The sequence below is a fragment of the Curtobacterium sp. MCBA15_005 genome (assembly GCF_001864855.1).
GTDB classification, from domain to species: domain Bacteria; phylum Actinomycetota; class Actinomycetes; order Actinomycetales; family Microbacteriaceae; genus Curtobacterium; species Curtobacterium flaccumfaciens.
On sequence record NZ_MJGL01000078.1, the window covers coordinates 55103 to 112773 of the forward strand.

The following is a 57671-nucleotide window of genomic DNA, read 5'->3' on the forward strand; positions in this document are numbered from 1 at the left end:
CGAGGTAGTTCACCCAGCCGCGGTGCCCGTCGAAGCCGGCCATGCCCGCAGCGACCACGCCGGCTTCGGCGGTGTCGGTGTCGGTGTCGGTGTCGTCACCGTCGGTGGCGTCCGGCTCGGCGACCAGGAAGAGCTCGGGCTGAACGGTCAGCTTGCGCGCGATGTCACGTCGGGGGTCGTTCCAGGGTCGGACGAGCCCGCAGGATTCCCACAGGGCGACGACCGCGTCGGTGTCCTCGGTGCGGAAGGGGCGGATCCGGTACTCCATGCCCCCACGTTAACGGGGGTGGGGAGAACGTCGTCACCGGCCTGTCGTCGTGATCTGATAGACCTGTCCGACCACCCAGCCGATCAGGAGCCCCGTGACCGCACACGACACCATCCCGTCGCGCCGCAGCGCACGGGACGACGAAGCCGGCTCGCGGTCCCGGCGTTCCCCGCGCAGACGCCAGACGGTCGGCGGCGCGATCGTCTCCCTCATCGCCGAGTTGCTCATCATCGCGGGCGCCGGCACCGGCCTGTACGTGGTGTGGACGGCGTGGTGGACCGACGTGGTCGCCGTGAACGAGCAGACGAAGCTCGTGCAGGGCCTCGACCAGGTCGAGACCCCGAAGGTCGAGGGCACCGAGCACCGCGGCACCGCACCCGTCCTGGACGAACCGCCGGCGCTGTCGGACGTGTTCGGGACGATGCAGATCCCCCGGTTCGGCAACGACTACAACCGGCCGATCGGCGAGGGCACGGATCGTGAGAAGGTCCTCAACACCATCGGGCTCGGGCACTACCAGGGCACCGCGATGCCCGGCGCCCCCGGCAACTTCGCCGTCGCCGGACACCGGGTCACCTACGGCAAGCCCCTCAACCAGATCGCGGAACTGCAGAAGGGCGACTCGGTCGTGGTCCGGGTCACCGACGCGAAGACGAAGTTCGACGTCTGGTACGTCTACAAGGTCACCGACAGCCAGATCGTCACGCCCGACAAGATCGAGACGATCGCGCCGGTGCCGAACAAGCCCGGCGTCGAACCGATCGCCCAGGACCGCTGGCTCACGCTGACCGCCTGCCACCCGATGTGGTCGGCGGCGGAGCGGTACGTGACGCACGCGAAGCTCGACTACTGGATGCCCGCGTCCGAGGGCACCCCGAAGGAACTCTCGGAGACCGCCAAGTGATCTTCCCCCTGGTCTGGCGGCTGCTGCCCGGCCCCACTGTCCTGAAGGTGCTCGAGCTGCTGGTCCTGCTCGCAGCGATCGTGTTCGTGCTGTTCCAGTGGGTGTTCCCGTGGATCGCGGCGGATATCCTGCCGCCGCCGGACGGCACGGTGGGGGCCACGCCCACCCCGTAGCGGCTGGTCTGGTCAGGTCAGGTCAGACCGTGGTCGTCACCCGCGACCCGCCGGTCGGGGTGCGGCGCACGGCAATCCGCTCCGGGATCCGCTGCTTGAGTTCCTCGACGTGGCTGACGATCCCGACCTGTCGCCCACCCACGGTCAGTCGGGACAGCTGTCCGATGACGTCGTCGAGGGTCTCGGGGTCGAGCGTGCCGAACCCCTCGTCGACGAAGAGCGTGCCGAGCGAGACCCCGCCGGCCTCGGCCTGCACGACGTCGGCCAGCCCGAGCGCCAGGCACAGTGACACGGTGAACGTCTCGCCGCCCGACAGGCTGCGGGGGTCACGGACGGTGTCGGTCGTGTGGTCGTGCACGGCGAGGGCGAGCCCCGTCCGTCGTGACCGTGACCCGGACTCCCGTTCGTCGGAGGTCTCGAGGGTGAAGCGTCCGGCGAGCATGCCGCGCAACCGGTCGTTCGCCGCCGCCACGACGTCCTCGAAGCGCCGCATGAGCACGTAGGTGCCGAGCGTGATGCCGGTCGGGTTGACCGATGCCACGCCGTTCGCGACGTCGGCGAGGCGGACGACGGCGCGGCTGCGGGCCGAGGTCTCCTGTCGCGCACGCACGGTGCGGTGGACCTCGGTCGCACACTGCTCGACGGCCTCGGCGCGGTGCGCTGCGGTCACCGCGAGCCGGGTGGCCTCGTCGAGCTCGGCCGTCGCGCGGACCCGTTCGGCCTGCACCGCCGGCACGTCGAGCTGCTCAGGATCGTCGTCGGCGGCCTGCACCACTTCGGGGTCGTCGAGCCCTGCCCGCACGACGGCGCGTTCGGACTCGGCTGCGCTGATGCTGCTGCGGAAGCGCGCGACGGTGTCGGGATCGAGCAGGCCGGCTCGTGCGGCAGCGACGTCGAGGAAGGACTGCTCGTCGAGGATCCGGGCGACCTCGGCGCCGCGCTCGTCGCGGGCGCGGGCCGCGGTGGCCGCGCGCTCGTCGGCCTCGGCGACGGCGCGGAGCACCGTCAGCCGCCCGTCGAGCTCGTCGACCACGGCGTGGAGCGACGCAGGCGAGCGGTCGTCGTCGCTGTCGAACAGTGCTGCGAGCCGGTCGATCGCCTCGTGCACCGATCGCAGGTCGGCCTCGAGCCGCTCGGCATCGGAGGCCGCGGTCGACGCGAGCACCGTGCGCCGGGCGTCGAGGTCGTTCCGCTCACGCTCGAGCGCCCGGGTCGCGGTGTCGTGCGCCGTCCGCTCGCGCTCGTGCTCCAGCACCAGCGCCGCAGCCTCGTGCGCCGCTCGGACCCGCTCGTCGGCGGCCACCGCCATGGCGTCGAGGGCGACGGTGTCGACCGTGCCGACGACGGCGGTCAGCCGGAGGTGCTCCGCACGGTCGACGGCCAGGTCGGCTGCCGCGTCGGCGAGCTGCTGGTCGGCCAGACGCGTGGCGTCGCCTGCGGACTCCACCGCCTGGATCGTCGGGTGGTCGTCCTGCGGCGCGGCCACCGACGGGTGCGCCGTCGATCCGCAGACCGGGCAGGGGTCGCCGGGGGTCAGCGCGGCACCGAGCTCCCCGGCGAGCCCGGCGATCCGGCGCTCGCGCAGGGAGCGTTCGGCGTCGAGCGCCTCGGTGGCCCGACGGCGGGCATCGACCACGACGCGTTCGGCATCGGCGACGCGCCGCTCGGCTCGGTCGCGCGCGGCCAGGTCGGCACGGAGCGACTGCACCCGGGCGACCTCGTGCGCGGCGGCGTCGGCGTCGGCAGCGGTCGTCGAGGCGGTCCGGGCGGCCTCGACGATCCGTGCTCGTTCCGACGGCCGGGATTCGAGCGCGGTGTCGAGCGCGGCGAGGTCGTCGGTGAGCCGCGATGCGGTCGCGGTGGCCTCGGCGATCGCGGTGCGCCTGGCGTCCGCTTCGGCCTCGACCGCGACGAGGTGCCGGACGTCGGACAGGGCGTCGGTCAGTGTGTCGCGCCGCCGGGCGATCTGCTGTGCGTCGACGGCTCGGAGCGCGTGCTGGTCGCGCAACCGGGCTGCTGCCGCGGCGGTGTCGTCGGCCCGCACGGTCGCGGCGTCGAGGCCGTCGGCCACCGCGGCGACCCGGGCGGCACGCTCGGCCGTCGCGACCGCGGTTCGCGCCTGCTCGATCACCGGGGCGTCGTCGTCGAGGAGCGCCCGCCGCCGCAGCAGCGCCGCTCGTCGCTCGAGGGCGGCCGCACGGGCCGTGACCGATCGTTCGTGGTCGGTCGCCGCCGTCGCAGCGGCAGCCGCAGCCGTTCGGGCTGCCTCGGCGGCGTCGGCCGTGGCGCGGAGGGACGCCACCGTACCGGGGACGACGGACTCGTCGGCCTCGGCGAGGTCGGCCGCCTGCGCGAACCGGGCCAGGGCGTCGCGGACGCGGCCGTCGGCGCCCTCTACCTCGGCCTGCACGGCTCGGCGGCGAGCGGCGAGCTCGTCGGCGGTGCGGTCGTAGACCTGGGTGCCGAACAGCGACTGCAGGAGCTTCCGGCGGTCTTCACCCGGGGAGCGGAGGAACCGTGCGAACTCGCCCTGGGGCAGCACCACGGTCTGCAGGAACTGCGCGCGGTCGAGCCCGACGATCCGGGCGATCTCGACCCCGACCTCGGGGATGCGGGACGACAGGGGTTCGCCGGCGACGTCGGTGGGCGCGGCGAGTCGGAACAGCTGCACGGACGCCTGCTGCTTCACCGTGCCGGTCCCCCGCTGCTTCGGGCGGTCGTACTGCGGGGTGCGCCGGACCCGGAACACGCCTGCACCGGTCTCGAACACGAGCTCGACGAACGGTTCGACCGCGGGGTCGGCGTGCTGGCTGTGCAGCCGGTCGGAGCTGGCTTCGGAACCGGCGAGTCCGCCGTACAGGGCGAACACGACGGCGTCGATGATCGTCGACTTGCCGGAACCGGTCGGCCCCTCGAGCAGGAAGACCCCGGACGCGGCCAGCGCCGCGAAGTCGATCGTCACGAGGTCGGGGTACGGCCCGATGGCGCGCAGTTCGAGTCGGTGCAGGTACATCAGCGGTCCCCCTCACGCTGCAGGGCGAGCACCGCGGCCTCGTACGCCTCGGTCAGCACCGCGCGTTCGTCGTCGTCGGGCAGCCCGCCGGTGGCGAAGGCCACGAAGTCGCCGGCGACCTCGACCGGGTCGGACGTCGCGGTGACGGCCCGCGCGGCGGTGGCGGCCGGCCGGTCCGCCGGTTCGTGCGTGATCGCCAGGGCGTGCGGGAAGTGGTCCTTCACGCGGGCGTACATGCGTTCCGGGTGCACGGTGTCGGTCACCGCGACGCGGACCCAGGCGTCGGCATCGGCCCGGAACTCCCCGGACTCGATGGCGTCGATGCTGCCCCGGACGTCGACGAGCCGCCGTGGCACCGGGGTCGGCACGAGCTCGACGGTGACGGCACCCGCCGCGTCGAGGTCGGCGATGGTCACGGACTTCCGCTGGTGCCGCTCGCCGAACGAGAACGCCAGCGGCGACCCGGCGTACCGGATCCGGTCGTCGTCGCCGACGCGCTGCGGGCCGTGCAGGTGCCCGAGGGCGACGTAGTCGAACCCGTCGAACACCGACTCGGCGACGCGGTCGACCCCGCCGACGCGGATGTCCTGCTCGCTGTCGCTCGGGTCGGCGCCCCCGACGAAGGCGTGCGCGACGACGACGCTCCGGGTGTCGGCCCGCGTCTCGAGGTCGGCGCGGATCCGTTCGGTGGCGGCGTGCACGACGGCGTGGTGCGAGCGGGCGAGGGGCTCGTCGGGGACCGCCGCCAGGGCGTACCGCGTGAGGTCGGGGTGCAGGTACGGGATGCCGTACACGGCCACCGGGCCGTCGTCGTCGGTCACGAGCACCGGATCGGCCACGTGTGCGGGCTCGGCGAGGATGCGCACGCGCTGCCCCATCACGCCGGCCCCGAAGCCGAGCCGCGCGGCCGAGTCGTGGTTGCCCGGCGTGAGGACCACCGTCGTGGTCTCGGCGAGGCGTTCCAGCACGCGGGAGAGCATGCGGACGGCGTCCACCGGCGGGATCGCGCGGTCGTAGACGTCGCCGGCGATGACGACGAGGTCGACCGCGCGCTCGCGGGCGAGGTCGACGAGCCAGTCGGTGAACGCGGCCTGGTGCTCGAGCAGGTCGGCACCCAGCAGTGTGCGGCCGAGGTGCCAGTCGCCGGTGTGCAGGATGCGCATGCGGCCACGGTAACGCCGGCCGGGGACATCCACAGGGCACCTCGCGGTGCCCTGTGGAGGACTCAGGCGGTCGCGCAGCTCGCGGACGCCAGGCCCAGCACCGAGACGACCCGGACCCTGACCGTCGGTGTGCTCGTCGCGGTCCAGTTGTTGCCGAGGTTCGTGCGGAGGTGCAGCGTGTACGTGGTGCCGAGGTTCAGGAGCCCGGCGCCGGAGTAGGGCATCGAACGGGCACCGGCGGTGGTCGCGCTGGCCACCTGCGTCGTCCCGTTCATCAGGTCGAACGACACCGGCACGGTCGCGCCGTTGTCGTAGGTCCAGGCGATCGTCACCGTGTTCGACCCCGCCGGGGCGCAGGTCAGGGTGGGGACACCGGTCGCCGTGCCCGCCGTGAAGGTCGCGGTCGGTGCGACGGTGGTCTGTGACCACGGGGCCGCGTCCGCCGCTCCGGGCAGCAGGACGCCGGCGGCCGCAGCGAGCACGAGCACCGCGGCGCCCCCGCCGATGCGGCGCAGCCGCCGCACGCGACGTGCTCGTCGACGCAGCGCGCGACGGGTGAGGACGCTGGACGCAGCGGTCGGGAGGCTCGTGGCGGCGCCGTCCCGCGCCTCCAGGCCGTCGTCGATACCGTCTGCCGGACCGGCGGCATCGTCCGGACCGGCGGCGTCGTCCGGACCGGCCGCGTCGTCCGGACCACCGGCCGCGCCGTCGGTGTCGTCGTCGGACTCGACGAGTCGCCGGAGCGACCCGTCGATCGTGCAGAGCGCGAGCACCGCGGTCAGGCCGAGCGCGAGCATCGCGACCAGGCCCCACTCCCCCGCGCTGATCCACCGGATCGGTGTCCCGATGAACGGGATGCGCAGGAAGGCGACCCCGTGCACGGCGGAGCGCTCGATCGGCGTGGAGTCCTGCTGGGGGTTCGCGTCGCCCTTCGTGACCATCGTGCCGCGGGGGCCGTCCTCGACGTAGCGGTGCATGCGCAGGTGGTCCGGCTGGTCCGGGTCGTCGGCGAGCAGGACCTTGCCCGTCGCGATCTCGCCCGAACCGACCGGACGCGAGACGACCACGTCACCTGGGACGATCCGCGGCTCCATCGAGCCCGTCATCACGGTGGTCGGCTGCCAGCCGATGAGCGCCGGCGCGGCCGCCCAGAGCGCGAGCCCGAGCAGCGTCGCGACGACGCCCCGGGCGAGGGTGGCGACGACGACGCGCCCCCAGTCGACGGCGTCACGGACCGCTGCGTGCGGTGCGGGACCACCGTGCACTGCGATGCTGCTCATGACTGCCTTCGACCGGGGGCGCGTTTCGGGGAGGGAACGGACGGGGCTGGTTCGGCCCCGGTCCCGGCTCAGCTGTTCTGGGCCTCCCAGGTGAAGCCGAGGGCTGCGGTGCCGCCCTGCACGGTGTTCGGGGCGGTGCTCGAGACCGTGTAGCTGACGCGGTAGACGCGCGTCTCGGACGCGGTGCCGGTCGGGGCCCAGGTGCCGACGCCGGTCGCGTAGTTGGTCGAGGCGGCGCCGAAGCCCGCGACGGTGCCGCTGTAGAGCGAGCCGCCGGTGGCGGCCGGGGTGAAGCCGGAGCAGGAGCCGAAGCCGCCGCCGGTGCCCTGCTCGATGGTCAGGTTGACGTTCGCGGCCAGGTCCTTCGTGGTCGAGACGTTCGTGCCGTAGAGCTTGACGGCCGAGGGCAGCGAACCGGTCGAGGTCACCGCGATGCAGTTCGCACCGGCCGAGCCGGGCTTCAGGTTGTTCGCCGTGAACAGCGCGGTGTTGTTGTCGTCGTCGGACAGGGCGACACTGCCGGCCGTCCAGTTGTTCGTCGGGTTGACGGTGGTCGAGGAGAACGCCGCGTACGAGGCCGTCGAGACGACGACCCCCGAGGCGACGAGGGCGGCGGGGATGGCGATCCAGGCGGCGAGGCGGGCAGCACGAGGCGTGACACGAGACATGGTTGGACTCCGTGAGGAAGAGATCTGATCGGTGGTTCGGACGGGCCCGCGGTGGTTGGTCGCGCTACGTGCCGAGGTGGTACGACGATCAAGCTACTTGGCGTTCGAGTAGCTCACAAGACCTGAGATGTCCCCACTGATGGGGGTATCTTGACGAGTGAGTTACTTGTTGACTGAAGTTCCCACCCTGTACCCGAGAAGAGCTCCCATGACGGACACCGACCCGGTCGTCCTCCCCCCGCACGCACCCGCCGTCCCCGCGGCGCGCGTCGCCCCCACCACGCCGCCGGCACCGATGTCGCCCGACGTCACGGCGGTGGACCCCGTCACCGCCGACACGGACCCCGACGCCGACCTGCCGCGACTGCTCACCGCCTTCCGGGTGCTCCAGATGCAGCACGCACGGGTCCTGCACCACGAGAGCACGATCCGCGGGCTGAACGCCACGGACACCCGCTTCGTGTTCTTCCTCAGCGCCGCCGGCGGCCACGGCGTGACCCCGAAGCAGGCCGGCGAGTACCTCGAGCTCACCACCGGGGCAATGACGTCGCTGATCGACCGACTCGAGAAGCACGGACACCTGGAACGTCGCCCGAACCCGGAGGACCGCCGGAGCGTGCTCCTGCACCTCACGCCGTCGGGCACGGCGGTCGCCCGCGAGGTCGGCGCCGTCTACTCCGACGCGTTCCGGCAGGTCGTCGCACCGTCCGACCGCGCCGTGGTCGCGGCCGCGTTCGAGGGGCTCGGTGCCGCCCTGGAGCGCCACCACCGCAGCGCCGCCGTGTGACAGCGGGTGTCACGGCCCGCGCGTAGCGTGAGCGCCATGACCCCCTCTGAACTCCTCACCGAAGCGTTCTCCCGCGTCCCCGAGACGGTCGAGCGGGCCGTCGACGGGCTCTCCGAAGACCAGCTCGCGGCACGGCCGGCCGCCGGGGCGAACACCCTCGCGTGGCTCGCGTGGCACATCGCCCGCGGCCAGGACGTGCAGATCGCCGAGCTCGCCGGCTCCGAGCAGGTCTGGACGGCGGACGGCTGGTACGACCGGTTCGGGCTGCCGTTCCCGGCCGAGGCGCTCGGCTACGGCATGTCCCGCGACGACGTCGGTCGGGTGCGGGCCTCCGCCGAGTTGCTCACCGGGTACCTGCGCGCCGTGCACGAGCGCACGGTCTCGTACCTCGGCACGCTCGGCCCGGACGACCTCGACCCCGTCGTCGACGACGCGTGGGACCCGCCCGTGACGGCCGGAGCGCGACTCGTGAGCATCCTGGACGACTGCACGCAGCACGCCGGGCAGGCCGGCTTCGTGCGCGGGCTGCTGTTCTTCAACCGCTGAGCGCGCGCGGGCGGGCGGCCGCGCCGACGTTTCGTGAGCAGGAATGGTCGGGTCCGACGTCGCGACCCGACCATTGGTGCTCACCGTGTGACGGACGGGAGGCCCGGTACCAGCTGGTACCGGGCCTCCCGTCCGTCAGAAGGTGGGTCAGACCCCGGTGGCGCGGATCAGTGACGCCCCGCGGACAGCGCGTCGGCCAGGTGCGGGAGCTCGGTGCGGAACGACCACTGCACGGTGTTCCAGTCGTGTCCGCTCCCCGGGGCGAACGCGACGCTGGTGTCCGCGCCCGCTGCCCGAGCAGCGTCGGCGAGGACGCGAGCGTTGCGGCTGAACGCCCCGTCTGCCGACCCCGCGGTGAACCAGAACGCGTGCCCGTGCAGGTCGTCCGCCCGCATCTGCGCGATCGGACCGGCGGCCTTCCACGCGGTGACCGATCCGCCGAAGGCCCGGTCCGCGCTGTGCTGCGGGTTCTGGTCGATGGGCTGCAGCTCGCTGGACACCGCGAGCACGGCCCCGAACCGGTCGGGGTGCGCGGTGGCGAACTGCATCGCGCACGTCGCCCCCTGCGAGAAGCCGGTGAGACCCCACGCACGGCGGTCCGGGGTCACCGGGAGGTGCGCCGTCAGCCAGCGCGGCACGTCCTCGGTGACGTACGTCGCTGCGTTGCCGAGGTCCGAGTCAACGCACATCGTGTTCAGGCCGGGCGCGGAGAGCTGGTCGACGGAGACGACGATCGGCGCTCGGCCGTGGTGGGCTGCGGCGTAGCCGTCGAGTGCGCTGCCCATCCTGCCGGCGGTGAACAGGTCGCTCGGAGCCCCCGGTTGGCCGGAGAAGGCGAGGACGACGGGCAGCGGCGCCGGATCCCTGACCAGGGCAGCGGGCGGCAGGTAGACGACGGCGGGCCGTGCGGGGAACCCCGATCGCTCCCCGGGGATCTCGACGGTGCGGACCTCGCCGGTCGTGGGCATGGTGGCGACGGGGGCTGCGGCGAGGTCGAGCTCCGGGAACGGGTCCGTCTGCACAACGGTGCCGAGCGTCGGGTACATCGCGAACTCGACGTTCACCCCGAGGGCGGACGCGAGCAGCGCGGTCGGCACGAGCAGCCCGGCGAGGACGCGGCGCCAGCGACGGCCCTGCACGAGTCCGACGACCGCCAGGGCCAGTGCAGCTGCGGCAACGACGAACCACATCCGGGTGACGGGGCTCAGCGCGACGCCGAACAGGTTCATCAGATCGCTGAGGACCCAGCACACGAGGAGCACCACCGCGGCGGCGACCACCGCGACGGCAGCGCGGACCCCGGCCCGTCGCCACGCGACGCGCGAACGCAGCGCCCCGAGCGCCGGCAGCAGGACGGCGAGACCGAGCACGGCGAACGCCACGTCCAGCGGGACGAGCTTGGACGGCGCCTGCAGCTGGGTGGCGAGCAGCCACTCGGTCGGACTCACTGCTCGGACACCACCCGCGTCGGAGCGGGCTCGCGCACGACCGAGCGGTGTGCCTGCCGCAGTGCCCAGAGGTGCTTCGGACGGAGGCCCGGTACGTACGCGCCGGCCAGGGCACGTGCGACCCGCGGCACGTGCAACGGCGTGGGGACCACGATCCAGAGCGCCTCGTGTCGGGCGCCGAACTTCTCCTTGAAGCGCTGGAGCGACCGGAACCCGTACACCGGCTCGAGGAGTCGGGCGACGAGGACCGATCCGAAGGACACGAGTGACGGTGCGCCGTCGTGTGCGGCGAGCGGCGTGCCGGAGAGGCTGATCATCTGCAGGCCTGCGTCGCGTGCCCGGATCGCGGTCCGGGCGATGAGGAACTCCATGACGCCCGGCATGCCGTCGTCGCCGCGGCGCATGACGTCGAGCGTGTAGCCGGCCAGCACGCCGTGCTCGTACACGGGCAGCCAACTCGTGACCGCGGTCACCTGCCCGTCGGCCGTCACCGCCAGCATGAGTCGGACGTCGGGGTCGTCGAGCTCGTGGAAGCCGCCCAGGGTGAACCCCATCTCCGGCAGTCTCCGGTCGCTCGCCCACCGCGTGCAGATCGCCTCGACCTCGGCACGGTGTTCGTCAGCCAGGGCGTCGAAGGTCGTCCACTCGTCGCGGACCCCCTCACGGTCCGCCCGGTTCGAGGCCGTCCGGAGGTCCTGCCGCTTCTTGCCGCGCAGGTCGAAGGTGGCGACGTCCAGCACCGACTCGACTCCCACGGGCAGCGCGGTCCACCCGTCGGCGGCGAGGATCTGCCGCACCGGGTCGTGCACGCTCGTGAACGCGGGCACCCAGCCGTTGCGGTCGCAGAAGGCCGTGAACGCGGACACGACCTCGGCGCGGTCCGCAGCGCTGCACGCCGGGTCCGACACGGTGAGTGCCACGTCCCCGCGGACCCGGTACGCCACGGCCCCACGTCCGTCCGGGTCCGTCCAGGTGGCGTTGCCGCGCCAGGTGCCCATGTGGCCGAGGGTTCCGGCATCGCCGTCGCGGAGCATCTCGACCAGGGCACCGCGGCCGTCGGTGGCGGCACGGAACCGCGAGCGGACGAGGCGTCCGCGGAGCGCCAGGACCGCCAGCAGCACCATCGCCGGCACGAGCCACGCGCCGAGCAGTGTGACCTGCCACTCGATCGCGTCCAGCCCGAGACCGCGCCACTGCACGGCGTCGTCGGTCATCGGTTCGATGAGGAACACATCGGCGAGGACGGCGGTCAGCGTCACGAGCACGCCGACGGCGAGCACGATGCCCGTCCGCCGGCCACGCTGCACGAGCCAGGCGGACACCAGCAGGAGGAGCCCGACGATGACGACCGCACGGTCGCTCATGGCGTCGGCGAACACCGAGAGCACGCCGTCCGGGTCCGGCACGACAGGGGTCACCAAGGTGCCCGCGCCGAGCGCGATGAGCGTCGCGACGACGCAGGTGCGTGCGCTGACGGTGTCACGCGCGGTCGGCGCGTCGGGACCGGAGGCCCGGCGCACCACGAACGAACCGGCTGCGGTGCCGAGCAGCGTCGCCAGGGCACGGGCGAGGTCCGATCCGTGGCCGGCGAAGAGCACGAGCGTGAGGACGACGGTCCAGAGCGCGGCTCGCGTACGCCACCGGTGCTGCGCGGGCATCGCTGCCGAAGCGGCACCGAGCAAGGCGGCGGCGACGATCGACGGGGCGAAGAGCGGCTGGCCGACCGCGAGTTCGGCGTGTGCCTCGCCGAGCGCTGACCCGATGCTGACGGTGAGCAGGGCTCCGAGGACGCCGAGCGCCGGGGCCACCACGCCGATGACCACCGTGCGGACGGAACCGAGGGACCGTTCGGCGAGCACCGTCGTCACGATCACGAGGACCATGGCGAGGCACGCGACGGGCGGGTGGTGCGGGAAGTCGGGCTCGGCGTGAGCGATCCGCGCGGTCACGAGGAGCGCGGTCGTCGCTGCGGCCACGGAGACGGAGACGGGGAACCGGCGGAGTCGTCCGACGAGCGCTGCGGGTGTCACGTGATCATTGCAGCGGTCCTGCTCGCCCGTGTCATCAGCCGGGGGCATGAGCACGGCGGCTCTGGGTCCTCCGAGAGGATGACCCGGGCGCAAGCTGAGGTCGCGGCCGGGCCGCGGACCGGACCCGTGCGGCCTTCGGTCGCACCGTGTGACGGACGGGAGGCCCGGTACCAGCTGGTACCGGGCCTCCCGTCCGTCGTGTGCTCGCGACTAGCGCGCGGCGAGCTCCGACACGATGCCGTCACCGGGTGCGGCCTGCACCAGGTCCGCCTCGATCTCGGCGCGCTCGAGGATGCCCTCGATCTTGCGGATGCGGCCACGCGGGACGATGGTCACGACCGTGCCCTCCTTGCCGGCACGACCCGTGCGGCCGGAGCGGTGCATGTACGCCTTGTAGTCGTCCGGGGCGTCGGCCTGCACGACGAGCGAGACGTCGTCGACGTGGATGCCGCGGGCGGCGACGTCGGTGGCGACGAGCACGTTGACGCGGCCGCTCGTGAGCAGCTGCAGGTTGCGCGTGCGACGCGACTGGTTCAGGTCACCGTGGAGCGAGGTCGCGCGGATGCCGGCGTCCTCGAACTGGTCGGCCAGACGCTCGGCGTAGGCGCGGGTCCGGGCGAAGACGATGGTCTTGCCGTCGCCAGCGACCAGCTCCTCGAGGAGACGGTCCTTCTCGCGCTGCTCGACCACGAGGACACGGTGGTCGATGGTCGAGGACGCCTGGTCCTCACCCGCGACCTCGTGCACGCTCGGCTCGTGCAGGAACTGCTCGACGAGCGCCGCGACCTGGGTGTCGAGCGTCGCGCTGAACAGCAGCTTCTGCGCGCGGTTGCCCTGCGGGGTGACCTCGGCCGTGGCGGAGAGGATCTCCTGCACCGGCTCGAGGAACCCGAGGTCGCACATGTGGTCGGCCTCGTCGAGCACGGAGATGATGACCTCGCTGAGGTCGAGCTTCCCCTTGTTCATGAGGTCCTGCACACGACCGGGGGTGCCGACGATGATGTCGACGCCGCGCTCGAGCGCGCCCTCCTGACGGCCGTAGGGCACGCCGCCGTAGATCTGCGTCGTGAACAGGCCGACCGAACGGGCGATGGGCTGCACCGTGCGGTCGATCTGCAGGGCGAGCTCACGGGTCGGCGCGAGGATGAGCGCACGCGGGGCGCGGCCCATCTTGCGCTTGGTGCCGCCGCCGTGCTCCATGAGCTTCTCGACCAGCGGCGCACCGAAGGCGATGGTCTTGCCGGAGCCGGTGCGGCCACGACCGAGGACGTCCTTGCCGGCGAGCACGTCGGGGATCGTCGCCGCCTGGATCGGGAACGGGCTCGAGGCGCCGAGCTCCTGCAGGGCGCGGGAGATGTTGCCGCCGATGCCCAGGTCACCGAAGGTCACGCCCTCGACGTCGGCCGCGATGGTGGCCTCGGCCTGGAGCTTCTCGAGCTTGACGTCGTCGGCCGGCACGAACTTGCCGCGCTCGGGCTCGTCGAACGAGCGGCGCGGGGCACGGTCGGTGCGGTCGTCGCGGTCGAACTTGCGCGGGGCGCGGTCGTCACGGTCGAACTTGCGCGGGGCGCGGTCATCGCGATCGAACGAGCGACGCGGGCGGTCGTCGTTGTCACGACGGGGCGCACGGTCGTCGCGGTCGAACGAACGACGCGGGCGGTCGTCGCGGTCGAAACGACGGGGACGGTCGTCGTTGTCACGACGGGGCGCACGGTCGTCGCGGTTGAAGCTGCGCGGAGCGCGGTCGTCGCGGTCGAACCGACGGGGCGCACGGTCGTCACGGTCGAACGAACGACGCGGACGGTCATCGTTGTCACGACGCGGGGCACGGTCATCGCGGTTGAAGCTGCGCGGGGCGCGGTCATCGCGGTCGAAACGACGCGGACGGTCGTCGTTGTCGCGACGGGGCGCGCGGTCGTCACGGTTGAACGAACGCGGAGCGCGGTCATCGCGGTCGAACGAACGACGCGGACGGTCGTCGTTGTCACGACGCGGTGCACGGTCGTCACGATCGAAGCGACGCGGGGCACTGGGCCCCTGCGAGCCGGTTCCGGCGCGACGCGGAGCCTGCGGAGCGTCGGGACGGCCGTGCGAGTAGGGAGCGTCGCGGTTGTAGCCACGCCCGCCACGGTCGTCGCGGTCGGGGCGCCGCTGGCCGCCACTGTCACGCGGCTCCCAGTTCGGACGGGCCGGACGCTCGCCCTGCGACGCGCGGCCGCGACGCTCCTCGGCGTCCCAGCGCTGCTTCTGGCGCGGCTGCGAGGAGTCGGCGGCGCGGAACCCGCGGTGCTTGCTGCTGCGGGCGGCGGGGGTGCCGTTCGGGTGGCGGACGCGGTCGGAGGCGCGGTTGTCCGCGCCGCCCTTGTTGTACGGGGCCATGGCTGCTTTCTCGGGTGCGCAACGTACCGCAGCGCCCGACAGCGACATCGGCGGGGGCTGCTTGCGGAGAGGGGGTTCATCCCGTCGCGAGTCGACGTGATTCCAGCCCTCGAGCAACACACACCCAGCAGAATTTCCGTGATCACAATGTCACGACGTCGAAGGCCGACCGAGCGAGTCTACGCGAGCCGGTGCCTTGACGCCAGCCCCGCGCGGTCCGGCGGCGGCGTGCCGGACGCGGGACGGGCCTCCAGGCCGGGGTCGTGCGCTCAGGACTCCGCGAGCCGACGACGCTGCTCGGCGACGTCGAAGTCCGCCTTCGGCCACGACAGGTGCATGTCCTCCAGCGCCCGGAGCAGGAGCTGCTGCACGGCGAGGCGGGCGTACCACTTGCGGTTCGCGGGCACGACGTACCAGGGAGCCTGCGGGGTCGACGTGCGGTCGAGGGCGATCTGGTACGCCTGCTGGTAGCGGTCCCAGAGCAGGCGGTCGTCGATGTCGCCAGGGTTGAACTTCCAGTGCTTGTCGGGGCGGTCGAGCCGGTCGCCGAGGCGCTCGCGCTGTTCGTCCTTCGAGATGTGCAGCATGACCTTGACGATGGTCGTGCCGGCGGCGGCGAGGCCGTCCTCGAAGGCGGTGATCGCGCCGTACCGACGTTCGATCTCGTCCGGCGCGGCGAGCCCACGGACCCGCTGGGCGAGCACGTCCTCGTAGTGCGAGCGGTCGAACACGCCGAGCTGCCCGGCTGCGGGCAGCTGCTGCTCGATGCGCCAGAGGAAGTCGTGCTCGCGCTCCTCGGCCGTCGGGGCCTTGAAGCCGGCGTAGTGCACGCCGTTCGGGTCGACCGCACCGACGACGTGCGAGACGATGCCGCCCTTGCCCGCGGTGTCCATCGCCTGCAGCACGAGCAGCACCCGCCGCTCGTCGCCGGCGGTCGACGCCGCGTACAGGCGCTCCTGCAGGGCGGCGAGACGGGAGGCGCCGGCGGCGAGGGCTTCGAGGCCGTCGATCTTGCGGCCGGGGAAGCCCGGGGTGCCGTCCGGGTCCACCTGGTCGAGGCGGAACCCGGGTTCGACGCGGAGCAGTGGTTCGGGATCGGCGTTCCAGGCCTTGCGATTGCTCACGGGTCCTCCTGCGGTGCTCCGGTCGGCGGCTGCCGTGCTCATCCTCGCACTGCCGTCCTCCGCTCGGGTGACGTGGGCGGCTGCCGGTGCGGCTAGCGTGGACGTGATGAAGTCCGGCCGCCGCTCAGTGCTCGCGCTCGTCGCCGCGGTCGTGGCGCTCGGCGCGATGGCGTCCTGCAGCACGGACCCGGTCGGCGACGAGAACGCGACGGTGACCGCGGACAGCATCATCTACCCGCTGTCGCTGCGGTACCACGGCATCGACGTGGTGGCCGACGTGCCCTACGGCACCGATCCGTTGCAGCGCCTCGACGTGTGCCTGCCGGCCGACAGCGACCCCGCGACGACGGCGACCCCCACCGCGACGCCGTCCGCCTCGGCCACCGCCGACCCCGATGCCCGAGCGGTCGGGGCCGCCACCGGACGCCCGGCGGTCCTGATGATCCACGGCGGCAGCTGGTCGCACGGCGACAAGGCGACCGCCGCCTACCGGTCCGTGTGCAAGTACCTGGCGTCCGAGGGGTTCGTGACGTTCAACGTCGACTACCGGCTGGCGCCGACCGACCCGTTCCCGGCCGGGCTCGATGACGTCCGCCGTGCGCTCGACTACGTGTTCCGTCCGGCGACGCTCGAGACCTACGACGTCGACTCCCAGCGCGTGGGCGTGTTCGGCGGCAGCGCCGGCGGCAACCTCGCCGCGATGCTCGCCGTCACCGACCACGACTCCGCCGCGTACGCCGACGGCGACCGGATCCGTGCCGTGGTCGACCTGAGCGGGCCGACGAACCTGACCACCCGGTCCACCGAGCCCGACGGGGTGTCGGCGGCCTTCCAGCGCAAGCAGCTGCTCTACCTGGGGTGCCGGTCGTACGCCAGGTGCCCGGCGGCCACCAGGGCGTCGCCGGAGTTCCACGTCACCTCGGACACCGCGCCGTTCTTCATCGGGCACTCCACCGACGAGTTCATCCCGATGTGGGAGTCGCAGGAGTTCGCCGCGACACTCCGGTCCCACGACGTCCCGGTGACGTTCGTGGCGGTCGAGGGCACGGCGCACTCGATCGCCCAGCTCGACGAGGCGATGAGCCGCCGCGTGGTCACGTTCCTGCGGACGCAGCTGGGCTGACCGCGCCGGCTGACCGCCTGATCGCGCATGGCGTCCGACCGGCCGACCGCGCAGGGGGTCCGACCGCGTGCCCCGGGTGGGTGCCACCCGGAGTCGGGACTGCCGCTGCCGCGCCCCCGGCCGCAGACTTCTGGGGTGACCGACACCTCGACCCGCCCTGCCCGCGCCGCTGCGACCCGCTGGGACCGCCCGGCGCTGCAGACGTTCGGGGAGCTGCTGCTCGGGCTGTCGTTCGTCGCCGCGGTGTCGTTCGGCGGGTACGCCTCGGTCACCGGGCAGCTGGCCGTCGTGTCGCAGGGCGCCGCCGTGGTGTTCCTCGTGACGCTGACCCTGGTGCTCGTGTCGTGGTTCCGTGCCGTCGAGCGCGAGGAGCGGACCGAGCGCGTCGTCGTCTCGCCCCTCGCCGCCATCGACGCCGAGTACCGCCGCTAGACCGCTTCGCCCGGCTCCGTCTGCCGCGCTGCCCGCCGATCCGCGCGGCGCTCTCGAGCCCGCTCGACCACGAAGTACAGCGCCGGCAGCACCACGAGCGTCAGCAGCGTCGAGGACACCAGGCCACCGATCACGACCAGGGCCAGCGGCTGCGAGATGAAGCCGGACTTGCCGGTCAGCCCGATCGCCATCGGCAGCAGCGCGAAGATCGTCGCCATCGCCGTCATCAGGATCGGACGGAGGCGTCGTGTGGCGCCCTCGATCAACGCCTCGCGCACCCGCAAGCCGCGCCGTCGGTACTGGTTGACGAGGTCGATGAGCACGATCGCGTTCGTCACGACGATGCCGACGAGCATGAGCAGACCGATCAGCGACGCGACGCCGATCGGGACGCCCGACGCGATCTGCAGCAGGATCGCACCCGTCGCCGCGAACGGCACCGACACGAGCAGCAGCAGCGGCTGGAGCAGGCTCCGGAACGTCGCGACCATGATCACGTAGACGATCAGCACGGCGACCAGCACCGCGAGCCCGAGCTGCGAGAACGCCGACGACTGGCTGGCGGCGACGCCACCGATCGAGGCGGTCGCACCCTTCGGCAGGTCGAGCTCGTCGACGGCGGTCGTGACGGACTGCACGGCCGCACCGAGGTTCGTGGCGTCCGGCGTCACGGTGATCGTGGCGGTGCGGGCTGCGTTCGTCGTGGTGACGGTGGTCGGCCCCTCGGACTCCTCGACCGTGGCGACGTCGGACAGCGGGACCGTGCCCGTGCTCGTCGGCACGTCGAGGGCACGGAGTGCGCCGATGGTGGTCGGCGGCTCCGGGTCGGCGATGTAGACGTCGAGCGTCGCGTCGTCGATCTCGATGCTGCCGGTGTCCCGCGGCGAGACCGCTGCGGCGACGAGGCCACCCACCTGGGTCTCGGTCAGGCCGAGTGACGCGGCCTTCTGGCGGTCGACCCGGACGGCAAGGAACGGCTCCGCGGCGGACAGGTTGCTCGTGGCGCCCGTGGTGTCCGGGACCGACTGCATGGTCTTCAGCACCTGGCGCGACGCCGTCTCGAGCTGCGCCTGGGTCGGCGCGGTGACGTCGACCTCGATGTCGCTGCTGCCGCCGAACCCGCCGCCGGAGGACGCGATGGTGACCTCGCCGACGTTCTCGATCGACCCGATCGCCTTCCGGGCGTCGGCCTGGATCGTCGGCTGGTCGGCCTCGGCGTCGGTCGTGACGGCGTACTGCACCGAGGCGCTGCCGCCACCGCCGAACGCCGCCTGGATCGACTGGCCGCTCGTGCCGATGGTGGTCTGCACGGTCTCGACGCCGTCGACGTCCTGCAGCGCGCGCTCGACCTTGCGGGCGGACTCGGACTGGACGGCGAGGCTGGAGCCGGCCTTCAGGTCCTGCGTGACCGTGAAGGTGTTCTGCCCCGAGTCGCCGAGGTAGTTCGTGGTGACGAACGGCAGCGTCGCGACCGTTCCGCCGAGCACGATCACGGCGAGCAGGATGACGACGACCGGCTTCCGGACGACCCACCGGAGCACCGGCAGGTAGACGCGGCGCAGACGGTCGGCGGTGCCGGCGTCGTGCAGGTCGGCGGCGGAGGCGAGCGCACCCTCGGAGCGATCGTGCTCGACGTCGGGAGCCGACGGCGCTGCGACCGCTTCCGCTTCCGCCTCCGATGCCGTCGTCGCGTCGCCCGGCTTCGCCTTCGGCGGGCGCAGCCACCAGTACGCGAGCACCGGGACGATGGTGAGCGAGACGAACAACGACGCGACGAGCGCCAGGGTGACGGTCACGGCGAACGGCCGGAACAGCTCCCCCACGAGTTCGGCGACGAAGGCGACCGGCAGGAACACCGCGACGGTCGTCAGCGTCGACGCGGTGACGGCACCGGCGACCTCGCGCACGGCGTCCCGCACGGCACGGCCGCGGTCGACGCCGGGGAGCATGTGCCGCTTGATGTTCTCGATGACGACGATGGAGTCGTCGACCACGCGGCCGATCGCGATCGTGAGGGCCGCCAGCGTGATGATGTTGAGCGTGTACCCGGCGGCGCGCATGCCGATCGCGGCGAGGAGCACCGACGTCGGGATCGAGATCGCGGTGACGAGCGTGGAGCGCCACGACAGCAGGAACACCAGGATGACGATCACCGCGAAGGCGAGCCCGAGCAGGCCTTCCTCGGCCAGGGAGTCGATGGACTGCTGGATGTAGGGCGCCTGGTCGAAGACGACGGTGAAACGGGGGTCGCCCTCGATCTTGTCCTCGATGCCGGGCAGGGCGTCGCGCACGGTCTTGGAGACGTCGACGGTGTTGGCTTCCTGCGTCTTCGTGATCGAGATCGTCAGGGCCTGCTGGCCGTCCACGCGGCTGATCGAGGTGCGCGGCGACTCCGTGATGGCGACCTTCGCGACGTCGCCCAGGGTGGTGTCGGTGGGAGTGGCCGCGGTCGTGGACCCGCCCGTCGCGGTGTCACCGGTCGCCCCGGTGCCGGTCGTACCCGTGCCGGTTCCGGTCGCGCCGGTGCCGGTCGCGCCCGTACCGGTGGCACCCGCACCGGTGGCACCCGCAGCCGTGCCGTCACCGGACGATGTCGTCCCGGCGGCACCGGCGGCACCCGACCCGGACCCGTCCGACCCCGATGAGCCCGAAGAACTCGACGAGCTCGTGAGCGGCAGGGCGCGGATGTCGTCGAGCGAAGCGATCCGCTCGCCCGTCTGCACCGACAGGGTCGAGCCGTCCTCGGTGATGGTGCCGCCGGGGATCAGGGTGCCGTTGTCGTCGAGCGCGTCCGAGATCGCCGTCTGGGTCAGGCCGCGGGCGGCGAGCTCGTCCTGGTTCGGCGTGATGACGACCCGACGACCCGGGTTGCCGAAGACGTCCGCCTGCCGCACGCCGTCGAGCTTCTCGAGGTCGGGGATCGCCGAGGCCTGCAGCCGGTCGACGAGCTGCTCCTGGTTGCCGGACGCCGAGACCGCGATCTGCAGCACCGGCAGGTCGTCGAAGGACCCGGTGACGATCTGCGTCTGCACCGAGTCGGGCAGCGACAGCGCGTTCACCGCGGTCTGGATCTTGTCCTCGGCGCTGGCCAGGTTCGATCCGTACTGGAACGACGCCGACACCACGCTCTGCCCGGTGGACGAGGTCGCGCTGGTCGACTCGAGGTCCGGGACGACCTGGATCGCCTGCTCGATCTTGGTCGAGACGTCGTTCGACACGACCTCTGGCGTGGCTCCGGGGTAGGCGCTGACGATCGCGACCTGCGGGAACTCGACGCTGGGGATCAGCTCCTGCTTGAGGCTCGAGAGCGCGATGCCGCCGAAGACCGCGACCACGATCGTGACGAGCGCGATGAGGGCCCGGTTGCGCAGGCTGAAGACCGAGAGGAGGTGCACGTCATCGATCCTCGCAGGACCGACCGACGAACGCTCGGCTGGCAGCCAGAACCCGCCGTCGGATCAGGACCGAGGGCCAGGACCCACCGACGGATCAGAACCCGCCGAGCACCAGGTAGGCCCCGAGCACCGCGACCGTCCCGACGACCCCGGTGCCGAGCGCCACCACGCGCGCGACGGGTGAGCGGGTGCCGAGGACCCCGATGCCGAGGAGCACCACGCCGACGACGATCTCGACGACCCAGGTCACGTGCCCGGTCGTCGCGGCGACCTGCAGCAGCCCGCGGATCCCCTCACCGACGAGCACCGCGGCCGTCACACCGAGCGCCCCCGCGCGCCACCGGGCGTCGCGGGACCGCACCGCCACGGCGACCGCCCCGGCCAGCAGCCCGGCCGGCACCCCGAGCAGCACCCACGGGTTCGTGATCGACAGCACGTCTGGGAACCCGCGCAGGACCGTCGTGGCCCAGTACCCGACGTGCATGAGCTCGAGGAGCACGACGCCGAGCACCATCGCGAGCGGCAGGGCGACCCGGCCCGCTCGTGCTCCCGCCGCCAGGCACAGCAGCGCGGCGACGAGGAACCACGGTCCGGCCGAGTTCGACACGGATGCGAGTGCGGGCACCGCCTGCCCGAACGACGTCAGGACGCCGGCAAGAGCCGCCCCGCTCAGCGCGATGGTGACCCGCACCACGGCAGGGACCGGCGCGGGCGGGTCGACGGGCGTCGGCACAGCGGAGCGGGTTCCGGCGGACAGGGTCGCGTTCATGGCTCCAGCCTCGCCGGACCCCACCGCCGCCGCATCACCCCGAGGAGCGACAACCCCCGACCCGGCCTCACCCCAGAGGATGACACCGAGCCCCGGCGCACGACACCGAGCCCGGCGGACGACACCGAGCCCCGGCGCACGACACCGAGCCCGGACGACGCACCGCTCAGACCACCGCCGCCAACGACCCCCGCACCCCGGTCGACTCGCCACCGACCCGCTCCCACGCACGCGACAGCACGTCGACCAACCGCCCCCGATCGGCCGGGGCCATCGTGAACGGCACCCGGAGGAACCGCTCGAACCCGCCGTCCGGCCCGAACACCCCGCCCGAGGCCAGCACCACGCCCTCGGCCCGCGCGGCGAGCACGAGCGCGCTCGACACCGGCCGCCCGAGCCCCACCCACGTCGTCAACCCGCCCGCCGGCGCCGGGACGTCCCACTCCGGGAGCCGCGCCCGGAGCGCCCCCACGACCGCGTCGCGACCTTCGCGCAGGGACGCACGCCGCGCCTCCAGGACGGCCGCCGTGCGCGGGACCAGCTCGCGCACGACCAGCTGGTCGAGCACGGGGGTGCCGAGGTCGCCCGTCGGGCGAGCGAGCAGCAGCCGCTGCAGCAGCGCCGGGTCGGCGCGGATCCAGCCGATCCGCAGCCCGCCCCAGAAGACCTTGGCGGCGGAACCGATCATCACGACCGACGCCCCCGACGGGTCCGCCGCTGCCAACGGCGGCGACGGCGAACCGTCGATCCTGAGCTCCCCCATCGTCTCGTCGGCGATGACGGTCGTGCCGACCGATGCCGCGACCGACAGCAGGAGCTGGCGGGTCGATGCGGACATGGTCGCACCGGTCGGGTTGTGGAGCTCGGGCATGACGTAGGCGACGGAGGGCGCGGTGCGACGCAGCGTCGTCTCGAGCGCGGCGGCGTCCCACCCCGTCCGCGCATCGACGGGGACGCCGACCAGGCGGCCGCCGGCTTCGCGGAAGGCCTCGTGCGCGTGCGGGTAGGTCGGGGACTCGACGAGGACGGCGTCGCCGCGGCGGACGAGCACGCGCGCGAGCAGGGCGATCGCGTGCTGCGCGCCGATGGTGACGATGACCTGGGCGGGCTCGGTCGGCAGTCCGCGCTCGGTGTAGCGCGCGGCGATCGCGGCGCGGAGGCCGGGGTCGCCGACGGTGTCGTAACCGATGCCGGCGAGCGCGGCGGGCACGTGCCGGACCGCCCGCTCAACCGCCTCGTCGATGCCGGGGGCCGCGTGCAGGGCCGCCTTGCGCAGGTCGAGCAGGTCCCCCTCGACGACCCCGCCCAGGCGTTCGGGGTCGGGCCGGCCGACCAGGTCACGGGGCAGGTGGACCACGCTGCCGGAGCCACGGACGGACACCAGGAACCCGTCGGAGCGCAGGCGGGCGTAGGCGTTCGCGACGGTGGTGCGTGAGACGCCGAGGGCTGCGGCCAACCCGCGCTCGGCCGGGAGCCGGACCCCCTGGGCGACCCGCCCGTCGATGACGAGGACCCGGAGGGCATCGGCGAGCGCCTCGTAGGCCGGCGCGTCGGTGCTCGCGCGCCAGTCGGTCAGCAGGTGGGCGGCGGCGCGGGCACTGATCAGGACAGGGGGCACGGGTCCACGGTAGCGCGATTGGCTCTCGACCAGCAGGCCAATCTGTCGGGACGATGGCCACATGCCCCGCCGCACCGCCCTCACCCTGCGCTTCGTCCAGCTCTTCGTCGGACTGTTCCTCTACGGCGCCTCGACCGCACTGCAGGTCCGGGCGGTGGTCGGCGTGAGCTCGTGGACCGTGCTGACCCAGGGGCTCGAGAACGTCGTGCCGTGGTCGTTCGGCGTCATCACGGTCGTGTCGAGCGGCGTCATCCTGCTGCTGTGGATCCCGCTGCGTCAGAAGCCGGGCATCGGGACGCTGCTGAACGCCCTGGCGATCGGGCCGAGTGCGGACCTGGTGCTCTGGCTGGTGCCGGAGCCGTCGGGGATCGTCGCCCGGATCGCGCTGTTCGCCGCGGGACTCGTGCTGCTCGCGGTCGCGACGGCGTTCTACATCGGTGCGGGGTTCGGCACCGGGGCGCGGGACGGCCTGATGGTCGGGTTGCACCAGCGGCTCGGCTGGCCGATCTGGCTCGCACGGACCCTGGTCGAGGTCACCGTGGTGATCGTCGGGTGGGTCCTCGGCGGGGACGTCGGTGCCGGCACCGTCATCGCGGCGTTCGCGATCGGCCCGATGGTCCAGCCGCTCATGCCGCACTTCCGCCGGTTCCCGTGGAGCCCCGAGCGCACGGCCGCAGCGCGGGATGACGCAGCACCCGCCATCACACCCGCCCTGGAGGCCCGCCCCACCCCCGCCACCTCCGCTTCGTGAGCAGGAATGGTCGGGTCCACGGCACCGACCCGACCATTCCTGCTCACGATCGCCCGGCGCTCGCCCGGCGATCGCGTGTGACCCCTTGCGGCCGTGGGGAACGCGATATAGCGTGACCTGCACAGACGCGATACATCGCGAGTTCCAGGAGGCAACATGGCGCAGGAGAAGTGGCTCGTCGACGAGCCCAAGGTCATCGACACCGGCATCGTGCGCACCGTGCGTGTCGGCCTCGTCGGCGGACAGGTGGACGTCGTCGCACACGACGAACCCACGGCCCGGGTCGAGATCCACAGCGTGTCCGGCAAGCAGATGCTCATCGAGGTCGACGGCGACACCCTCACCGTCGACCACCCCCAGGTCCGGTGGGACGACCCCATCGGGTTCCTGAAGTCCTTCCGCGGCAAGGCCCACGCCGACGTCAGCATCCTGGTCCCCCGCGACGCCGGCATCACGCTCGGTGTCGTCTCGGCCGGTGCGCTGCTGTCCGGCACGAACCGCGGTGCCACCCTCAACACGGTGTCCGGTGACCTCGTCGTCGACGGTGTCGCGGGTGACGTCACGGTCAACGCCGTCTCGGGCGCCACCACAATCCGCGACCTCGACGGCGCACTCGCGGTGCACACCGTCTCCGGCGACGTCGTGGCCACCGGCGAGATCCCGCGGTTCCAGGCCGACGGCGTCTCGGCCGACGTCGTGCTCGACCTGCACGGTGCCCCCGAGTCCGCCCGCGTCAACACGGTGTCCGGGTCGGTGAGCGTCCGCCTGGCGGACGGCGTCGCCTACAAGTGCACGGTGAACACCGCGACCGGCAAGCTGCAGTTCGACGACGCCGAGATCCGCGGAGTGCGCGGTTCGTACGTCAAGCAGGGCGGCGAACTGTCCGGCCAGTGGCTCGACCTGCGGGTGAACTCCGTCTCCGGCGACATCGCGGTGCTGCACGCCCCGCCGGTCGCCGAGCCGGCACCCCCGACGACACCGACCACCCCGTCGACCACCCCGACGAACGAGAGCGAGGTGCCCGAATGAGCCCCGTCTTCGCCCACGGCCACCTGCGCCTCTACCTGCTCGTCCTGCTGGCCGACCACCCGATGCACGGCTACGAGCTCATCCAGGCACTCGGCGACCGCTTCGGCGGCACCTACGTACCGAGCGCCGGCACCGTGTACCCCCGGCTCGCCAAGCTCGAGGACGACGGCCTGGTCACCAAGACCGCCGACGGCCGCAAGACCGTCTACGCGATCACGGACGCCGGCCGTGCCGAGCTCGCGGCGCGTGCCGACGAGATCGCCGCGGTCGAGTCCGGCGTGAGCGACTCGGTGAAGTCGTTGGCCGACGGCGTGCGCGCCTCGGTCGGCGAGGCCATGCGCTCGCTCCGTGCCGACCTGGCCGCCGCCGCCGAGAGCCCGGCGACGGGTTCCGCCGAGGAGCCCGTGTCCGTGCCGTCGGACAGCGCCCGCGCCCTGCGCGAGCTCGAGATGGCCCTGTCGTCGTTCCGGCAGCAGGTGCGTGCGGACCTGCGCCGCCGGGCGACCCGCGGCACGCTCGATGCGGACACCGTGACGCGTCTGCGTGACGGCCTGGAGGCCCTGCGCAAGTCGCTCTGACAGCCGGCGGCCGACAGGCGGTCGCGACCACGGGCCTCCCGGCCGCCGTCCGCACCGACTGTCGGCCCGCCGCGTGCGGGGGGCTGCCGGCGCCTCAGGAACCCGGCAGCCGCGTCGGCGGGAAGCCGGCGAACGCGTCGGCCGCCGCCAGGTCCTCCCCGTGCTCGATGCGCGCCACGGTGGTGCGCACGGCTGCGAGCTGCCGGGCCAGGCGGTCTCGTTCGTGCTCGAGCCACGTCAGGTGCGCCGTGAGCGCGGCGACGTCGTCACCCTCGTCGTCGAGCCGTCGCGCGATCTCGGGAAGTCCGAGTCCGAGCCCGCGCAGCAGCAGGATGCGCTGCAGTCGGACGAGCGCACGGTCGTCGTAGCGCCGGAGCCCACCGGCGCCGACGGCCGTGGCCGGCAGCAGCCCGACGGCCTCGTAGTGCCGCAGGGTCCGACTCGAGACACCGGCGGAACGCGCCACTTCGGTGATGACGTGGGGAGCCTTCGCAGCTGGGTCGTCTGGGCCTGTCGATGCGCTCATGCTGGTGACTGTAATGCTTGACGCTGCGTCAACCGCACGGGGTGCACGGCCCCCAGGGTGGAGCACCAGTGGGCAGCCGGGAATATGCGGCAGGCGAACCGTGTTGACTCGCGCCCGGAACTGAGTAGGTTTGCCGCTCGTGACGAACGAGATCCGGTCGTTGAAAGCACGACTGATCGGGGATCCCCTCCCCTCTGAGAAGCTCGAAGGACAGCTCCTCCCGAAGCACCTGGCCCTGCCGATCTTCGCGAGTGACCCGCTGTCCTCTGTCGCGTACGCGCCGCAGGAACTGCTGATGATCCTGCTGCTCGGCGGCATGGCCTTCCTGACGTTCGCGCCGTGGGTCGCCGCACTCGTCGTGCTGCTGCTCGTGGTCGTCGTCGCCTCGTACCGACAGCTCATCAAGGCGTACCCGTCGGGTGGTGGCGACTACGAGGTGGCGCACCGGAACCTCGGTGAGAAGGCCGGGCTCGTCGTCGCGAGCGCGCTGCTCGTCGACTACGTGATGACGGTGGCCGTGTCGGTCGCCTCCGGTGTCGACAACATCATCTCGGCGCTCCCGATGCTCGACCACTTCCGCGTCGAGCTCGCCCTGCTGTTCGTCGTGCTGCTCGCCGCCGCGAACCTGCGGGGTGTGCGGGAGTCGAGCAAGGCCTTCGCGATCCCGACCTACCTGTTCGTGGCGAGCGTCTTCGTGATGGTCGTCACCGGGCTCGTCCGGGTCGCCGCCGGCAACGCCCCGGTCGCCGAGTCCGCGGCGTACACCGTGCAGAACGTCGAGCACACCACGCAGGCGGCGTTCATCCTGCTGCTCCTCCGCGCCTTCGCCTCGGGCTGCTCGGCCCTGACCGGCGTCGAGGCCATCGCGAACGGCGTGCAGGCGTTCCGCCGTCCGAAGATCAAGAACGCGCAGGCCACCCTGGTCGCGATGGGCGGCATCGCGATCGTCCTGTTCATCGGGCTCATCACCCTGGCGCTCGTGTCGCACGTGCACTACGCCGAGCGTGCCTGCGACCTGCAGGGCTTCGCGAACTGCGCCACCACGCCGCAGCGCTCGCTCATCGCGCAGATCGCGGCCGCGACGTTCGGCAACAACTCGGTGCTGTTCTTCGTGATCCAGGCGACGACGGCCGCGGTCCTGCTCCTCGCGGCGAACACGGCCTTCAACGGGTTCCCGCTGCTCGGCTCGATCCTGGCGCGCGACTCGTACGCCCCGAAGGCGCTCTCGACCCGCGGCGACCGGCTCATCTACTCGAACGGCGTCATCGTCCTGGCCCTGGTCGCCGCGGCGCTGCTCGTGGTCTACCGGGCGAACGTCACGAGCCTCATCCAGCTCTACATCATCGGTGTCTTCGTGTCGTTCACGCTCGGACAGACGGGCATGGTCGTGCACTGGACACGACTGCTGCGGGCCGATCGGGACCGGGACGGGGCGCCCGCCGCCGACGGCGAGCCACCGGTGAACCGTGGGCAGGTCGTCCGCTCCCGGACGATCAACGCCATCGGTGCGACCTTCACCCTCGTGGTGCTCGTCATCGTCACGATCACGAAGTTCACCCACGGCGCCTGGCTCGTGTTCCTGATCATGCCGGTGCTGTACGTGCTCATGCTCGGCGTGAACCGCTACTACCGCGACGTCTCGCACGAGATCGAGGCCGACGTCGAGACGAAGTTCGGCGCCACCGGGGACCACGCCATCGTCCTGGTGAACAAGCTGCAGAAGCCCGTGCTCAAGGCGCTCGACTACGCGGTCGCCGCCGAGCACGCGAGCATCGAGGCAGTGCACGTCGCGATCGACGACGCCGAGTCCCAACGCCTGCGCGACCAGTGGGCGGAGTACGGCATCCAGGTGCCGCTGACGATCGTGCCGAGCCCGTACCGCGACATCTCGATGCCCCTGATCAAGTACATCAAGGCACACCGGGCCGAGCACGGCTCCGAGGTCGTCACCGTCTACACCCCGATCTTCATCGTCGGGCACTGGTGGGAGGGCCTGCTCCACAACCACCGTGGCCGCCGCATCCGCAAGAAGCTGCTGCTCGTGCACGGCGTCACCGTGGCCCTGGTGCCGTGGCTGCTCGACTCGTCCGAGCTGCTCTACGGCCGCCGTTCCCGCCCGCTGCCCGGCCAGGAGCGCCGCGGCGAGCCCATCCGGCCCCCGCTCCGCCGCCCCGCGCAGCCCGGTTCGTCGGCCGAGGCCGCGGCCTCGGCTTCGGCTTCGGCCGAGGACCGCCTGCTCCGGTCCGCCGAGCGCAACAGCATCCAGCCGCGCCGCGCGACCCGTCCGGCCGGCCCCGCCGAGGGCATCGACCCCGCGCTCTGCACGGGCGAGATCCACGCCCTCGTGCCCTCGCCGCCGCGACGGGGAGCCGACGAGTCGTAGCATGTGGCCCCATGACCATCAGTGACCTGCGGACGTTCGCCACGTTCGACGGACACGGCGGCAAGGTCTCGAAGCGAGTCGAGGTGCTCGACCACGAACCGCCGGCCGGCAGCCCGCTCGAAGGGCTCGTCGCCGTGCGCGGCGAGCACCCCCTCGGTGCGCGCGACGAGCGTGCCGCCGACGAGTCCGCCGCGCTCTCCCGCGGAGTCCCGAGCGTCGGCTGGGTGGACCCGGCCGCGCTCCGCGACTGGTACCGCCCGGACCGCGTCGTCCTCACCCGGCTCGAGGCGCGGCAGTCCGGCATCGAGCCCGGTGTCTACGCCGACTCCCGTGGGCGCGGTCGCGTCCGGATCGACGGCCTGGAGGCCCACCTCGCCCCCGACGGTCGGCCCGCCTTCCGCGCACTGGCCGGCCCCACCGCCGAGCCCGTCGTCGACGTGCCGCTGCCGACCGACCAGGCCGTCCGCCTGGTGGCGGTGACCGCGGTCGACGAGGGACTCGAGGTCGTCACGGCCCCGGTGTCCCCGTTCCTGCAGCCCGGCGAACACCCGGCCTACGGCGACGACGTGGTGGGGCTGCCCCCACGTCCGGCGAGCGGGCACGTCCGGGTCACGGCGTCGGTGCTGCTCGACGGCGAGCTGCACGAGGTCGACCGTATCGACGAGCGTGCGGCGACCATCTGGATCCGGCGGGACGACCGCGTCGTGCCGATCGCCACGAGTGCGGTCGGGCCCGATCTGGTGCGGTACGCGGCGACGGCCGTCTGAGCCGCTTCGGTGCGTTTGCGTGCCGTTGTGCGCGCTGTGCCGTCGTGCGCGCTGTGCCGGTGTGCCGCTTCGGGGGACGCCGCTGCTGCGTGTCGTGACGGGGGTGCGGCGTACCGTCGCGGGCATGAGTGACGCAGACCGTGACCAGCAGCAGACCCCGGACGCACCGATCCAGGGCGAGACCCTCGGCGGCCCCCGACCCGACCCCTCCACCGACGCGAGCAAGGACCCCGAGCAGTGGGTCACCGGCGACGAGCCCATGACCGGACCGCAGCGCAGCTACCTCGACACCCTGGCCCGCGAAGCCGGCGAGGAACTCCCCGCCGACCTCACCAAGGCGCAGGCGTCGGAGCACATCGACCGCCTCCAGCAGCAGACCGGCCGCGGCGCCGATTCCTGAGAAGCGGTCCGCCCTTCGGCGGACCGCTGTCTGGGCATGCTCTGGGCATGTTCTGGCGAAGCGCGGTCAGTCCCCTGTTCGAGGACGATCGATGACGCGTCACCGGCTACCTTCGTGGCCATGCGAACGACATCGACCTCCATCGGCCTGACCGCGCTCCGCATCGTCCTCGGGGTGGTGTTCATCGCCCACGGCGCCCAGAAGTTCGCCCAGGGCATCCCCAACGCGGTGCAGGGCTTCTCGGGCATGGGCGTCCCCCTCGCCGAGGTCGCAGCACCCCTCGTCGCCGGCCTCGAGCTCGTCGGTGGCATCCTGCTCGTGCTCGGTGTCGCGACCCGCGTCGTCGGCGTGCTGCTGGCCGTCGACATGGTCGTCGCCGGGTTCCTGGCCCACGGCACCGCCGGCTTCTACTCGCAGGACGGCGGGTTCGAGTACGTGCTCGTCCTCGCGGTGGCGTCCCTCGCCGTGGCGCTGACCGGGCCCGGGCGGTTCTCGCTCGATGCCCTGGTGCTCAAGTCGTCGCGCCGTCGTCGTGGCGTCGAGGAGCCCCTGCCCGCCTGAGCCGCGCGCTTCAGCTCGTCCGGTGCGAGGTTCCGTCGCCCGTGCGAGCTCACGAGGCCTGCACCGGGAACGGAACCTCGCACCGTTCACGCGGCCCCTCACACCGTTCACGCGGCCCCTCGCACCGTGCGAGGGGCCGCAGTGCCGTCAGCCCGCCAGCGCGTCCATGACCTGGCGGGCGATGCGCCGTCCGGCCCGGTTCGCACCGATGGTCGATGCCTGGGGACCGTAGCCGGCCAGGAACAACCGCGGCTCCTCGCCGGACCGGCCGTCCTCGACCACCACCCCGCCCGCCGTGGTCCGCAGGTGCAGCGGCGCGAGGTGCCGCAGGTCGGCCCGGAACCCCGTCGCCCAGATCACCGCGTCGGCGTGTACGTGGGTGCCGTCTGCCGTCACCACCCCGGTCTCGTCCATCCGCGTGAACATCGGCTCGTCACGCAGCACGCCGCGGTCGATGCCGGCGCGGATCCGCCGCGACACCGGGACCCCGGTGCCGCTGACGATGCTCGGCAGGACCTCGCCGGCGCGGGCGGCCCGGTCCTGTTCGTCGACGGCGGCCACCGCGGACTCGACGTCGAGCGACGCGGTCCCGGCCCAGACCATCGGGCGGCGAGTGAACCACCGCGTCGAACGGGCGACGCCGTCGAGTTCGAGCAGGAACCCGATGGCGCTCGTCCCACCGCCCACCACCACGACGTCCTGGCGGGTGAACTCGGTGGCGCTGCGGTACTCGGTCGTGTCGACCTGCCGCCCACGGAACACGTCGCGCCCCGGGTACCACGGTACGAACGGGGTGCTCCACGTGCCGGACGCGTTCACCACGACCTCGGCACGGATGCGCGTGACGGTGCCGTCGGCACTCCGGGTCGTGACGCACAGGCCGCCGTCCGTCGGGGCGTCGCCCGCCACGCCGCCGTCGCCGTCGATGCGTGAGACGGACGTCACCGTGACCGGGCGCCGCACCCGTAGGTCGTAGTGCTGTTCGAACCGCCGGTAGTACTCCCCGACGACGTCCCGCGCGGGTCGTGACCGGTCGGCGTCGTCGAACTCCAGGCCCATCGCGCGCATGCCGGGCAGGTCGTGCACACGGTGCGCCGCCCCGAGCCGCAGCGCCTCCCACCGGAACTGCCACGCCCCACCGGTGCTCGGCGCGCGGTCGAGGATCGCCAGGTCGCTGCCGGGAACGAGTCCGAGGCGACGCAGGTGGTATCCCACCGAGAGCCCCGCCTGCCCCGCACCGATCACCACCACGCGGGCGTGCTGGTCGACCGGGGTCTCGAGGGGTTCCGTCATCACTTCGATTCTGCTGTGCGGGCCAGCCGTCGCGCGACGTCCAGATCGAGGTACATGGTAGAGTGATCGGCAGATTTCAAACCACGAACCGTCTGGTTCCCCGAGTGATCCTCCGTCATTCGCCAGGACCGGACCAGAGCCGAACGAGGGGGTCACGCATGGGGCGCGGCCGTCAGAAGGCGAAGCACACCAAGGTCGCCCGTGAGCTGAAGTACTTCAGCCCGCAGACGAACTACGGTGCGCTCGAGCAGGAGCTCTCCGCCGGACAACACTCCGACGAGAACTACGTCGACCGTTGGGCGGACCAGTACGGTCCGGAACCGGCGGAAGACGAAGACGAGTTCGAGACCCAGGCAGACCAGAACAAGTCCGCCTGACCTCTCTCGCAGTCACGCCGCGCAGCCCTCGGGCAGCGCGGCGTTTCCGCGTGCCCGGACATCGGGCGCGCCCAGGCACCGAGTGTGCCCAGGCATCCCTCGGCGCACTCGGGTCCCCGGCCTCGAGTGGTCACGACTCACCGCGTGCATGACACCGAGTGGTCAAGAACCGTCGGTTGCAAGCCCGCCAAACGACGATTCGTGACCACTCACCGCACGCACCACGGCGGGTCCCGGGACACCCCACGCCGGCGGCAGGGGCCACCCCGCACTCGCCACACTCCCGGTGCCACGCCCCGTTGCCGCGCCCGGGTCCCCGGGCGCGAGTGGTCACGACTCACCGCGTGCATGACGTCGAGTGGTCAAGAACCGTCGGTTGCAGGCCCCCCAAACGACGGTTCGTGACCACTCACCGTACGCACCACGGCACGGCACCGCACGCACCACGGCACGGCACCGAGCGGGTCAGCCCGCGTAGCTCCCGACGAGCCGGACCGCGCCGCCGTCGACACCCTTGGCGCCCTGCTCGAACCCGGTCAGGTCCCGCGCGGACGTGGCGATCGTGCCGACGGGCCACGTGGGCATGCCGGCGGCACCGAGCGAGGCGATGACCTCGGCAGCGGCCCCGGCCGAGACGACGGCGAACATGCCGATGCCCAGGTTCCACGTGCCCTCGGTGTCCTCGATCGGGGTGCCGGCCATGTCGGCCAGGACCCGGAAGACCGGGAGCGGCTGCCAGGTGGAACGCTCGACCTCGACCCAGGAGCCGACGGGCAGCACGCGCGCCAGGTTCGCGGCGATGCCACCACCGGTCACATGTGAGAGCGAGTGCACCGCGCCCGGGTGCTCCTCGAGCAGCGCCAGGAGCGGTGCGGTGTACAGGCGGGTCGGCTCGAGCAGGGCTTCGCCGACGGAGACCGCGCCGCCGAACCCGACGCCGCTCAGCTCGGGCAGCTGGTCCGTGAAGCCGACGCCTCGCGACGACAGGATGTGCCGCACGAGCGAGTAGCCGTTCGAGTGCAGGCCCGACGACTCGATCGCCAGGACCACGTCGCCGTCCTGCACCAGGTGCGCTCCGAGCTGTGCGTCGGCCTCGACGACACCCGTCGCCGCACCGGCCACGTCGTAGTCGTCCGGGCCGAGCAGCCCCGGGTGCTCGGCGGTCTCGCCGCCGACCAGGGCGGTGCCGGTCTCCGAGCAGCCGCGGGCGATGCCGGCGACGATGTCGGCGATCCGGCCGGGCACGACGCGACCGCAGGCGATGTAGTCGGTCATGAACAGCGGCTTCGCGCCGACCACGACGATGTCGTCGACGACCATGCCGACCAGGTCCTGCCCGATGGTGTCGTGCTTGTCGATCGCCTGCGCGATGGCGACCTTGGTGCCGACGCCGTCGGTCGAGGTCGCGAGCAACGGGTGTGAGAAGTCCTTCAGGAACGAGACGTCGTAGAGCCCGGCGAACCCGCCGACGCCACCGAGGACCGAGGCGTTGTGGGTGGCCGCGACCGCGGACTTCATCAGTTCGACGGCCAGGTCACCGGCAGCGGTGTCCACTCCGGCTTCGGCGTACGGGTTGGGCATGCGGAGTCCTTCGCGGTGACATGGCAGACTTGTTCGGTACCCCCCGATTCTACGGTCTGGAGCACACCCGCGAATGTGCGGCATCGTCGGCCTTGTTGCGCAGGGCCCCGCCAACCAATCCATCTACGACGCACTGCTCCTCCTGCAGCACCGCGGGCAGGACTCGACGGGCATCGCCACGGTCGAGGGTCACGTGCACCACATGCACAAGACCCGCGGCCACGTGCGCGAGGCGTTCCGGACCCGCGACATGCGTGCCCTCCTCGGCACCATGGGGCTCGGACACGTCCGCTACGCCACCAAGGGCGCCGCGACGAACGAGGAAGAGGCCCAGCCGTTCTACGTGAACGCGCCGTACGGCATCGTCCTCGTCCACAACGGCAACCTCACCAACACGCGGGAACTCACGCGTGAACTGTTCGACATCGACCGTCGCCACCTGAACACGACGAGCGACACCGAGCTCCTGGTGAACGTGCTGGCGCACGAGCTGCAGGGCCAGGTCCGCGGTGCGAACCTCGACCCGGGTCAGGTCTTCGACGCCGTCGAGCGCGTGCACGAGCGGGTCGAGGGCTCCTACGCCACGATCGCGACCATCGCCGGGCACGGGCTGCTGGCCTTCCGCGACCCGTTCGGCATCCGCCCGCTGATCCTCGGCCACAAGTTCGACGAGGCCGGGCAGCCGGAGTGGGTCGTCGCGAGCGAGTCGCTCGTGCTCGAGTCCGGCGGGTACGAGATCGTCCGCGACATCGCCCCGGGCGAGGCCGTCTTCATCGAGATGAACGGCCAGATGCACGCCCGCCAGTGCGCGAAGAACCCGCGCCTGGTGCCGTGCTCGTTCGAGTACGTCTACCTGGCACGTCCCGACTCGGTGATGAACGGCATCTCGGTCTACGACGCGCGTCTGCGCCTCGGCAACCGTCTCGCCGACACCATCGAGCAGTACGCGCCGACCGGTGACATCGACGTGGTCATGCCAATCCCGGACTCGAGCCGTCCGGCGGCCATGCAGGTCGCCCGGAAGCTCGGCATCGAGTACCGCGAGGGCTTCTACAAGAACCGCTACGTCGGCCGCACCTTCATCATGCCGGGGCAGGCGGAGCGCAAGCGTTCGGTGCGCCAGAAGCTCAACGCGATGTCGTCCGAGTTCAAGGGCAAGAACATCCTGATCGTCGACGACTCGATCGTCCGCGGCACCACGAGCCGCGAGATCGTCGAGATGGCCCGGGCCGCCGGCGCGAACGAGGTCACGTTCACGAGTGCCGCTCCCCCTGTCCGGTTCCCGCACGTCTACGGCATCAACATGCCGACGCGCGCGGAGCTCATCGCGCACGACCGGAAGATCCCGGAGATCAACCGCGTGCTCGGCAGCGACCACCTGATCTACCAGGAGGTCGGGGACATGCGCGACGCCATCATCGAGGGCTCGGACGTGACCGACCTCGAGATGAGCTGCTTCACGGGCGAGTACGTCACGGGCACCGTGAGCCCGGAGTACCTGTCCTGGGTCGAGGCCAACCAGCTCAGCTGAGTGGGGGTCGCGATCGCGACCACCAGACGGACTGGAGGCCCGGTGCCAGCTGGCACCGGGCCTCCAGTCCGTTGATCGGGAGCGGCTACGGCCGCTGGTCACCGTGGTCGTCGAGCTCGCCGTCGACCGTCTCGGGCGGCAGTTCGACCTCGACGCGCTCCGCCGTCAGGCGGGCCGACCGCCGGGCGTAGACCCGGTCGAACACGACGGCGACGACCGCACCGATGAAGGCGCCGATCGTGACGCCCCACAGGCTGAAGTAGCCGACCAGGCTGCCGAAGCTGGTCTGGTCCCGCTGACCACCGAGGTTCATGGTGAGGGCGACCACGACGAGGGTCGCGAGGAATCCGAGCACGGCACCGCCGACGATGAACACGCCGAACTTCGGTGCACGGCGGATGGTGACCTCGTCGGGGCTGGCGACCGCGCTGGGAGCCGGCGCCGGCGTGGGGAGCGGCTGCTCGTCGGGTTGATCGGTGTTGCTCACCCGTCCATTGTCCCCCACTGTGGGACGTCCCGCGGCCTGTCCGCGGCGACCGATCCGGGAGAGGATGGTCGCTACTGGTCGGTATCCCAAGTGGAGGAGGTGTGTCGGATGCGTGAACGAACCGCACCCGCCCGCCGACGCCGACCGACCACCCCCGCCCGCGTGGCCTGGCCCGTCGCACAGCGCGTCGAGGAGGACCGCGCCGTCGCCGTCGTCGCCGAGCACCGGTGGAGCGTGGCGCTCGTCGGTGCCCCCGGCATCGGCAAGAGCACCGCCGCGGCGCGGGTCACCGACCGCGTCGCCGGTCGCGACGGCACCGGCCGCACCGTCGTCGTGCCGATCACGGCGGTCGCCGCGAGCCGGTCGATGCCCTTCGGCGCCGTCGCCGAGCGCTTCGGCGAGCTGCCGGCGTCCATCTCGGAGCTGTCCGACGACACCGGTGCCGAACAGCGCCTCCGGGCGATCGAGGACCTCGTCGACCGCGACGTCCTGCTCCGCGTCGACGACGCCGACCACCTCGACGCGATCTCCGCGCGGTACGTCGCCTGGCTGGTCCGCCGGCAGGGCGCCCGGCTCGTCCTGACCTGCCGCGACTTCACGGCGCTCCCCGAGCCGCTCCGCGCGCTGTGGCAGGACGACCTGCTCGAGCGCATCGACCTGCAGCCCCTGGCGCTGCACGAAACCGCGGCGCTCGTCGCCGAGGCACTGGGCTCGCCGCTCGAGAACGCCTCGGCCGAGCGCGTCCACCGCGCCACCGCCGGCAACCCGCTGTACCTGCGCGAGGTGGTCCGCGCGGCGCGGGTCTCCGGTGCCCTCGACCACACCGCGACCGGGTGGTACTGGCGCGGACGGGTGACCGCGTCGGACAGCCTCGCCGACATGTACCGCACCGAGCTCGGGTCGCTGCCGGAGGACCTGCGCGACGTCGTCGACATCGTCGCCCTCGCGGACCCGATCCCGCTCGCGCGCCTGCTCGGCCTGGTCACCGGCGGGGACGTCGACCGGGTCGTCGCGCTCGGCCTGGTCCGCATCGATTCGCTCGAGGACGGCGCCGCGGTCGTCCGGCCGTCACACCCGCTCGTCGGCGAGGTCATCCGGACCCTGGTGCCGGTGGCCCGGCGCACGGCACTCTTCGCGCGCGCCAACGCGTTCCGCACCGACCGGCCCGAGGGTGCACCGCCCGCCGCACGGCTGCGTGCCGCGCTGTGGTCGCTCGAGTGCGGGGTCCTGCCGTCGGTCGACCAGCTGCTCGACGCGGCGCAGGTCGCCGTGCGGCTGCAGGAGCACGAGAGCGGGATCGCCCTGGCCTCGGCAGCGCTCCGCACGACGCTCACCCCCACCGAACAGGTCGCGGCGCACTGTCTCCGCTCGCTGGCGTACTCGTACTCGGACGGCCGTGAAGCCGGCCGCGCCGACGCCGAAGCCGCCTGGGGCGTGGCGAAGCGACACGCCGGCGATGTCACCGACGAGGCCGTCATCGAAGCGTGCGAGACTCTGGCGAACATCCGCCAGTTCCACGACGACGACGTCGCGGCGGCGGTCGCCCTGACCGATGCCGCCACGCGCCTGGTGGTGTCCGACGAGGCCGTCGAACGGCTGCGGCTGCTCCGGATGGCGCACCAGGGCTGGGGCGGGGACTTCGCCGAGGTCCGGGACGAGATCGAGCGCAGCGGCATCGTGGACGCCCCGACGATGCCGATGTCGTTCCTCGCCGTCGCACCCTGCGCCGTGATGGCGCTGGCGACCGCCGGCCGACTGGACGACGCGTCCGCGCTCGGCCACCGCGCACTGGCCACCGCCGTGGCGCACGTCGAGGCAGCGCCCTGGAGCGTCGGCGAGAACTCCTCCGTCCTGCACCAGGTGCAGATGTGGCGCGGCGACCTGGACGACCTGATCATCGAGGTGCCGGCCGGGCGGTCCAGCCCCTACCTGAAGTACGACTTCACGCTCGAGCTCATCGGCCAGGGCAACCTGGCGATCGCGCAGCGCCGCTGGGACGACGCCGTCGCCGCGTTCTCGGCGGCGTGCGAACGGTACGACATCGCCGACCACGGCGGGTTCGCGGCCTACCCCTGGGCACGTCTGGCCCTGGCGCACGCCTACGCAGGACGCCCGGAAGCAGCCTCCGGTGCGCTCGAACGGGCCCGGACCACCCCGCAGCGGGCGATGCGGATCACCGGCGAGCAGGTCGCCGTGTCGATCGCCTGGACCGAGGCCGTGCTCGGCAACCCGGCCGGGCTGCAGCACGCCGACGAGATCATCGAACGCAGCACGGCGAACGGCTCGTGGACGCACGTGATGTACGGGTACGCCCTGCACCACGCGGTCGGCATGTCGCAGGGGCGCGACTCGACCGGCTCGCTCGAGCGGATGCGCGAGGCCGCCACCCGCGTCGACGGACCACTCGCCGCCGCCGTGATCGAGTACGCCGACGCCGTGCGCGCCGACGACCGCACGCGGGTGATCGCGGCGCAGGGCGTGCTCGCGGCGCACGGGGTCTCGGTGGCCGCCGGGCGCTCGAAGCCGCCGCTGACGAAGCGTGAGTACGAGGTCGCCGAGCTCGCCGCGCAGGGGCTGAGCAACCGGCGGATCGCGGAGTCCCTCGGGCTCTCGACGCGGACGATCGACGCGCACCTGTCCCGTGTCTTCGCGAAGTGGGACCTGCACGCGCGGTCGGAGCTCAGCGAGCTGCTCTGAGCTGCTCGGCGTTCGGCACCGGCTGTCGCACACGCAAGAACGTTGCGGATTGCAGCACGACGCGCCGCCACGATTGACACGTTGTGTGGAACATCGCGTACCTTGGTGCCTGTCGCCGGGTTCGGACCCGTTCGGGTCGGGTCCGAATCCCGGCGACTTCAAGCTTAGGAACCGGGTCGATGCGGGCGCATCGGTAGGCACTACCTAATTCGCGCGGGACTCCTCCGCAGGCGCCTTCGGCGTGGGTGGGTCTGGTGCCGGTGGGTCTGGCACCGACGGGTCGGGTGCCCGGGGGTCAGGCGCCGGGGGCGGGCAGCCGGACCGGCAGGAACGCCGTCAGGTCGGCGCGCGAGCCCGAGGCGCTGACGCGCGACTGCGCGACCGCCTCGGCCCAGGTCAGCTCGCCCGACGCGAGCGCCAGCCACGTGGTCGCGTCGGTCTCGACCACGTTCGGCGGCGTGCCGCGGGTGTGCCGGGGTCCGGGCACGGCCTGGACGGCGGCGAACGGCGGCACCCGCACCTCGACGCTGTTGCCCGGCACCTCGTCCGCCAGGCACTGCAACGTCCACCGCACCGCGGTCGCGACGGCCGGTCGGGCCGTCTCCCCACGACGCACCGCGGCCAGTGCCGCGCGCCCGTCGGCGTCCTCGATCCTCCTGGGTGGCATCTCCACAGGCTAGCCCTCGCATCGCGGGCGGCGAGTCGGGCTGGGTAGGGTGATCGGGTGCGAATCCTCGTCCTCGGTTCCGGTGCCCGCGAGCACGCGATCATCACGGCCCTCCTCGCTGAGCATGCGGGCCACGTCATCACGGCAGCGCCCGGCAACGCCGGCATCGCCGCCGACGTCGAGACCGTCTCCCTCGATCCCACCAACGGTGCGCTCGTCGCCGAGTACGCGATCGAGAACGACGTCGAACTCGTCGTCGTGGGCCCCGAGGCCCCGCTCATCGCCGGCGTGGCCGACCCGGTGCGCACCCGCGGCATCCCGGTGTTCGGGCCGGGCAAGGCCGCCGCGCAGCTCGAGGGCTCCAAGGCGTTCGCCAAGCGGATCATGGGCGAGGCCGGTGTGCCCACCGGGCGTCCGGTCTACGCCGGCACGGCGGACGAAGCCGTCGCCGCGATCGACGAGCTCGGCGCCCCGTACGTGGTCAAGGCCGACGGGCTCGCCGCCGGCAAGGGCGTGCTCGTGACCGACGACCGCCAGGCTGCGATCGACCACGCCACCTACTGGCTCCAGCACGGACACGTCGTGGTCGAGGAGTTCCTCGATGGCGAAGAGGTCTCGTTGTTCTTCCTGAGCGACGGGCACGACGTTCGCGCGCTCAGCCCCGCGCAGGACTACAAGCGCCTGGCCGACGGCGACCTCGGACCGAACACGGGCGGCATGGGCGCGTACTCGCCGCTGCCGTGGCTCGCCGAGCGCTGGCCGTCCGAGCAGGCCTTCGTCGACGAGGTCACCGAGCTCGTCGCGCTGCCGACCGTCCGCCGCCTCGAGCACGAGGGCACGCCCTTCGTCGGGCTCCTGTACTGCGGCCTCATCGTCACCGAGCAGGGCGTCCGCGTGATCGAGTTCAACGCGCGCTTCGGCGACCCGGAGACGCAGGTCGTGCTCCCCCGCCTGGCCACGCCGCTCAGCGAACTCCTGCTGGCCGCCGCCACCGGGCAGCTCGGTGCCGTCCCCGCACCCGTGTTCCGCGACGAGGTCGCCGTGACCGTCGTCCTGGCGAGCGAGGGCTACCCGGAGAACCCGCAGACCGGTCGACCGATCACCGGCATCGACGACGCGAACGCCCGCGACGGCGTATCGGTCGCACACGCCGCCACCGGCGTCCTCGACGACACGCTCGTGGCCACCGGTGGCCGGGTGCTCAGCGTCGTGGCGACCGGGTCGGACTTCGCCCAGGCCCGCGAGCGCGCCTACGCCGGGCTCGGCGACATCACGCTCGACGGCGCGCAGTTCCGCACCGACATCGCCGCGAAGGTTGCGAAGTGACCGCCCCCGCCCCGATCGCCGGCTGGCGGCACGTCTCGTCCGGCAAGGTGCGCGAGCTCTACGTACCCGAGGGCACCGCGGACCTGGCGAGCGCGTCCGAACTGCTGCTCGTCGCCTCGGACCGGGTCAGCGCGTACGACTTCGCGCTCGAGCCGCCGATCCCGGGCAAGGGCGAACTGCTGACCCGCCTGTCGCGGTTCTGGTTCACCCAGCTGAGTGACGTCCCGAACCACATCATCGGCCCGTCCTCCGGTGGCACCCCGGTGCCCGCCGAGGTCGAGGCACGGTCGATGCACGTCATGCCGCTCACGATGTTCCCCGTCGAGTGCGTCGTGCGCGGGTACCTGGTCGGCAGCGGCTGGGCCGAGTACCAGGAGACCGGCAGCGTGTGCGGCGTCGCGCTCCCCGCGGGGCTGTCCAACGGTGACCGCCTGCCGGAACCGATCTACACGCCGGCGTACAAGGCAGCCCAGGGCGAGCACGACGAGAACATCTCGTACGAGCAGACCGTCGACCTGGTCGGTGCCGAGACCGCCGCCACCCTGCGCGAGCTCTCGCTGCACGTCTACACCGAGGCCGCAGCCATCGCCCTCGAGCGGGACGTCGTCATCGCGGACACCAAGTTCGAGTTCGGGCAGGACGCCACCGGCCGGATCCGCATCGCCGACGAGGTCCTGACAAGCGACTCCAGCCGCTACTGGGACGCCCGCTCGGCCGACCGCACCGACTCGTTCGACAAGCAGATCGTGCGGGACTGGCTCAGCGCGCACTGGGACCGCCAGGGCACGCCGCCGGTGCTCCCGGACGAGATCGTCGAGCGCACGGCTGCGCGCTACGCCGAGCTGATCGAGCGCCTCGGCGCCTGACGCCGCGCTCGGTCCGACGCGTGGCGTGGCGCGGCGCGTGGCGTGGCCCGAACGGTCACGACACCCCGCTCAGCTCCATCGGGCGGTCACGAACCGTCGGCTGAGGCCCCGCCAACCGACAGTTCGCGACCACCCGGCGGCCCACCCACGACACGTCGCGACCACTCGCCGCGCCGGTACCCGGTGCCACCCGAACGGTCACGACACCCCGCTCAGCTCCGTCGAGCGGTCACGAACCGTCGGCCGAGGCCCCGCCAACCGACAGTTCGCGACCACTCCGCGGCCCACCCACGACACGTCACGACCACTCGACCGGCGACGACCGGCCACTCAACCGCCGACGAGCCGACGACCCGGCGACAGTTCTCGACCGGTCAGGCCCCGAGCGCCCCATGCGCCTCGCGCGCCACCACGACGACGGTCAGGTCGTCGCCCGGGTCGTGCTCGGCGACGCGTGCGCGCACCCGCTGCAGGAACGTCTCGACGTCCGGGGACTCCCGGTACAGCGACCCGAGCTCGGACAGCGACGCGAGCGTGGAGTCCCAGAGCTCGAGCGCACCGTCGGTCACGACGATGAGCACGTCACCGGGCCGGAGCACGAGCGACCCGGCGGCGCGGGGCATCCCGGCGGGGTGCAGCCCGATCGGCAGGTCCGACGACCGCAGGATCCGCTCGGCGCCGTCGTCACGGAGCTGCAGCACGAGCCCGTGGCCGGCGTCGGCGAAGTCGAGGCGCCCGGTGGACGGGGTCAGCCGGCCGTGGAACATCGTCGCGAAGGACTCGGCGCGGCTGAGCTCCGGGGCGACCTGCGCCTCGAGCTCGGCGACGGCGGTGCCCGGGTCCTGGTCGCCGCGGGCGAGCAGGCCTCCGCGGATGTTCGCGGCGAGGAGCCCGGCGGACATCCCCTTGCCCATGACGTCCGACACGGTCAGGTGGATCGAGTCCTCGCCTGAGCGGTGCCAGTCGTGGAAGTCGCCGGAGACGAGCCCGTGCGGGATCGACATCCCCGTGATCCGGTACCCGGGCACCTGCACCGCGGCGGGCTGCAGGCCGTTGAGCACGGTGCGCAGGCGGTCCTCGTCGGCTCCGGCCAGGAGCTCGCGTTCCGCCCAGATGCCGAGTTCCTGCAGCAGTTCGAGCTCGTCGGCGTCGAGGGTGCGCGGCTCGGGGTCGATCAGGCAGAGGGTGCCGATCTTCAGGTCGTCGTCGCCGGCGCGGAGCCCGACACCGGCGTAGAACCGGACGTTGGGGTCGCCGAGCACCATCGGCAGGTCCGCGTACCGGGCGTCCTCGCGGGCATCGGGGACGACCACGGGGCCCTGCTCACCCAGGGTCCGTCCGCAGAACGTGTCCTGCAAGGGGATGACCGGGCCGAAGGCAGCGTCGCTCTGCTGTGACTTGATCGTCAGCGTGGTCTCGCCGGCCAGGTTGAGGAACGAGCCGGAGACCCCGAGGGCCTCGCGTGCGATCCGGGTGATCCGTTCGAACCGTTCCTCGACGCCGCCGTCGACCACGTCGAGCGCCGCGATCAGGGCCGCGCGCCGGACGGCATCGGCCCCGGTCGACGCGGGCACGGACATCGCGGTTTCCGGCTGCATGCTCCCACGGTAACGCGCTGAACGGACAGGGCCTGGCCCCAGTCCGGAGGGCGCAGATCGTCGGGCGCGTCGGCGTACCCTGGTCGTCGTGCTCCGAGTCGTCCCCGCAACCGTCCTCGGCGTGGCCGCGCTCCTGGCCCTCGCCGGCTGTGGCGCCCACGACTCCACCGGCCAGGTGTCGGTCACGGTGTCGTCGAACGCCGCCGACCACCCCTACGAGGTCAAGGTGTTCGCCTCGACCGGCAAGCTCTCCGAGCACCAGCGGGTGTTCCCGGGCGGTACGGCCGACTTCGCGGGTGTTCCCCTCGGCCAGGTCACGGTCCGCGCCGGCGACCTCTGCCCGCAGACGACCAAGGTGTCCGACGGCACGGTCGCGACGGTGACCCTGACCACGACGGGCTGCTGACCCCTTCCGCCACCACGACGGACCGCTGACGCCGCCCGTCGCCCCGACGGGCCGCCCGCCACCCCGACCGGCCGCTGACCCCTCCCGTCACCCCGCCGACGGACCGCCGACCCCCTCCGCGACCAGGTGCTCGACCCGCGGCTCGCCCGCGACCTCGCGCACCGACTGCAGGGTCCGCGCGTCGTCCCCGGTCTGCCGGACCTCGTGCTGGTCGACGTGTTCCTGCCACGACCCCACCCGGAACGCCTCGACCCAGGCGTCCGGCCCGGACGCCGCGTCCCGGTACAGGTTCCAGTCACGGGCACCGGTCCGCCGCCGGCTCCGCCCGAGCCGTCCGGCGCGCGCCCGGAACTCGTCGACCGCGTCCGCCGGGACCGTCCAGTGCAGCAGCACGAGGGTCTCCCCCGTCGCCGCGCCGTGGTCGTCCGGCACGAACACCTCGTCGCCGAACGGCATCGGCGTCACGGCGCGCTGCCGGTCGGTGAGCACCGGGAACCCGGACACGAGCAGCAGCGCGGCGCTGAGCGCGGTGACGACCCCGGCTCCGGCGAGCACCCCCGTCACCCCGAGCGGCGTGGCGACGGCGCCGGCGAGCGCCGCACCGATGGCGGTGCAGCCGAAGAGCACGAGCTGGTAGGCGGCGAGCCCGCGGGTCCGGACCCAGGCGGGCAGGAACGCCTGAACGGTGCCGTTCAGCGTCGTCACCACGGCGATCCAGGCCACCCCGCCGACCAGCAGCGCGACGAGCACGACCGGCAGCACGGGGACGAGCGCGACGACCGCGGTGCAGACGCCGAACACCACCGAGGCGATCCCGACGGTGCGGCCGATGCCGAGCCGCGCACGGACCGCCGGCATCAGGAACGCCCCGCCGACCGACCCGGTGCCGACTGCGGCGAGCAGCAGTCCGTACCCACCGGAGGACAGGCCGAGCGGGCCGTCGGCGACGAGTGGCAGGAGCGCCCACAGCGCGTTCGCGGGCACCATGAAGACGGCGAGCTGCACGAGCAGCCGGCGGACGACCGCCGCATGCAGGACGTACCGCAGCCCGGCGCGGGTGGCGTCGATGAACGGTTCGGCCCGCGTCTCGGGGCGCTGGTACCCGCGCCAGGCGACGAGCACCACCAGGAAGAGCGCGAACGACAGCGCGTTGGCGGCGAACACGAACGGCACGCCGAGCTGCGCGATCACCACCCCGGCGAGCGCCGGTCCGATCGCCCGGGCGACGTTGACGCCGACGGAGCTGAGCGCCGCGGCGTCGGTGATCGCGGCGCGCGGCACGATCTCGGGCACGAGCGCCTGGTACGCGGGCAGCTGGAGCGCCGAGGCGGTACCGAGCAGGAACGTGACGGTGAGCAGGAGCGCCGAGGTCATGTCGCCGGTCGCGGTGAGCACGGTCATCACGACGCCGACGACCACCTGGAACGCCTGCACGCCGATGAGCAGCCGTCGCCGGTCGACGAACTCGCCGATCACCCCGGCGGGGATCCCGACGAGCAGCACCGGCAGGCTCGACGCGGTCTGCACGAGGGCGACGACGACGGGTGCGGCGTGCTCGTCGACGAGCAGCCACTGCGCGCCGACGGTCTGCATCCAGCTTCCGATGTTGCTCACGAGCACCGCGATCCACAGGGCGCGGAAGACCGGGATCGCGAGCGGCGCCAAGGCGCCGCCGCGGGGTGCGGGGGTGGTGCGTTCCGTGGTCACGTCGCCTCCTGGGGTGGAACGGGGACATCCTGGAGGCGCGGTGCGCGTCGGGCGCACGCCGCGCCTCCAGGGGTGGTCGCGTCAGGCGGCGGCGTCGGTCGCGCTGGTCGCGGCGACGGCGCGCTCGATGACGTCGGCGACGTCCTTCGGGTGGGTCTGCATGACGAGGTGCGGGGCGGCGAGCTCGGTCACGTCGGTGATGCCGGCGCGGGAGTAGCCGAAGCGCTCGACCTCGGGGTTGATGGTGTGGTCGTCGGACGAGACGATCGCCCACGCGGGCGTGGTCTTCCACGCGGCGGCGGAGGCCGGTTCACCGAAGGCGGCGCCGGACAGCGGGCGCTGCGAGACCGCGAGGACCTCGGCGACGCGCGGGTCGACCCCGGCGGCGAAGACCTGCGGGAACGCGTCGATCGCGACGGAGACGTCGGTGCCGTCCTCGGCGCCGGCGACCGGGTACGGCGTGTACACCAGGTTCGCGGCGAGGTCGGAGTCGGGGAACCCGCCCTGCAGCTGCCCGAGGCTCTCGCCGACCTCGAGCACGTAGCCGGAGACGTAGACGAGTCCGACGACGTTCTCGGCCTCGCCGGCGACGGTGATCACGGCGCCGCCGTACGAGTGCCCGGCGAGGACGACCGGCCCGTCGACGTGCTCGGCGACGGCGCGGATCGAGGCGGCGTCCTCGGCGAGGCTGCGGTTGTAGACCGGCGGGACGAGCACCGTGTGGCCGCGGTCGAGCAGCTCCCGGGTGACGGGCGCCCAGCTGGCGGAGTCGGCGAACGCGCCGTGGACGAGGACGATGGTGGGTGCAGCCATTGCGGGTCTCCTTCGTGACGAACGTCTGGGGTGGTGCGGGGACCGGGGGTCCCGGCGTCGTCACGCTAGGGCTGCGGGCGCTGCGCCGTCCTGTCCCTGTCGTTGCCCGTCACCCCCGACGACAGCGCGCGTCGACGCCCCGGGAGCGACGCGGGGTGCCCTCGGACGGCCGGACGCACCGTGCCGGGGTCCCCCTGCGGAGCGGAGGCACGGCGACGGGGTCCCCGCCGGGGCCCCCTTCTCCCCCCTGCTCCACTGCCCGGCCGGTTAGCGTGATCGCATGGAACACGAGGACGGCACGACGACGACGTCGGCCCAGGACTTCGTGGACGCGCTCGCCGAACCGATCGTGGTCTTCGACCGGCACCTGGACGTGGTCGCGGCGAACCGGCTCGCCGGGGCCCTGTCCGCATCGCTCACGGTGGGCACGAACCTGGCGCGGTTCACCTTCCTGAACCCCTGGGTCGAGGACTCGGTCGACGGCTGGGAGGCCGAGGCGCACCGCACCGCCGCGATGCTCCGGGATTCGCTGGACGAGCACGACGCCGACGACCGGTTCCAGGAGCTGCTGGGCGAGCTGATGGCGCGGAGCACGACGTTCGCGACCGAGTGGGCCGGCGGCGCGGTGCGGCCGGCTCGACGCGGGGAGTCGACGTTCGAGAACCCGCTGGTGGGCCGGATCGACCTGCGGTGGGAGCAGCTGCGGCGGCTGGAGGACCCCGAGCACGTGCTCGTGGTGTGGACGGCGGCGGACGAGGAGTCCGCCGCGCGGCTCACGACGCTCCGGGGACTGCTCGACGAGGACGCGTCGACCGCCTGACCGGGAACGCGGCGACCGCAGCGATCGCTGCGACCGCCTCGCTACCCCACCGCGGTCTCGCCCGCGACCGGCTGCCGGCGGGCGGTGCCCTGCTGCACCTGCGCGGCGAGGTACGCGACGGCCGCGGCTGCGGGGGTGCCGGGGTCGGCCCAGAAGGTCACGAGCACGTGCGAGCTGCCCGGGATCGCGAGGTTCTGCCAGCGGAACTCGACCCAGCCGATCGGGTCGATCCAGTGCCGCGAGACCCCGGTGCGCTGCACGGCGACGTCGTGCCGGGCCCAGATGCGGGCGAAGTCCGGGTCCTGCAGGGTCAGGGTGCCGACGATCTCCTGCAGCCGGGGGTCCTCGGGTTCGGCGTGCAGCCGGAGCGCGGCGACGACCCGGTGCGCGGTGGGGTGCCAGTCGGCCGCGTGCTGCCGGGACGCCTCGGAGAACATCTGCAGGACGAGGTTCGCGCCCGGCTCCATGTACCCGGGGCCGAGGGCGCTCGCCAGGGCGTTGGACAGGATGATGTCCTGGTTGCGGTCCATCACGAACGCCGGGGTGTGCGACCACTGCGCCAGCAGCGACCGGACCGAGTCGTCGAGCCCCGGCGGCACGACCCCCTCGGGGCGGCGGCGTTCGGCGTGTGCGAGGCGGCGCAGGTAGTCGACGGCCTCGTGGTCGAGCCGCAGTGCGCGGCCGAGCGCCACGAGCACCTGGTCGGACGGCTGGTGGTCACGGCCGCGTTCGAGCCGCAGGTAGTACTCGGGGCTGATGCCCGCGAGCCGTGCGACCTCTTCGCGGCGCAGGCCGTCCACTCGTCGTCCGGGCTCGCGGGTGAGGCCGACGTCCTCGGGCTGGACGAGTGCCCGACGGGCGCGGAGGTACTGCCCCAGTTCGGACCGTCGCGCATCCACGCGAGCAGGATAGCCGGAATCCGCAAAGAACGCGAGAACTACCGTTCTCCGGGTGTGCCGCTCCGCGCGATGGTCTGGTGCGGCTGCTCCCCGAACCGCTCCCGGTAGTACGCCGCGAACCGCCCCAGGTGGGTGAACCGCCACCGCCGCGCGACCTGACTGACGAGCAGCGCGCGGGAACCCGGCCGCCCCAGCTCCAGGTGCACCCGGTCGAGACGGACCTCGCGCAGGTACTGCATGGGCGTGACGCCGAGACGACGGCGGAACAGGTCCTGCAGGCCGCGCTCGCTCAGGTCGCAGGCCGCTGCGACGTCCGCCACCGTCAGCGTCCGGTCGGCGTGGTCGTGCACGAAGCCGATCGCCCGCCGCATCCGGTCCGCGACGTCCGATCGCGACCTGGCGAAGGTCGACAGGACGACGGTCGCGATCCGCCGGTTCAGGGCCGCACGGTCGTCGGCGGGCAGGCCGGGGTCGAGGATGCGCCCGGAGGCCTCGCGCAGCAGTGCCCGCAGCGGCTCGAGTGCGGGATCGGCCGCGTCCGGCTGCCCGAACACCGAGGACTCCCCCGTGTCGCCGAGCAGCGACGGCGACAGGTGCAGCAGCGTCGTGGCGGTCGCGTCGGTCTCGAACCCGTACGCGACGGACGCCGAGAGCATCATCGGCCGCTCGGCGCCGACCTCCCAGTGCTCGCCGTCGTCGGCGGTCAGGCTGGCCCGGCCGTCGGCGAGCCAGAACACGACGTGGTCGGGGCGCGGACCGATCGTCCCCGACCGCTTGCCCGGTGTCGCGATCCGGTGGATCGACAGATCGTCGTCCCCGCCGGTTTCGTAGCCGAAGCCCTCGTCATCCGCGGTCACGGCGTCGGGACCCGGTCCCACTCGTCGCCGTACCGGGACAGCACCGACCACCGCGAGACGGGCCAGGTGGTCACGAAGGCGCGCCCCACGACGTCGTCGACCGGCACGGTGCCGTGCACACGCGAGTCGGCGGAGTCGTAGCGGTTGTCGCCCATCACCCAGATGCGCCCCTTCGGCACGGTGATCTCGAAGTCCTTCCCGGCGACACGGTCCGACCCGCGTTCGAGCACGACGTAGGGCTCGTCCACCGCGTGCCCGTTCACCGACAGGCGGCCGCGCGCGTCGCAGCACGACACCGTGTCACCCGGCAGGCCGATGACCCGCTTGATGAGGTCGTCGCCCTGGCCCGTGCCGAGCCAGCCGCCCGGGTCCTGGAACACCACGACGTCACCGCGCTGCAGTGGGACGACCCCGGGCACGAGCTCATTGACGAGCACCCGGTCCCCGACGAGCAGCGTGTTCTGCATCGAGGCCGAGGGGATGTAGAAGGAACGGACCAGGTACGCCTTCACCAGGAAGGACGCCAACAGCGCCACGACGACGATGATGACGAGGTCGCGCAGGAATCGCAGACCGCCGCGCTTCGGCTCGCTCTCGGCGGCGGGTTCGGCGTGGGGTCCGGCGTCGGCGTGCGTGTCGCTCAATGCGTCAACACCACCTTGACGAGGCCGATCACGAACGCCACGGCGGCCAGCACGATGCCGCCCCACAACCCGAGGAACGTGGGCTGCTTCCCACTGAACCGCTGCATGAACACGCCCACCAGCCCGATGCGCACGACCAGGATCACGGTCGCCGCGACCTGTGCCCACTCCGCCGGCAGCCACCCGATCCAGGCAGCCGCGTAGAGGACCGCCGGGATCATGCCCGAGGTCGCGATCGGGTTGGCGTTCCGGACGATCGTCGCGACCGAGTCGCGGCGGGCAGCGCGGTCCGCAGCGGACTCCTCGCCGTCGTCGCCGAGCCCGTGTGCGACCAGGTGCGCGAGCACGTGCGCCAGGTAGGTCAGCACCGCGGTCGCCAGGACGGTCGCCACCGCGGCGCCGTGGTGGATCTGCTCCGGGTTCACCGCGATCGCGACGGCGAGCACCGTGATGTTGCCGTAGATGTACGACGACATCCGGTCGCGGACGTGCTCGAGCGGCAGGTCACGGGGGTCCGGGCGACCGCCGCGGGGTCCGCGCCCCGGTCGGGAGGGCCGTCGTGTGCGTGGCATCCGTCCATCTTGGCCCCGTGGTCGGCCGTCCGCCGACAGGACACCGGATGCGATGGTCACACGGGTGGCCGGTTCCGGCAGACTGGGAGCCGATCGGCGCGACGGAGCGCCGGACAGGAGGCACGCATGACGTCCGCACGACCACTCGCCCTGGTGACCGGGGTGGGCCGCAGAGCCGGCATCGGCGCAGCGCTCGCCACCCGCCTGGCGACCGACGGCTGGGACCTCGCCATCTCGTGGTGGGGACCCTACGACGACCGCGTGAGCGGCGGGGCGGACCCGGACGGGGTCGAGTCGGTGGTGCAGGAGTGCGAGGCGGCGGGAGCACGGGTGACGCGCCTCCCGGTCGACCTGGAGGACCCGGAGCAGGCGGCCGCGCTCGTCGGCCGCGCCGAGACGGAAGCGGGCGCCCCCGTCACCGCCCTCGTCATGTCGCACTGCGAGTCCGTCGACTCCGACTTCCGCACCACCACGGTCGAGTCGTGGGACCGCCACTTCGCCGTGAACGCCCGCGCACCCTTCCTGCTCGTGCAGGCCTACGCGGCCGGGCTCGAGCGTGCCGGGGACGCCGCTCCGCGCAACCGACGCCGGATCGTCGCGCTGACGAGCGACCACATCGCGTACAACCTGCCGTACGGGGCGTCGAAGGGCGCGCTCGACCGGATCGTGTTCGGCGCCGCGAAGGAGCTCGGCAGCCTCGGCGTCAGCGCCAACGTGGTGAACCCGGGCCCGAACGACACCGGCTGGATGTCCGACGAGGTCAAGGGGTGGGCCGTCGAGGGCACCCCGCTCGGTCGGCTCGGACGCCCGTCGGACACCGCCGCGCTCGTCGGGTTCCTCTGCTCGGAGCAGGGCGCCTGGGTGAACGGGCAGCTGCTGACGTCGGACGGCGGGATCTCGAACCGCGCCTAGGGCACCGAGTTTGGTTGACGCGTCATTAAATTGGTTGACGCGTCAACCAAACGGGCGCACACTAAGTGCATGCAAACGCACGAACTGCTCGCCGCCGACACCGGGATGGGCGCCGTCACGCTCCGCGTCGCCGACCTCGACGCGATGATCCGGTACTACCGCGACGGCGTGCGGCTGTCGCTGCTCTCCCACACCGGCGGCGTCGCCGTGCTCGGACGGGGCAGCACGCCGATCGTGGTCCTCGAGCACGCCCCCGCGATGCGGCACGCCGGCCCCCGCGAGGCCGGGCTGTTCCACACGGCGATCCTGTTCGACACCCGCGCCGACCTGGCCGCCGCGCTCTACTCGGTCGCCACGCAGTACCCGGCGGGCTTCACCGGCAGCGCCGACCACCTGGTGAGCAACGCGTTCTACTTCACCGACCCCGAGGGCAACGGCGTCGAGCTGTACTGGGACCGTGACCGCACCGAGTGGTCGTGGACGCACGGCATGGTCGACATGGACACGAAGTACGTCGACCCGAACGCGTTCCTGCAGTCACACCTGACGCAGGACGCCCTGGACACCGTCGCGGCACGCCCGGGCAAGGTCGGCCACGTGCACCTGTCCGTCGGCGACGTCGCCACCGCACGCTCCTTCTACGTGGACACCCTCGGCTTCGAGACCACCGCCGGCTTCGGCGAGGCACTGTTCGTCAGCGCCGGCGGCTACCACCACCACATGGCGATGAACACTTGGAACTCCCGCGGCGCCGGGCGGCGACAGCTCGCACTCGGCCTGGGGCTCGTGCGCATCGAGGTCCCCGCCGCCGACGACCTCGGCGCCCTGACCGAGCGCATGCGGCACGGCGGCGTGGAGCTCGCCGACGACGGCCGGACCGTGGCGTTCGACGACCCCTGGGCGAACCGCATCGAGGTGACCACGCCCGGTCGCGGGTGACGCGGCGCGACACTTCGCGCTGACCGACACCTCACGCGCGCCCGGACCCGCGAGGTGTCGCGCAGCGCGAAACCTCACCACACCGGCCGCCGGACCGGCAGGATGGACCCGTGACTGACGACATCCGGTGGGAGGTGGTCGAGGAGAGCACGCTGTCGCTCCCCGACCACGAAGCGATCGCGGCGCTGCTCGGGCAGGCCTTCCCCGACTGGTCGCACTGGTACGTGGGCGGCCGGAGCTGGTCCGGCATGCAGCCGGAACGCCGGGTGCTCGCGCACGACGCCGACGGGGTCGTCCTGGCCCACGTCGGCATCCGCCGCATGTACATCTCCGTCGGCGGGCAGGATCTCCTGGTCGGCGACACCGGCCTGGTCGCCGTGTCGCCCCGACTGCAGGGCGCCGGCGTCGGCCGCGAGCTGATGACCCGCACCGCGGCGGTCCTCGAGGGACTCCGCGTGCCCTTCGGGTTCCTCGGCGCGGGCGAGGACCGCATCCCCTTCTACGCGAAGCTCGGCTGGCACGAGTTCCCCGAGGCCGTCGGCACCTTCTCGGCGTTCACCGCCGAGGGCGCGGGCGTCAGCAACACCGAGCAGGGCGGCTGGATGGCGCTGCCGGTGGCAGCGCAGCTCGAGGACTGGCCCGCTGGCCCGATCTGGCTGAACGGCCAGCAGGTCTAGACCCGCTTCAGACCAACGGACAGGAGGCCCGGTACCAGCTGGTACCGGGCCTCCCGTCCGTCAGGTCGTCCAGCGGGGCTTACGCCTCGACCGCGACCTTCTCCGGGTCCTCGTTGGAGCCCGGCGCGCTCGGCGCGACCGCGGCGCGCACGCGCGCACCCAGGTCGGCGTCGACGTTCGTCCAGTAGGCGAACACGCGCTCACGCAGGTCGTCGCGCGTCACCTTCGAGACGTGGCCGGCGATGTTGCCGACCAGGCGCTCACGGGCGGCGTCGTCCAGGACCTCGCGGACGAGCGTGCCGGCCTGGCCGAAGTCGTCGTCCTCCGGGTGCAGGGTCGCGGCGGAACGCTGCAGCGCACCGTCGGACTCCCAACCCGGGGCGTCGTCGGTCGCGGTCGGGTCGGCGTGCGCACCACCGAGCGAGTTCGGCGCGTACACCGGCACCTCGGACTTCTGGAAGTCGAAGCGCATGCCGCCGTCCTTCGAGTACGAGTGGACCTCGTTCTTCGGGGCGTTCACCGGGAGCTGCGCGTGGTTCGTGCCGACTCGGTAGCGGTGTGCGTCCGCGTAGCTGAAGATGCGCGCCAGGAGCATCTTGTCGGGGCTCGCCGCGATGCCGGGCACGAAGTTCGAGGGGGCGAAGGTCGCCTGCTCGATCTGCGCGAAGTAGTTCTCCGGGTTGCGGTTGAGCTCCATCGTGCCGACCTCGATGAGCGGGTAGTCCGCGTGCGGCCACACCTTCGTCAGGTCGAACGGGTTGAAGCGGTAGGTCGCGGCGTCCTCGTAGGGCATGACCTGCACCTTGAGGGTCCAGCGCGGGAAGTCCTGACGCTCGATCGCGGCGTGCAGGTCACGGATGTGGAAGTCCGCGTCCTCACCGGCGATGCGGTCGGCGTCCTCCTGCGTCAGGGTCTTGTGGCCCTGCTCCGTGATGAAGTGGTACTTCACCCAGAAGCGCTCGCCCTCGGCGTTGATCCACTGGTAGGTGTGCGAGCCGAAGCCGTCCATCTCACGCCAGCTCGCCGGCAGGCCGCGGTCGCCCATCAGCCACGTGACCTGGTGCGCCGACTCGGGCGACAGGGTCCAGAAGTCCCACTGCATGTCGTGGTCGCGCAGGTGCGAACCCGGCAGGCGCTTCTGCGAGCGGATGAAGTCGGGGAACTTGATGCCGTCGCGGATGAAGAACACCGGGGTGTTGTTGCCGACGAGGTCGTAGTTGCCCTCTTCGGTGTAGAACTTCAGCGCGAAGCCGCGGGGGTCGCGCCAGGTGTCGGGGGAGCCCTGCTCGCCAGCGACGGAGGAGAAGCGGGCCAGCATCTCGGTCTGCTTGCCCGGCTGCAGGAACGCGGCACGGGTGAAGCGGGAGACGTCCTGCGTGACGGTGAAGGTACCGAAGGCGCCGCCGCCCTTGGCATGCACGACCCGCTCCGGGACACGCTCGCGGTTGAACTGGGCGAGCTTCTCGACCAGGTAGTGGTCGTGCAGCGCGAGGGGGCCGTCGGCCCCGACGCCCATCGAGTGCTCGTCGCTCGAGACGGGGGCGCCGCTGTTGGTCGTGGTGGTCGGGGTGCCGGTCGGCGTGTTCTGGTCGGACACGGTTCCTCCTGGAGGTGGGACGTTGGTTCGGTCAGGGGTGCTCGGGTGGTTCGGGGTCCGGCGCGTCGTGCGGCCGGTGCGGTGGGCGGTCGCCGTCAGGCGGGCGTGGGGGCGCTGGGTGCCTGCGCGCTCGCGTCGGGCGCGTCTGGGGCGTCGCGCTCTGCGTCGTCGCGCTCTGCGTCGTCGCGCTCTGCCGCTGCGCAGCGTTCGCAGATGCCCCAGTAGGTGACCTCGGCGGTGGTGACTGCGAAGCCGTGGGTCTCGGACGGCGTCAGGCAGGGCGAGTGGCCGACCGCACAGTCGACGTCCTCGATCGCTCCGCACAGGGTGCAGACGATGTGGTGGTGGTTGTCACCGGTACGGCGCTCGTACCGGGCAGGGCTGCCGGCCGGTTCGATGCGGCGGACGAGCCCGACGCCGGTCAGGGCGTTCAGCACGCCGTAGACGGCCTGGTGACTGGTGGTCGGCAGCTCCACGGCGAGCGCGGTGACGATGTCGTCCGCGGTGGCGTGCGGCATCGAGTCCGTCGCGCGGAGCACCGCGAGTCGTGGGGTCGTGACCCGGAGCCCCGAGGAACGGAGCAGATCGGCGTCGGCGTCCATGCTGAGCCTTTCTTTTGTAGGAATCAAGACAACGCCTTCACTGTACACGAGCTTCTGCTGCCGACCAGCGAGGACTCACATGCCGCGACCGGAATACGAAGTGTCACGATCCGGTCGCGATCAGCTGGGACGACCCTGGACCGACCGTTCCGCACGCTAACGTCCGGACATGTCCACGAGCCAGGGTCTGCCTGAACAGGCGAACAGCACCGCGGACGTCCGGGGGATCATCGCGAAGCGGGACCTGGTCGTCGACCTCATCCGGACGGCCTGCGTCGTCCTCGTCGTCATCGTGCACGTCACGATGGTCGGCGTCGCCGCCGATGACCAGGGGGTGCGGGTCACGAGCCCGCTGCAGGAACTCCCCTGGTACGTCGCCGCCACCTGGGTCGGGCAGGTGATGCCGCTGTTCTTCGTGGTCGGCGGGTTCGCGAGCGCCGTCGGCTGGCGCAGCACCGTCGCCCGTGGCGCGCCGAGCCCCGCCCGCGACTACCTGGCCACCCGCCTGGTGCGGCTGTTCCGGCCCGCGGTACCGCTGTTCGTGTTCCTCGCGCTCGGGCTCGGGGTCGCCACGGCCGCTGGGACGCCGCCGGAGCTCCTGGCCGAGGTCGCGTTCGGCATCGGTTCGCCGCTCTGGTTCCTGGCCGCCTACGGCATCACCCAGTGCTGCGTCCCCGTGATGATGCGCCTGCACGAGCGAGCACCGTGGGCCACCCTTGCCGTGCTGCTCGTGCTCGCCGGGGCGGTGGACGCCGTCCGTCTGGCCACCGGGGTCGCCGAGGTCGGGCTGCTGAACCTGGGCCCGGTGTGGCTCTTCGCGCAGCAGCTCGGCTTCCTGTGGGCCGACGGCTGGTTCGCTCGCCGGTCGAAGGTGCTCCTGCTCGGCATCGCCGTCGCCGCGTACGCCGTGCTCGTGCCGATGACCTCGGTCGGGCTCTGGGCACCGGACATGCTGCAGGACCTCAACCCGCCGATGCTCCCGCTGGCGTTCCTGGCGATCGCACAGGCCTGCCTGGTCCAGCTCGTGCACGCTCCGCTCACCAGGCTGATGCGCACGCGGGCCGCACTCGGGGCCGTGTTCGTCCTCGGCCGCGACGGCATGACCATCTACCTGTGGCACCTGCCGCTGTTCATCGCGCTGAACGGCGTCGCCCTGCTCGTCGGGGTGCCGTTCCCGGCGCCGGGCTCCGGTCCGTGGTGGGCGTCGCGCATCGTCGCACTCGTGGTGGTGCTCGCCGTCGCGATCGGGGTGGCCAGGGCTCTGCGCTGGTTCGACCGGCCGCTCCCCCGGCTGCTGCCGTCGGCCGACCGTCCGTCGTGGCCGGTCGTCGCGTTCGCCGCCCTCTGCACGATCGGCCCGGCGTTCCTCGTGATGCAGCTGCACCTGTCGTTCGGCGTCGCGCTCGTCGGTGCCGTGGCCGTGCCGGCGGGCGTCTGGCTGCTCTCGCGGACCGTCCCAGCACGCGGGGTCGCCCGGATCTGAACCGGTTCTCACCGTCGCGGGGCCACGACGGACCCCCGCCGGACGTCGGGCGGACGGAGGATGGTTCCGGCGGCGCGAAGGACGAGTCCGCCTGATCACCAGGAGGCTCCCCACGCCGTCGACACCCGAGTTCTGGAGCACCTGGCGGTTCGATCCCCTGGCGGCGGTGCTCCTCGTCGTCGCCGCGGTCGCCTACGGCCGGTGGGTCGTCGGCGCGGCTCGACGGGGTGCCCGCTGGCCTTGGTGGCGCACGCTCGCCTTCGCCACGGCGCTCGTGCTGTTCGGCGTCCTGCAGTTCGGCATCGTCGGCGTCGACGACGAGCGGTTGCGCTGGGCCTTCGTCCTGCGGGCCGCCCTGCTGTTCTTCGCGGTCCCCACCTTCACCGCGCTCGGTGCGCCCGTCGCACTGCTCCGGATCGGAGGCCCGGCTCGCCTCGCGCAGGTCGCCGACGCGGTCATGGGGTCACGACCGGTGCGCCTGCTCGGCAACGCGATCGTCGCCCCGCTGGTCGCGCTCGCGCTGTTCGCCGTCCTGCTCACCCCGTTCTCGGCGGTGATCCGGGAGTCCCCCGCCTGGGCCGCCGTCATCACCGTGGCCGTGCCGGCGCTCGGGTTCGGCCTGCTCGCGCCCCTGTCCGAGGTCGGCGTGCTCGTCTCGTCGACGTTCGCCACGGCCGAGTTCCTGCTGGCGTTCGTCGAGCTCGTCGTCGACGCGGTGCCCGGCATCGTGCTGCGGATCACGAACCACGTGCTCGACGGGTCCCTCGTGCCGGTGGTCGGGCGGGCCTGGTACCCGTCGCCGCTGCAGGACCAGCACCTGGCGGGCGACCTGCTGTGGTTCATCGCCGAGGTGGCAGACATCCCCGTGCTCGTCGCCCTGTTCATCCGGTGGCAGCGGACCGACCGCCGCGAGGCCCGGGCCGTCGACGCCCTGACCGACGAACAGATGGACGAGCTGACCCGAGCGCACCTGCAGCGCCGCGGCTGAGCGTCGGGGATGTCCCGCGTTCCGCTTCGTGAGCAGCAATGGTCGGGTGCCCGAAGGCGACCCGACCATTCCTGCTCACGAAGTGCGCTCGTGCCCTACTTCGACGGGGCCCCCGCGGGCTCGGCGTCGGGCTGCGTGGTCACCGAGCCGGTCTGCTGCCATGCGACGGTCTGCTTCGGCTTCGCCAGGAACAGCGCCGCGACGATGGCCACGATGAGCACGATCGCCGGCAGGTAGAGCGACTCACCCATGGCCTTGGAGAACGGCTCGAGCAGGAAGCCCGGCAGTGCGCCGACCTGCTGCTCCGCGCCACCGGCCGTGGCCCCACCGGACGACGCCGGGAAGTTCGCGGTGATCCGGGCCTCCATCAAGGCGGCGATGCCAGCGGAACCGAGCACCGCACCGATCTGGCGCGTGGTGTTGTAGACACCCGAGCCGGCACCGGCCAGCTTCGGCGGCAGGTTGCGCGTCGCCGAGACGGACAGCGGTCCCCACATGCAGGCGTTGGCGAGGCCGAGGAGCGCGCTCGGCAGGAGCACCCAGCCCCACTCGGCACCGCTCGACAGCAGGGCGCCGAACCAGAACAGGCCGACCGAGAAGCAGGCGAGGCCGAACGAGGCGACCCAGCGCGGGTTCCAGCGGTTCAGGTTCTTGCCGACGATCGGCGCGAGCGCGGCGGACAGCACGGCCTGCGGCACGAGGAGCAGTGCGGCCTGGGTCGGCGAGAAGCGCAGGACGTCCTGCGCCCACAGCATGATCGGCAGCGCGAACGACGCGATCGCGACACCGACGGCGGTGATGGCGACGTTGGCCAGCGTGAAGTTGCGGTCCTTGAACAGGCCGAGCGGCAGCAGCGGCTCGCCCTTCTGCACGCCCTGCCAGACGACGAAGCCGGCGAGCACCACGAGGCCGACGATGATGAGCGACCACACCGAGATCGGGCCCGCGATGACGCCCCAGTCGTAGGTCTCACCTTCCTGGATGCCGAAGACGAGCAGGAACAGGCCCGCTGCCGACAGGAAGATGCCGAGGTAGTCGAAGCGGTGTCCGTGGCGCTCGAACGACGGCACGAAGCGCTGCGCGAGCACGAACGCCACGACACCGACGGGGACGTTCACGAAGAAGATCCACTCCCAGCCGAAGCCGTCGACGAGCAGGCCGCCCACGATCGGGCCGACGAGCGACGCGACACCGGCGACGGCGCCCCAGAGGCCCAT

General features: G+C 72.4%; 52 protein-coding genes (2 of these 52 running past the window's edge). 25 read left to right on the forward strand and 27 right to left on the reverse strand.

Going from position 1 to position 57671, the window contains the following annotated elements; translation table 11 throughout:
• A protein-coding gene (locus BIU89_RS16160; protein WP_071248294.1) for a GNAT family acetyltransferase crosses the window boundary here: on the reverse strand, window positions 1–268 show its 5' portion. The gene continues 203 nt to the left of window position 1, outside the view; only the first 268 of its 471 coding nucleotides appear in the window; its start codon is at window positions 266–268; the stop codon falls past the left edge of the window.
• A gap of 94 nt (window positions 269–362) precedes the next feature.
• Here BIU89_RS16160 and BIU89_RS16165 point away from each other — a divergent pair, with 94 nt between their 5' ends.
• Window positions 363–1172 carry a class E sortase gene (locus BIU89_RS16165; RefSeq protein WP_254791672.1) on the forward strand — a complete coding sequence of 270 codons (810 nt, stop codon included), beginning with the start codon at window positions 363–365 and terminating at the stop codon, window positions 1170–1172.
• Entirely contained in the window at window positions 1169–1345 is a 177-nt protein-coding gene (locus BIU89_RS18710; RefSeq protein ID WP_155896771.1) for a hypothetical protein, read from the forward strand. The genes BIU89_RS16165 and BIU89_RS18710 overlap by 4 nt, the downstream gene beginning before the upstream one ends.
• 22 nt (window positions 1346–1367) lie before the next feature.
• Here the strand turns inward: BIU89_RS18710 and BIU89_RS16170 are convergent, their stop codons facing one another.
• The 4 genes from BIU89_RS16170 to BIU89_RS16185 all read right to left on the reverse strand — a co-directional run bounded on the left by BIU89_RS16170 (window position 1368) and on the right by BIU89_RS16185 (window position 7469).
• Window positions 1368–4358 (reverse strand): AAA family ATPase, encoded by a 2991-nt coding sequence (locus BIU89_RS16170; RefSeq protein WP_071248297.1) that lies wholly within the window; start codon window positions 4356–4358, stop codon window positions 1368–1370.
• Window positions 4358–5521: a metallophosphoesterase family protein gene (locus tag BIU89_RS16175; RefSeq protein ID WP_071248302.1), complete on the reverse strand. Its 1164-nt coding sequence runs from the start codon at window positions 5519–5521 to the stop codon at window positions 4358–4360. Before BIU89_RS16175 ends, BIU89_RS16170 begins: the two co-directional genes overlap by 1 nt.
• A gap of 62 nt (window positions 5522–5583) precedes the next feature.
• On the reverse strand, window positions 5584–6801 hold the full coding sequence (locus BIU89_RS16180) for a S24/S26 family peptidase (protein ID WP_071248305.1): 1218 nt from the start codon (window positions 6799–6801) through the stop codon (window positions 5584–5586).
• A gap of 68 nt (window positions 6802–6869) precedes the next feature.
• A complete protein-coding gene (locus tag BIU89_RS16185; RefSeq protein ID WP_071248308.1) occupies window positions 6870–7469 on the reverse strand; it encodes a hypothetical protein in 600 nt (199 codons plus the stop codon).
• A 208-nt stretch (window positions 7470–7677) separates the two neighbouring features.
• Here BIU89_RS16185 and BIU89_RS16190 point away from each other — a divergent pair, with 208 nt between their 5' ends.
• On the forward strand, window positions 7678–8256 hold the full coding sequence (locus BIU89_RS16190) for a MarR family winged helix-turn-helix transcriptional regulator (protein WP_071248311.1): 579 nt from the start codon (window positions 7678–7680) through the stop codon (window positions 8254–8256).
• Between the two features lie 36 nt (window positions 8257–8292).
• Entirely contained in the window at window positions 8293–8802 is a 510-nt protein-coding gene (locus tag BIU89_RS16195; RefSeq protein ID WP_071248315.1) for a mycothiol transferase, read from the forward strand.
• 167 nt (window positions 8803–8969) lie between these two features.
• On the opposite strand, the gene BIU89_RS16200 is transcribed toward BIU89_RS16195, so the two are convergent.
• From BIU89_RS16200 to BIU89_RS16215, 4 genes are all read right to left on the reverse strand, one after another.
• Window positions 8970–10250, reverse strand: a complete 1281-nt coding sequence (locus BIU89_RS16200; protein ID WP_083404431.1) for an alpha/beta hydrolase — start codon at window positions 10248–10250, stop codon at window positions 8970–8972.
• A complete protein-coding gene (locus tag BIU89_RS16205; RefSeq protein ID WP_175475045.1) occupies window positions 10247–12280 on the reverse strand; it encodes a bifunctional lysylphosphatidylglycerol flippase/synthetase MprF in 2034 nt (677 codons plus the stop codon). Before BIU89_RS16205 ends, BIU89_RS16200 begins: the two co-directional genes overlap by 4 nt.
• Before the next feature lie 210 nt (window positions 12281–12490).
• Complete coding sequence (locus tag BIU89_RS16210; protein WP_071248318.1) at window positions 12491–14659, reverse strand: DEAD/DEAH box helicase; 2169 nt, start codon at window positions 14657–14659, stop codon at window positions 12491–12493.
• A 269-nt stretch (window positions 14660–14928) separates the two neighbouring features.
• Entirely contained in the window at window positions 14929–15783 is an 855-nt protein-coding gene (locus tag BIU89_RS16215; protein WP_027465049.1) for a polyphosphate kinase 2 family protein, read from the reverse strand.
• Between the two features lie 106 nt (window positions 15784–15889).
• Between BIU89_RS16215 and BIU89_RS16220 the strand changes: the two genes are divergently transcribed.
• On the forward strand, window positions 15890–16906 hold the full coding sequence (locus BIU89_RS16220) for an alpha/beta hydrolase (RefSeq protein ID WP_139179289.1): 1017 nt from the start codon (window positions 15890–15892) through the stop codon (window positions 16904–16906).
• A 135-nt stretch (window positions 16907–17041) separates the two neighbouring features.
• Window positions 17042–17338 carry a hypothetical protein gene (locus BIU89_RS16225; protein WP_027465048.1) on the forward strand — a complete coding sequence of 99 codons (297 nt, stop codon included), beginning with the start codon at window positions 17042–17044 and terminating at the stop codon, window positions 17336–17338.
• Here the strand turns inward: BIU89_RS16225 and BIU89_RS16230 are convergent.
• The 3 genes from BIU89_RS16230 to yczR form a co-directional block, all read right to left on the reverse strand.
• Window positions 17335–20733 carry an efflux RND transporter permease subunit gene (locus BIU89_RS16230; RefSeq protein ID WP_254791674.1) on the reverse strand — a complete coding sequence of 1133 codons (3399 nt, stop codon included), beginning with the start codon at window positions 20731–20733 and terminating at the stop codon, window positions 17335–17337. The two genes, BIU89_RS16225 and BIU89_RS16230, sit on opposite strands and share 4 nt — an antisense overlap.
• Window positions 20734–20827: 94 nt before the next feature.
• Window positions 20828–21502, reverse strand: coding sequence for a DUF6518 family protein (locus BIU89_RS16235; RefSeq protein WP_027465047.1), 675 nt, complete (start codon window positions 21500–21502; stop codon window positions 20828–20830).
• 166 nt (window positions 21503–21668) lie between these two features.
• Entirely contained in the window at window positions 21669–23120 is a 1452-nt protein-coding gene (yczR, locus tag BIU89_RS16240; protein WP_254791676.1) for a MocR-like transcription factor YczR, read from the reverse strand.
• A 61-nt stretch (window positions 23121–23181) separates the two neighbouring features.
• Here yczR and yczE point away from each other — a divergent pair, with 61 nt between their 5' ends.
• The 3 genes from yczE to BIU89_RS16255 all read left to right on the forward strand — a co-directional run bounded on the left by yczE (window position 23182) and on the right by BIU89_RS16255 (window position 25478).
• A complete protein-coding gene (gene yczE, locus BIU89_RS16245; RefSeq protein WP_083404434.1) occupies window positions 23182–23871 on the forward strand; it encodes a membrane protein YczE in 690 nt (229 codons plus the stop codon).
• Between the two features lie 156 nt (window positions 23872–24027).
• Window positions 24028–24900 (forward strand): DUF4097 family beta strand repeat-containing protein, encoded by an 873-nt coding sequence (locus tag BIU89_RS16250; protein ID WP_071248322.1) that lies wholly within the window; start codon window positions 24028–24030, stop codon window positions 24898–24900.
• Window positions 24897–25478 (forward strand): PadR family transcriptional regulator, encoded by a 582-nt coding sequence (locus tag BIU89_RS16255; protein ID WP_071248325.1) that lies wholly within the window; start codon window positions 24897–24899, stop codon window positions 25476–25478. Before BIU89_RS16250 ends, BIU89_RS16255 begins: the two co-directional genes overlap by 4 nt.
• Before the next feature lie 94 nt (window positions 25479–25572).
• Here the strand turns inward: BIU89_RS16255 and BIU89_RS16260 are convergent, their stop codons facing one another.
• Window positions 25573–26004 (reverse strand): MerR family transcriptional regulator, encoded by a 432-nt coding sequence (locus tag BIU89_RS16260; protein WP_083404435.1) that lies wholly within the window; start codon window positions 26002–26004, stop codon window positions 25573–25575.
• A gap of 130 nt (window positions 26005–26134) precedes the next feature.
• On the opposite strand from BIU89_RS16260, the gene BIU89_RS16265 reads away from it, so the two are divergent.
• The 4 genes from BIU89_RS16265 to BIU89_RS16280 all read left to right on the forward strand — a co-directional run bounded on the left by BIU89_RS16265 (window position 26135) and on the right by BIU89_RS16280 (window position 30115).
• Window positions 26135–28387, forward strand: coding sequence for an APC family permease (locus BIU89_RS16265; protein WP_071248331.1), 2253 nt, complete (start codon window positions 26135–26137; stop codon window positions 28385–28387).
• 11 nt (window positions 28388–28398) lie between these two features.
• Window positions 28399–29154, forward strand: coding sequence for a hypothetical protein (locus tag BIU89_RS16270; RefSeq protein WP_071248333.1), 756 nt, complete (start codon window positions 28399–28401; stop codon window positions 29152–29154).
• 124 nt (window positions 29155–29278) lie between these two features.
• Window positions 29279–29554, forward strand: a complete 276-nt coding sequence (locus BIU89_RS16275; protein WP_017886246.1) for a DUF3072 domain-containing protein — start codon at window positions 29279–29281, stop codon at window positions 29552–29554.
• Window positions 29555–29674: 120 nt separating this feature from the next.
• Window positions 29675–30115, forward strand: a complete 441-nt coding sequence (locus BIU89_RS16280) for a DoxX family protein (RefSeq protein ID WP_071248336.1) — start codon at window positions 29675–29677, stop codon at window positions 30113–30115.
• Between the two features lie 147 nt (window positions 30116–30262).
• Here BIU89_RS16280 and BIU89_RS16285 read toward each other — a convergent pair whose 3' ends face one another.
• Window positions 30263–31408 carry an NAD(P)-binding domain-containing protein gene (locus BIU89_RS16285; RefSeq protein WP_083404436.1) on the reverse strand — a complete coding sequence of 382 codons (1146 nt, stop codon included), beginning with the start codon at window positions 31406–31408 and terminating at the stop codon, window positions 30263–30265.
• 158 nt (window positions 31409–31566) lie between these two features.
• Here BIU89_RS16285 and BIU89_RS16290 point away from each other — a divergent pair, with 158 nt between their 5' ends.
• Window positions 31567–31785: a DUF3073 domain-containing protein gene (locus BIU89_RS16290; protein WP_017886249.1), complete on the forward strand. Its 219-nt coding sequence runs from the start codon at window positions 31567–31569 to the stop codon at window positions 31783–31785.
• Between the two features lie 465 nt (window positions 31786–32250).
• Here BIU89_RS16290 and purM read toward each other — a convergent pair whose 3' ends face one another.
• A complete protein-coding gene (gene purM / locus BIU89_RS16295; RefSeq protein ID WP_027465038.1) occupies window positions 32251–33366 on the reverse strand; it encodes a phosphoribosylformylglycinamidine cyclo-ligase in 1116 nt (371 codons plus the stop codon).
• 73 nt (window positions 33367–33439) lie between these two features.
• Here purM and purF point away from each other — a divergent pair, with 73 nt between their 5' ends.
• Window positions 33440–34897, forward strand: a complete 1458-nt coding sequence (gene purF, locus BIU89_RS16300; protein ID WP_027465037.1) for an amidophosphoribosyltransferase — start codon at window positions 33440–33442, stop codon at window positions 34895–34897.
• Between the two features lie 85 nt (window positions 34898–34982).
• Here purF and BIU89_RS16305 read toward each other — a convergent pair whose 3' ends face one another.
• Window positions 34983–35384 carry a hypothetical protein gene (locus BIU89_RS16305; RefSeq protein ID WP_051596625.1) on the reverse strand — a complete coding sequence of 134 codons (402 nt, stop codon included), beginning with the start codon at window positions 35382–35384 and terminating at the stop codon, window positions 34983–34985.
• A 108-nt stretch (window positions 35385–35492) separates the two neighbouring features.
• Here BIU89_RS16305 and BIU89_RS16310 point away from each other — a divergent pair, with 108 nt between their 5' ends.
• Entirely contained in the window at window positions 35493–38081 is a 2589-nt protein-coding gene (locus BIU89_RS16310) for a helix-turn-helix transcriptional regulator (RefSeq protein WP_139179291.1), read from the forward strand.
• A gap of 295 nt (window positions 38082–38376) precedes the next feature.
• Here the strand turns inward: BIU89_RS16310 and BIU89_RS16315 are convergent, their stop codons facing one another.
• Window positions 38377–38748, reverse strand: a complete 372-nt coding sequence (locus BIU89_RS16315; RefSeq protein ID WP_071248502.1) for a sterol carrier family protein — start codon at window positions 38746–38748, stop codon at window positions 38377–38379.
• Window positions 38749–38805: 57 nt separating this feature from the next.
• Here BIU89_RS16315 and purD point away from each other — a divergent pair, with 57 nt between their 5' ends.
• Window positions 38806–40074 (forward strand): phosphoribosylamine--glycine ligase, encoded by a 1269-nt coding sequence (gene purD / locus BIU89_RS16320; protein ID WP_071248345.1) that lies wholly within the window; start codon window positions 38806–38808, stop codon window positions 40072–40074.
• On the forward strand, window positions 40071–40940 hold the full coding sequence (locus BIU89_RS16325; RefSeq protein WP_071248348.1) for a phosphoribosylaminoimidazolesuccinocarboxamide synthase: 870 nt from the start codon (window positions 40071–40073) through the stop codon (window positions 40938–40940). The genes purD and BIU89_RS16325 overlap by 4 nt, the downstream gene beginning before the upstream one ends.
• A gap of 374 nt (window positions 40941–41314) precedes the next feature.
• On the opposite strand, the gene BIU89_RS16330 is transcribed toward BIU89_RS16325, so the two are convergent.
• Entirely contained in the window at window positions 41315–42538 is a 1224-nt protein-coding gene (locus BIU89_RS16330; RefSeq protein ID WP_071248351.1) for a PP2C family protein-serine/threonine phosphatase, read from the reverse strand.
• 88 nt (window positions 42539–42626) lie between these two features.
• Here BIU89_RS16330 and BIU89_RS16335 point away from each other — a divergent pair, with 88 nt between their 5' ends.
• Window positions 42627–42944 (forward strand): hypothetical protein, encoded by a 318-nt coding sequence (locus tag BIU89_RS16335; protein WP_027465033.1) that lies wholly within the window; start codon window positions 42627–42629, stop codon window positions 42942–42944.
• Between the two features lie 87 nt (window positions 42945–43031).
• Here the strand turns inward: BIU89_RS16335 and BIU89_RS16340 are convergent, their stop codons facing one another.
• Both BIU89_RS16340 and BIU89_RS16345 read right to left on the reverse strand, forming a co-directional pair.
• Complete coding sequence (locus BIU89_RS16340) at window positions 43032–44651, reverse strand: MFS transporter (RefSeq protein WP_071248354.1); 1620 nt, start codon at window positions 44649–44651, stop codon at window positions 43032–43034.
• 81 nt (window positions 44652–44732) lie between these two features.
• The gene (locus BIU89_RS16345; RefSeq protein ID WP_071248357.1) at window positions 44733–45464 is read right to left on the reverse strand and encodes an alpha/beta fold hydrolase; all 732 of its coding nucleotides are present in this window, start codon (window positions 45462–45464) and stop codon (window positions 44733–44735) included.
• A gap of 280 nt (window positions 45465–45744) precedes the next feature.
• On the opposite strand from BIU89_RS16345, the gene BIU89_RS16350 reads away from it, so the two are divergent.
• Window positions 45745–46284 carry an MmyB family transcriptional regulator gene (locus BIU89_RS16350; RefSeq protein ID WP_051596623.1) on the forward strand — a complete coding sequence of 180 codons (540 nt, stop codon included), beginning with the start codon at window positions 45745–45747 and terminating at the stop codon, window positions 46282–46284.
• A 41-nt stretch (window positions 46285–46325) separates the two neighbouring features.
• Here the strand turns inward: BIU89_RS16350 and BIU89_RS16355 are convergent, their stop codons facing one another.
• Genes BIU89_RS16355 through BIU89_RS16370 form a run of 4 tightly spaced genes read right to left on the reverse strand, consistent with a single transcriptional unit; the run spans window position 46326 to window position 49256 of the window.
• Window positions 46326–47183, reverse strand: coding sequence for a helix-turn-helix domain-containing protein (locus tag BIU89_RS16355; RefSeq protein WP_071248360.1), 858 nt, complete (start codon window positions 47181–47183; stop codon window positions 46326–46328).
• A 38-nt stretch (window positions 47184–47221) separates the two neighbouring features.
• Window positions 47222–48040 (reverse strand): helix-turn-helix transcriptional regulator, encoded by an 819-nt coding sequence (locus tag BIU89_RS16360; protein ID WP_138802571.1) that lies wholly within the window; start codon window positions 48038–48040, stop codon window positions 47222–47224.
• Entirely contained in the window at window positions 48037–48684 is a 648-nt protein-coding gene (gene lepB / locus BIU89_RS16365) for a signal peptidase I (protein ID WP_083404439.1), read from the reverse strand. Before lepB ends, BIU89_RS16360 begins: the two co-directional genes overlap by 4 nt.
• Entirely contained in the window at window positions 48681–49256 is a 576-nt protein-coding gene (locus tag BIU89_RS16370) for a hypothetical protein (RefSeq protein WP_139179293.1), read from the reverse strand. The genes lepB and BIU89_RS16370 overlap by 4 nt, the downstream gene beginning before the upstream one ends.
• 126 nt (window positions 49257–49382) lie before the next feature.
• Between BIU89_RS16370 and BIU89_RS16375 the strand changes: the two genes are divergently transcribed.
• From BIU89_RS16375 to BIU89_RS16385, 3 genes are all read left to right on the forward strand, one after another.
• A complete protein-coding gene (locus tag BIU89_RS16375; protein WP_071248368.1) occupies window positions 49383–50168 on the forward strand; it encodes an SDR family oxidoreductase in 786 nt (261 codons plus the stop codon).
• 69 nt (window positions 50169–50237) lie between these two features.
• Window positions 50238–51107: a VOC family protein gene (locus tag BIU89_RS16380; RefSeq protein WP_071248371.1), complete on the forward strand. Its 870-nt coding sequence runs from the start codon at window positions 50238–50240 to the stop codon at window positions 51105–51107.
• Window positions 51108–51217: 110 nt separating this feature from the next.
• The gene (locus BIU89_RS16385; RefSeq protein ID WP_071248374.1) at window positions 51218–51784 is read left to right on the forward strand and encodes a GNAT family N-acetyltransferase; all 567 of its coding nucleotides are present in this window, start codon (window positions 51218–51220) and stop codon (window positions 51782–51784) included.
• Between the two features lie 79 nt (window positions 51785–51863).
• On the opposite strand, the gene BIU89_RS16390 is transcribed toward BIU89_RS16385, so the two are convergent.
• Window positions 51864–53381: a catalase gene (locus BIU89_RS16390; protein WP_071248377.1), complete on the reverse strand. Its 1518-nt coding sequence runs from the start codon at window positions 53379–53381 to the stop codon at window positions 51864–51866.
• Between the two features lie 95 nt (window positions 53382–53476).
• A complete protein-coding gene (locus BIU89_RS16395; RefSeq protein ID WP_083404440.1) occupies window positions 53477–53983 on the reverse strand; it encodes a Fur family transcriptional regulator in 507 nt (168 codons plus the stop codon).
• Between the two features lie 169 nt (window positions 53984–54152).
• On the opposite strand from BIU89_RS16395, the gene BIU89_RS16400 reads away from it, so the two are divergent.
• Window positions 54153–55466: an acyltransferase family protein gene (locus BIU89_RS16400; RefSeq protein WP_071248380.1), complete on the forward strand. Its 1314-nt coding sequence runs from the start codon at window positions 54153–54155 to the stop codon at window positions 55464–55466.
• Window positions 55467–55632: 166 nt separating this feature from the next.
• The gene (locus BIU89_RS16405) at window positions 55633–56454 is read left to right on the forward strand and encodes a cytochrome c oxidase assembly protein (RefSeq protein ID WP_071248383.1); all 822 of its coding nucleotides are present in this window, start codon (window positions 55633–55635) and stop codon (window positions 56452–56454) included.
• A gap of 95 nt (window positions 56455–56549) precedes the next feature.
• Here the strand turns inward: BIU89_RS16405 and BIU89_RS16410 are convergent, their stop codons facing one another.
• A protein-coding gene (locus BIU89_RS16410) for a DHA2 family efflux MFS transporter permease subunit (RefSeq protein WP_027465025.1) crosses the window boundary here: on the reverse strand, window positions 56550–57671 show its 3' portion. The gene runs 423 nt beyond the window's last position; only the last 1122 of its 1545 coding nucleotides appear in the window; its start codon lies beyond the right edge, outside the window — the gene reads right to left on this strand; the stop codon is at window positions 56550–56552.

Coding starts and splice junctions, on each gene's coding strand:
- BIU89_RS16190 (WP_071248311.1), top strand. CDS start 7,678: ATGACGGACACCGACCCGGTCGTCCTCCCCCCGCACGCACCCGCCGTC.
- BIU89_RS16310 (WP_139179291.1), top strand. CDS start 35,493: ATGCGTGAACGAACCGCACCCGCCCGCCGACGCCGACCGACCACCCCC.
- BIU89_RS16195 (WP_071248315.1), top strand. CDS start 8,293: ATGACCCCCTCTGAACTCCTCACCGAAGCGTTCTCCCGCGTCCCCGAG.
- BIU89_RS16270 (WP_071248333.1), top strand. CDS start 28,399: ATGACCATCAGTGACCTGCGGACGTTCGCCACGTTCGACGGACACGGC.
- BIU89_RS16255 (WP_071248325.1), top strand. CDS start 24,897: ATGAGCCCCGTCTTCGCCCACGGCCACCTGCGCCTCTACCTGCTCGTC.
- BIU89_RS16315 (WP_071248502.1), bottom strand. CDS start 38,748: ATGCCACCCAGGAGGATCGAGGACGCCGACGGGCGCGCGGCACTGGCC.
- BIU89_RS16220 (WP_139179289.1), top strand. CDS start 15,890: ATGAAGTCCGGCCGCCGCTCAGTGCTCGCGCTCGTCGCCGCGGTCGTG.
- BIU89_RS16250 (WP_071248322.1), top strand. CDS start 24,028: ATGGCGCAGGAGAAGTGGCTCGTCGACGAGCCCAAGGTCATCGACACC.
- yczE (WP_083404434.1), top strand. CDS start 23,182: ATGCCCCGCCGCACCGCCCTCACCCTGCGCTTCGTCCAGCTCTTCGTC.
- BIU89_RS16380 (WP_071248371.1), top strand. CDS start 50,238: ATGCAAACGCACGAACTGCTCGCCGCCGACACCGGGATGGGCGCCGTC.
- BIU89_RS16210 (WP_071248318.1), bottom strand. CDS start 14,659: ATGGCCCCGTACAACAAGGGCGGCGCGGACAACCGCGCCTCCGACCGC.
- BIU89_RS16290 (WP_017886249.1), top strand. CDS start 31,567: ATGGGGCGCGGCCGTCAGAAGGCGAAGCACACCAAGGTCGCCCGTGAG.
- BIU89_RS16375 (WP_071248368.1), top strand. CDS start 49,383: ATGACGTCCGCACGACCACTCGCCCTGGTGACCGGGGTGGGCCGCAGA.
- BIU89_RS16235 (WP_027465047.1), bottom strand. CDS start 21,502: ATGAACGCGACCCTGTCCGCCGGAACCCGCTCCGCTGTGCCGACGCCC.
- BIU89_RS16285 (WP_083404436.1), bottom strand. CDS start 31,408: ATGACGGAACCCCTCGAGACCCCGGTCGACCAGCACGCCCGCGTGGTG.
- purF (WP_027465037.1), top strand. CDS start 33,440: ATGTGCGGCATCGTCGGCCTTGTTGCGCAGGGCCCCGCCAACCAATCC.
- BIU89_RS16170 (WP_071248297.1), bottom strand. CDS start 4,358: ATGTACCTGCACCGACTCGAACTGCGCGCCATCGGGCCGTACCCCGAC.
- purM (WP_027465038.1), bottom strand. CDS start 33,366: ATGCCCAACCCGTACGCCGAAGCCGGAGTGGACACCGCTGCCGGTGAC.
- BIU89_RS16350 (WP_051596623.1), top strand. CDS start 45,745: ATGGAACACGAGGACGGCACGACGACGACGTCGGCCCAGGACTTCGTG.
- BIU89_RS16275 (WP_017886246.1), top strand. CDS start 29,279: ATGAGTGACGCAGACCGTGACCAGCAGCAGACCCCGGACGCACCGATC.
- BIU89_RS16345 (WP_071248357.1), bottom strand. CDS start 45,464: ATGGCTGCACCCACCATCGTCCTCGTCCACGGCGCGTTCGCCGACTCC.
- BIU89_RS16185 (WP_071248308.1), bottom strand. CDS start 7,469: ATGTCTCGTGTCACGCCTCGTGCTGCCCGCCTCGCCGCCTGGATCGCC.
- BIU89_RS16180 (WP_071248305.1), bottom strand. CDS start 6,801: ATGAGCAGCATCGCAGTGCACGGTGGTCCCGCACCGCACGCAGCGGTC.
- BIU89_RS16260 (WP_083404435.1), bottom strand. CDS start 26,004: ATGAGCGCATCGACAGGCCCAGACGACCCAGCTGCGAAGGCTCCCCAC.
- BIU89_RS16280 (WP_071248336.1), top strand. CDS start 29,675: ATGCGAACGACATCGACCTCCATCGGCCTGACCGCGCTCCGCATCGTC.
- BIU89_RS16330 (WP_071248351.1), bottom strand. CDS start 42,538: ATGCAGCCGGAAACCGCGATGTCCGTGCCCGCGTCGACCGGGGCCGAT.
- BIU89_RS16175 (WP_071248302.1), bottom strand. CDS start 5,521: ATGCGCATCCTGCACACCGGCGACTGGCACCTCGGCCGCACACTGCTG.
- BIU89_RS16370 (WP_139179293.1), bottom strand. CDS start 49,256: ATGCCACGCACACGACGGCCCTCCCGACCGGGGCGCGGACCCCGCGGC.
- BIU89_RS16395 (WP_083404440.1), bottom strand. CDS start 53,983: ATGGACGCCGACGCCGATCTGCTCCGTTCCTCGGGGCTCCGGGTCACG.
- BIU89_RS16400 (WP_071248380.1), top strand. CDS start 54,153: ATGTCCACGAGCCAGGGTCTGCCTGAACAGGCGAACAGCACCGCGGAC.